General features: G+C 48.0%; 49 protein-coding genes (2 of these 49 only partly in view). 23 read left to right on the top strand and 26 right to left on the bottom strand.

The features are described 5' to 3' along the window. The 6 genes from ACZ42L_RS07230 to ACZ42L_RS07205 form a co-directional block, all read right to left on the bottom strand. Window positions 1–1,469, bottom strand: partial view of a hypothetical protein gene (locus ACZ42L_RS07230; RefSeq protein WP_464715685.1) — the 5' portion only. It extends 313 nt beyond the left edge of the window; 1,469 of the gene's 1,782 nt are visible here — the first part of the coding sequence; the start codon lies at window positions 1,467–1,469; its stop codon lies beyond the left edge, outside the window. A 44-nt stretch (window positions 1,470–1,513) separates the two neighbouring features. Beyond that, entirely contained in the window at window positions 1,514–1,648 is a 135-nt protein-coding gene (locus ACZ42L_RS07225; RefSeq protein ID WP_464697763.1) for a hypothetical protein, read from the bottom strand. Window positions 1,649–1,928: 280 nt separating this feature from the next. Continuing rightward, complete coding sequence (locus ACZ42L_RS07220; RefSeq protein WP_464715684.1) at window positions 1,929–3,638, bottom strand: helix-turn-helix domain-containing protein; 1,710 nt, start codon at window positions 3,636–3,638, stop codon at window positions 1,929–1,931. Window positions 3,639–3,761: 123 nt separating this feature from the next. Further along, window positions 3,762–4,217, bottom strand: a complete 456-nt coding sequence (locus ACZ42L_RS07215) for a gliding motility lipoprotein GldH (RefSeq protein WP_464715683.1) — start codon at window positions 4,215–4,217, stop codon at window positions 3,762–3,764. Next, window positions 4,214–5,494 (bottom strand): PSP1 domain-containing protein, encoded by a 1,281-nt coding sequence (locus tag ACZ42L_RS07210; RefSeq protein ID WP_464715682.1) that lies wholly within the window; start codon window positions 5,492–5,494, stop codon window positions 4,214–4,216. The genes ACZ42L_RS07215 and ACZ42L_RS07210 overlap by 4 nt, the downstream gene beginning before the upstream one ends. A gap of 20 nt (window positions 5,495–5,514) precedes the next feature. Next, window positions 5,515–6,666, bottom strand: coding sequence for a DNA polymerase III subunit (locus ACZ42L_RS07205; RefSeq protein WP_464705618.1), 1,152 nt, complete (start codon window positions 6,664–6,666; stop codon window positions 5,515–5,517). 493 nt (window positions 6,667–7,159) lie between these two features. On the opposite strand from ACZ42L_RS07205, the gene ACZ42L_RS07200 reads away from it, so the two are divergent. The 3 genes from ACZ42L_RS07200 to xylE all read left to right on the top strand — a co-directional run bounded on the left by ACZ42L_RS07200 (window position 7,160) and on the right by xylE (window position 10,306). Further along, a complete protein-coding gene (locus ACZ42L_RS07200) occupies window positions 7,160–8,095 on the top strand; it encodes a hypothetical protein (protein WP_464715681.1) in 936 nt (311 codons plus the stop codon). Beyond that, entirely contained in the window at window positions 8,082–8,744 is a 663-nt protein-coding gene (locus tag ACZ42L_RS07195) for an ABC transporter ATP-binding protein (RefSeq protein WP_464715680.1), read from the top strand. The genes ACZ42L_RS07200 and ACZ42L_RS07195 overlap by 14 nt, the downstream gene beginning before the upstream one ends. Window positions 8,745–8,839: 95 nt before the next feature. Continuing rightward, entirely contained in the window at window positions 8,840–10,306 is a 1,467-nt protein-coding gene (gene xylE / locus ACZ42L_RS07190; RefSeq protein ID WP_464697751.1) for a D-xylose transporter XylE, read from the top strand. A gap of 9 nt (window positions 10,307–10,315) precedes the next feature. On the opposite strand, the gene ACZ42L_RS07185 is transcribed toward xylE, so the two are convergent. Further along, window positions 10,316–10,684, bottom strand: coding sequence for a DMT family protein (locus tag ACZ42L_RS07185; protein WP_464715679.1), 369 nt, complete (start codon window positions 10,682–10,684; stop codon window positions 10,316–10,318). Between the two features lie 189 nt (window positions 10,685–10,873). Here ACZ42L_RS07185 and ACZ42L_RS07180 point away from each other — a divergent pair, with 189 nt between their 5' ends. Further along, window positions 10,874–12,112, top strand: coding sequence for an anaerobic sulfatase-maturation protein (locus tag ACZ42L_RS07180; protein ID WP_464702141.1), 1,239 nt, complete (start codon window positions 10,874–10,876; stop codon window positions 12,110–12,112). Between the two features lie 150 nt (window positions 12,113–12,262). On the opposite strand, the gene ACZ42L_RS07175 is transcribed toward ACZ42L_RS07180, so the two are convergent. Together ACZ42L_RS07175 and ACZ42L_RS07170 are read right to left on the bottom strand one after the other, a co-directional pair. After that, window positions 12,263–13,099, bottom strand: a complete 837-nt coding sequence (locus ACZ42L_RS07175; RefSeq protein ID WP_464715678.1) for a bifunctional metallophosphatase/5'-nucleotidase — start codon at window positions 13,097–13,099, stop codon at window positions 12,263–12,265. 39 nt (window positions 13,100–13,138) lie between these two features. Further along, window positions 13,139–13,903 (bottom strand): 5'-nucleotidase C-terminal domain-containing protein, encoded by a 765-nt coding sequence (locus ACZ42L_RS07170; RefSeq protein WP_464715677.1) that lies wholly within the window; start codon window positions 13,901–13,903, stop codon window positions 13,139–13,141. 148 nt (window positions 13,904–14,051) lie between these two features. Here ACZ42L_RS07170 and ACZ42L_RS07165 point away from each other — a divergent pair, with 148 nt between their 5' ends. From ACZ42L_RS07165 to rplS, 4 genes are all read left to right on the top strand, one after another. Beyond that, a complete protein-coding gene (locus ACZ42L_RS07165) occupies window positions 14,052–15,305 on the top strand; it encodes an ATP-binding protein (RefSeq protein ID WP_464715676.1) in 1,254 nt (417 codons plus the stop codon). Window positions 15,306–16,117: 812 nt separating this feature from the next. Next, window positions 16,118–19,165, top strand: coding sequence for a SusC/RagA family TonB-linked outer membrane protein (locus tag ACZ42L_RS07160; RefSeq protein WP_464697741.1), 3,048 nt, complete (start codon window positions 16,118–16,120; stop codon window positions 19,163–19,165). 12 nt (window positions 19,166–19,177) lie between these two features. Beyond that, the gene (locus ACZ42L_RS07155; protein WP_464715675.1) at window positions 19,178–20,728 is read left to right on the top strand and encodes a RagB/SusD family nutrient uptake outer membrane protein; all 1,551 of its coding nucleotides are present in this window, start codon (window positions 19,178–19,180) and stop codon (window positions 20,726–20,728) included. Between the two features lie 189 nt (window positions 20,729–20,917). After that, window positions 20,918–21,283: a 50S ribosomal protein L19 gene (gene rplS, locus ACZ42L_RS07150; RefSeq protein WP_464697737.1), complete on the top strand. Its 366-nt coding sequence runs from the start codon at window positions 20,918–20,920 to the stop codon at window positions 21,281–21,283. Between the two features lie 115 nt (window positions 21,284–21,398). On the opposite strand, the gene ACZ42L_RS07145 is transcribed toward rplS, so the two are convergent. The 4 genes from ACZ42L_RS07145 to ACZ42L_RS07130 form a co-directional block, all read right to left on the bottom strand. Beyond that, entirely contained in the window at window positions 21,399–21,677 is a 279-nt protein-coding gene (locus ACZ42L_RS07145; protein WP_464715674.1) for a hypothetical protein, read from the bottom strand. Between the two features lie 208 nt (window positions 21,678–21,885). After that, window positions 21,886–22,215, bottom strand: coding sequence for a heavy-metal-associated domain-containing protein (locus ACZ42L_RS07140; protein ID WP_464715673.1), 330 nt, complete (start codon window positions 22,213–22,215; stop codon window positions 21,886–21,888). Between the two features lie 61 nt (window positions 22,216–22,276). Further along, window positions 22,277–24,316, bottom strand: coding sequence for a TonB-dependent receptor plug domain-containing protein (locus ACZ42L_RS07135; protein WP_464697731.1), 2,040 nt, complete (start codon window positions 24,314–24,316; stop codon window positions 22,277–22,279). A gap of 63 nt (window positions 24,317–24,379) precedes the next feature. Continuing rightward, the gene (locus tag ACZ42L_RS07130) at window positions 24,380–24,769 is read right to left on the bottom strand and encodes a hypothetical protein (RefSeq protein WP_464697729.1); all 390 of its coding nucleotides are present in this window, start codon (window positions 24,767–24,769) and stop codon (window positions 24,380–24,382) included. A gap of 226 nt (window positions 24,770–24,995) precedes the next feature. On the opposite strand from ACZ42L_RS07130, the gene ACZ42L_RS07125 reads away from it, so the two are divergent. Further along, complete coding sequence (locus tag ACZ42L_RS07125; RefSeq protein WP_464715672.1) at window positions 24,996–25,838, top strand: DUF3737 family protein; 843 nt, start codon at window positions 24,996–24,998, stop codon at window positions 25,836–25,838. A gap of 12 nt (window positions 25,839–25,850) precedes the next feature. Next, window positions 25,851–26,999 carry a MalY/PatB family protein gene (locus ACZ42L_RS07120; protein ID WP_464715671.1) on the top strand — a complete coding sequence of 383 codons (1,149 nt, stop codon included), beginning with the start codon at window positions 25,851–25,853 and terminating at the stop codon, window positions 26,997–26,999. Between the two features lie 43 nt (window positions 27,000–27,042). Here the strand turns inward: ACZ42L_RS07120 and ACZ42L_RS07115 are convergent, their stop codons facing one another. From ACZ42L_RS07115 to ACZ42L_RS07095, 5 genes are all read right to left on the bottom strand, one after another. Beyond that, window positions 27,043–27,816, bottom strand: coding sequence for a FecR family protein (locus ACZ42L_RS07115; protein ID WP_464697725.1), 774 nt, complete (start codon window positions 27,814–27,816; stop codon window positions 27,043–27,045). 78 nt (window positions 27,817–27,894) lie between these two features. After that, complete coding sequence (locus tag ACZ42L_RS07110; RefSeq protein WP_464715670.1) at window positions 27,895–28,890, bottom strand: DUF4249 domain-containing protein; 996 nt, start codon at window positions 28,888–28,890, stop codon at window positions 27,895–27,897. A 4-nt stretch (window positions 28,891–28,894) separates the two neighbouring features. Beyond that, entirely contained in the window at window positions 28,895–31,507 is a 2,613-nt protein-coding gene (locus tag ACZ42L_RS07105) for a TonB-dependent receptor (protein WP_464715669.1), read from the bottom strand. 533 nt (window positions 31,508–32,040) lie between these two features. Further along, window positions 32,041–33,084, bottom strand: coding sequence for a DUF4831 family protein (locus tag ACZ42L_RS07100; RefSeq protein ID WP_464716989.1), 1,044 nt, complete (start codon window positions 33,082–33,084; stop codon window positions 32,041–32,043). Window positions 33,085–33,094: 10 nt separating this feature from the next. Then, window positions 33,095–34,612: an NAD(P)H-hydrate dehydratase gene (locus ACZ42L_RS07095; protein ID WP_464702127.1), complete on the bottom strand. Its 1,518-nt coding sequence runs from the start codon at window positions 34,610–34,612 to the stop codon at window positions 33,095–33,097. A 122-nt stretch (window positions 34,613–34,734) separates the two neighbouring features. Between ACZ42L_RS07095 and ACZ42L_RS07090 the strand changes: the two genes are divergently transcribed. From ACZ42L_RS07090 to ACZ42L_RS07060, 7 genes are all read left to right on the top strand, one after another. After that, window positions 34,735–35,868: a PDDEXK nuclease domain-containing protein gene (locus tag ACZ42L_RS07090; protein ID WP_464715668.1), complete on the top strand. Its 1,134-nt coding sequence runs from the start codon at window positions 34,735–34,737 to the stop codon at window positions 35,866–35,868. Between the two features lie 877 nt (window positions 35,869–36,745). Next, complete coding sequence (locus ACZ42L_RS07085) at window positions 36,746–37,366, top strand: porin family protein (RefSeq protein ID WP_464715667.1); 621 nt, start codon at window positions 36,746–36,748, stop codon at window positions 37,364–37,366. Between the two features lie 218 nt (window positions 37,367–37,584). Further along, complete coding sequence (gene hpt / locus ACZ42L_RS07080; protein ID WP_464697712.1) at window positions 37,585–38,121, top strand: hypoxanthine phosphoribosyltransferase; 537 nt, start codon at window positions 37,585–37,587, stop codon at window positions 38,119–38,121. Window positions 38,122–38,150: 29 nt separating this feature from the next. Further along, entirely contained in the window at window positions 38,151–38,723 is a 573-nt protein-coding gene (locus ACZ42L_RS07075; protein WP_464697710.1) for an adenylate kinase, read from the top strand. A gap of 193 nt (window positions 38,724–38,916) precedes the next feature. After that, window positions 38,917–40,101, top strand: a complete 1,185-nt coding sequence (gene obgE / locus ACZ42L_RS07070; protein WP_464715666.1) for a GTPase ObgE — start codon at window positions 38,917–38,919, stop codon at window positions 40,099–40,101. Further along, on the top strand, window positions 40,073–40,897 hold the full coding sequence (gene pgeF / locus ACZ42L_RS07065; protein ID WP_464715665.1) for a peptidoglycan editing factor PgeF: 825 nt from the start codon (window positions 40,073–40,075) through the stop codon (window positions 40,895–40,897). Before obgE ends, pgeF begins: the two co-directional genes overlap by 29 nt. Window positions 40,898–40,917: 20 nt before the next feature. Beyond that, entirely contained in the window at window positions 40,918–42,105 is a 1,188-nt protein-coding gene (locus ACZ42L_RS07060) for a peptidoglycan DD-metalloendopeptidase family protein (protein WP_464715664.1), read from the top strand. A gap of 8 nt (window positions 42,106–42,113) precedes the next feature. Here ACZ42L_RS07060 and ACZ42L_RS07055 read toward each other — a convergent pair whose 3' ends face one another. The 4 genes from ACZ42L_RS07055 to dnaE all read right to left on the bottom strand — a co-directional run bounded on the left by ACZ42L_RS07055 (window position 42,114) and on the right by dnaE (window position 47,886). Continuing rightward, entirely contained in the window at window positions 42,114–42,302 is a 189-nt protein-coding gene (locus tag ACZ42L_RS07055) for a hypothetical protein (protein WP_464697702.1), read from the bottom strand. A 120-nt stretch (window positions 42,303–42,422) separates the two neighbouring features. Further along, window positions 42,423–43,604: a phosphoribosylaminoimidazolecarboxamide formyltransferase gene (locus tag ACZ42L_RS07050; protein ID WP_464705594.1), complete on the bottom strand. Its 1,182-nt coding sequence runs from the start codon at window positions 43,602–43,604 to the stop codon at window positions 42,423–42,425. A 153-nt stretch (window positions 43,605–43,757) separates the two neighbouring features. Next, window positions 43,758–44,072 carry a thioredoxin gene (gene trxA / locus ACZ42L_RS07045; RefSeq protein ID WP_464697698.1) on the bottom strand — a complete coding sequence of 105 codons (315 nt, stop codon included), beginning with the start codon at window positions 44,070–44,072 and terminating at the stop codon, window positions 43,758–43,760. A gap of 106 nt (window positions 44,073–44,178) precedes the next feature. Then, window positions 44,179–47,886 (bottom strand): DNA polymerase III subunit alpha, encoded by a 3,708-nt coding sequence (gene dnaE / locus ACZ42L_RS07040; RefSeq protein ID WP_464715663.1) that lies wholly within the window; start codon window positions 47,884–47,886, stop codon window positions 44,179–44,181. Window positions 47,887–48,092: 206 nt separating this feature from the next. On the opposite strand from dnaE, the gene ACZ42L_RS07035 reads away from it, so the two are divergent. The 3 genes from ACZ42L_RS07035 to ACZ42L_RS07025 all read left to right on the top strand — a co-directional run bounded on the left by ACZ42L_RS07035 (window position 48,093) and on the right by ACZ42L_RS07025 (window position 50,130). Then, the gene (locus ACZ42L_RS07035; RefSeq protein WP_464702121.1) at window positions 48,093–48,788 is read left to right on the top strand and encodes a phosphatidylserine decarboxylase family protein; all 696 of its coding nucleotides are present in this window, start codon (window positions 48,093–48,095) and stop codon (window positions 48,786–48,788) included. A gap of 346 nt (window positions 48,789–49,134) precedes the next feature. After that, entirely contained in the window at window positions 49,135–49,848 is a 714-nt protein-coding gene (pssA, locus tag ACZ42L_RS07030) for a CDP-diacylglycerol--serine O-phosphatidyltransferase (RefSeq protein WP_464697692.1), read from the top strand. Next, complete coding sequence (locus ACZ42L_RS07025; protein ID WP_464697690.1) at window positions 49,849–50,130, top strand: DUF4834 family protein; 282 nt, start codon at window positions 49,849–49,851, stop codon at window positions 50,128–50,130. Between the two features lie 46 nt (window positions 50,131–50,176). Here the strand turns inward: ACZ42L_RS07025 and pyrH are convergent, their stop codons facing one another. Genes pyrH through ACZ42L_RS07005 form a run of 4 tightly spaced genes read right to left on the bottom strand, consistent with a single transcriptional unit; the run spans window position 50,177 to window position 52,857 of the window. Then, on the bottom strand, window positions 50,177–50,887 hold the full coding sequence (gene pyrH, locus ACZ42L_RS07020) for a UMP kinase (protein ID WP_464697688.1): 711 nt from the start codon (window positions 50,885–50,887) through the stop codon (window positions 50,177–50,179). A gap of 50 nt (window positions 50,888–50,937) precedes the next feature. Beyond that, a complete protein-coding gene (locus tag ACZ42L_RS07015; protein ID WP_464715662.1) occupies window positions 50,938–51,669 on the bottom strand; it encodes a biotin--[acetyl-CoA-carboxylase] ligase in 732 nt (243 codons plus the stop codon). Between the two features lie 9 nt (window positions 51,670–51,678). Next, the gene (locus ACZ42L_RS07010; protein ID WP_464697684.1) at window positions 51,679–52,053 is read right to left on the bottom strand and encodes a YraN family protein; all 375 of its coding nucleotides are present in this window, start codon (window positions 52,051–52,053) and stop codon (window positions 51,679–51,681) included. 3 nt (window positions 52,054–52,056) lie between these two features. Next, window positions 52,057–52,857 carry a hypothetical protein gene (locus ACZ42L_RS07005; protein ID WP_464715661.1) on the bottom strand — a complete coding sequence of 267 codons (801 nt, stop codon included), beginning with the start codon at window positions 52,855–52,857 and terminating at the stop codon, window positions 52,057–52,059. 80 nt (window positions 52,858–52,937) lie between these two features. Between ACZ42L_RS07005 and ACZ42L_RS07000 the strand changes: the two genes are divergently transcribed. The 3 genes from ACZ42L_RS07000 to ACZ42L_RS06990 all read left to right on the top strand — a co-directional run. Next, the gene (locus tag ACZ42L_RS07000) at window positions 52,938–53,396 is read left to right on the top strand and encodes a nucleoside deaminase (protein ID WP_464697680.1); all 459 of its coding nucleotides are present in this window, start codon (window positions 52,938–52,940) and stop codon (window positions 53,394–53,396) included. 561 nt (window positions 53,397–53,957) lie between these two features. After that, window positions 53,958–57,098, top strand: coding sequence for a SusC/RagA family TonB-linked outer membrane protein (locus ACZ42L_RS06995; RefSeq protein WP_464697678.1), 3,141 nt, complete (start codon window positions 53,958–53,960; stop codon window positions 57,096–57,098). Between the two features lie 44 nt (window positions 57,099–57,142). Next, window positions 57,143–57,671, top strand: the 5' end (the start) of a protein-coding gene (locus tag ACZ42L_RS06990; RefSeq protein WP_464697676.1) for a RagB/SusD family nutrient uptake outer membrane protein. The gene runs 1,034 nt beyond the window's last position; only the first 529 of its 1,563 coding nucleotides appear in the window; the start codon lies at window positions 57,143–57,145; the stop codon falls past the right edge of the window.

The raw sequence follows: 57,671 nt of genomic DNA, 5'->3' as shown, positions 1-57,671 counted from the left end.
TGCCAGTAAAAGCTGGTAGGCTTATTATCTACCCCTATCTGTGTCTTAATTTCGTTGGGATTAAGTTCGGCCAAGTTTGTGAACAGCATATACCATTGTCCCATAGTCGGTAAAAACCATCCGCTGGTGTGTTTCGGTGCAGGTACTAGGCATACCTCACTAAAATTGTATCTCCAATTCTCTGTTCCATACTCTATTGCGTGGGCAATAGCGGCATCCTTATTCTTCAAATGGTTTTCGTATAATGCTTTGTTAATGGCATATCCTTCGAGGTTCTGCATCAATGTTTGTGATGCGAAGGTGCTGGGATACTCGAAGATGTTAGGGCTTTCAGGATAATCCTTGATTTCCGTAGCCCAGGGAGTAGGCCATCTGGCATCTTTCAGAGCAATGGCATAACCATGGGTAAATCCTTTTTTACGGTCGCTTTCTGTCGTATGGTTGCTGAAAACCACAGCTACAGGAACTTTGGAATGGTCGTATACCAATGGTCCCCATGAGCCATCACTATATAGATAATCGGTGATATTGGGTACACGATTTTCCTCTTTCAGCGCATACACTTTGCCCACGACCTTATTCCCCAAGAAAGTCTTGGCAGTCATTTTACCCGTTTTACGATACGTCTTATGGCCGTCACATTTGATTTGTACGGCTAGCTCGCCTGTCAAACTGGCATTTGCCGGTATGGCAATATAGTGAGTTGTCTTGTTGTTGGCGAACTTCGAAGCAAGATTGGAGAGCTTGAAGAATGTTATGCCATTGTATGTAACATCCTTCGAATCGGTCGCTATAAGGGTTGCTTTGTCTGCAAACAGACTGTTGATTGTAGACTCCTTTGCCGTATAAGTGAATTTTAGTTCGTCGATGCTTGTTGGCTTTTCGTTGAGTTTATCGGTAGTGAAAGTAAGTTTCAATACCGATGTTTGGTGCTTGAATTCAAGTGTTTTGTCGGCTGTTCCCTCTGCAAACAGCAGATTATATTTGCTGATATTGGTCGCCGACCCATCTTGTCCATCAAAATCTACATTGACTTTTAACTTGTTGTCTGTCGTAATTTCAGTAGTAATCTTATCGGTCTCCGAGTCGTTCACAGCATAAAGTTTACTTTTTTTAAAGGCTTCTGCATCCATAGATGTTTCCACATTGCCCTTAAAAAGTGCTTTTTGTGCCTTTACTTCCTTGGCTGTCATGGTGGCCAGTTTCATAGTTCTGTCCACATAGTAGGCAACTTTGATTTGGTCTCCCGATTTCCATTCAGTCTTTAATCCCTCTTTGGTATCTTCTGATGTTACAACTCTCGATGCACTCTTTTTACCGTCTGCCGATTGTTGAAGAGCTACGCTGAGTTCTATTTCAAATTTCTTTGAGGTTTCTTTTCTGTTCTCTATGGTGTCATCGGTAGTACATGCCGATGCTGCCAAACCTCCCAAAAACGCTAATACTATCTTTATATTCTTTGTGTTCATGCTTGAATTCATGCTTGTTTATTCTTGCTGTTTACTCGTTATTCCTATGTCCAATCGTCTTCTTCCGATGTGTCTTCTTCCAATGAGCGTCGTTCGATATTTCCAGAGGTACAGAGGAAACGCTCTGTTTCCAACTTTATGACCTTGAGCCAGACTCTTTGATATTCTTTCTTCTTCATATTTTAATATATATAAGTTTACTCTGTTTTCAAGTGGATAATCTTAAATACAGGCATACGTAACCCCACTATCCACTTTTAATGTATGGATAGGTATGTATCTTGCTTCAAGAATACGTTGTCAAAATTACACTGATGGCATGGCAGATTTCATTTCATACCGTCAGTAGTTTTATCAAAGAGTCGAAGTAGTTGTTTTATATGGTATTAGGCGGTTCTTAAAGAGTCGTTCTCTATCGTCTTACAATCCTGTTTTAGGGTGTTCTTGCTTCTCAATTTGTCAATTACTATCGTTAGGGCAACTCTCAATTTCATGTCCCGAATTCTCTCTGTACTCAGCAGGAGTCATGCCGTATTTCTGTGAAAACAGACGATAAAGGGTTGGAACAGACATGCCAGACTGCTCTGCTACATAGTCAATACTGTATTGGGGATATTCCTTGAGCATGTGTACGGCATGTTCCAGACGTATGTTAGTGAGATATTGCGTATAGCTTATGCCCTCATATTGGGTGAAGAGAGATGAAAACAGATTTTTGGGAATATTGAAGCGTTCCAGCAGTTCCTCCCTGTTGAGGCTTGAACGTGTAAATACATCGGGCTGCGCAAGGTAGGCTTTCACCTTATTATATAGTATCTCATTCTTATCCTTTGGTGTCGTTGAGGGAATGGCAGTAGTGCTGATAAGTCTCTCCTGTTTGGCATTGAGGTCTTTATATTTTATCAGTTCGTTGATGGTTGCAGCCATCCTGCGATTTTTCGTGACCATGATTCTACGCGTACGGATGGTCCACCACAGGTAAAAGGCAATAAATGCAATGAGTGATACCACTATGCCGAGCATGCAATATACTTGCAGACGCTTCATGTCCATCTTCTGTTCGTACAGTTGATTGGTAGAAGACAACTCTTGCATCATGGCCCGGCGTTCCATGTTGTTCTTTTGGTCGTAGGTCTTGTTCACCTGTTGAAGCAGGGCATTAGCCTTCTGGTATTCTCCTTTGTTGATGTATGCGGTGATAAGCATTTGGCTAATGGCAATATAATCCTTGCCCAAAGTGTCTTGAATGGATTTCAGATATGCCTTGCGCACATCGACATAATGCTCTATATCGGCTTGCTTGTTGTTGGCAGCTAGGTAAGGGTGCAGGTCCTGGTAGTTGTAGCAAGAGTCGTTGCCCACGGTTTTGAACATCTCGTACCACGCTTGGCTTTCTGTGGTTTTACCTTGCATCCAGGCCAGGACAGTGCGATGTGCATAGATGTCTTTTAATCGCATGCTCGTCAATACCTCTAGCCCAGACCCGTTAGGATAGATTGCATGGTTGAATTCTTTTCTGATTAAATCGAGTGTATGAGATGCTTGGCGGGGCAATCTGTCCCGTTGTTGGTATTCCGCAATCGTGATATAGAAGTAATAAGCTAGGTCGTAATTCTCTGCCAGTCCGTCTTGTTTCAGTGTTTCTATGGCACTCCACATGTGCTTGTAGGCTTCTTTGCGTTTCCCATACGCATGGGTAGCCTCGCCTATGGCAAAAAGTGCAGTTGCTTCCATTTGAATATCGTCGGCTTTCCGGCTGCATTCGAGCAGCTGTTCGGCATAATATTTCATGGATATAAAGTTGTGCAGTTCTTTGTAACAGGGTATCAGTCTACGATAAGTCTCTGTCTGTTTCTCTATATCCCGACTTGTCTCATGGGTGCTGAGCATCCGTTTATAATAGAATAAGGCCTGAAAATAGTAGCTTCGGTTGAAATAGTAATCTCCCTCGATGCGGTGCATGTCGAACGCTGGAGTTTTGCCTGCCCGTTTCAATTCCTGTATGATAGCGTATGCGCGTTCCGGCTTTCGCAGCGTATAGCTATAGACATTATACTCTTTGATTTCGTCGCATGAGAGCTTCTTGCTATCGGCTTGCACAGGGCTACACGTCATCATGCAGAGCAAGAGCAGGATGCTGTGTAGATGTGTTTTATATAATAGAGGCATATATAGTAAATGATTGATTCGCAGATAGATGCAGCTGAAATACCGGGTTTTAGCATGGCGTGCAACAGAAGAGCGTTGTCCATAGGCAGACACGCTCTTGTTATCATCGTAATTGCTGTTTCTTTATCTGTAAAGCATGATACCGACATCGCTGATGCCCGGCAGAATTTCACGTTTCATATCGTGGCGCACACTGACAGACAGACTGTCGCCGGCATGCAAGTACATTTTCGCAACTTTGAAGTTGTACTGATAATAGCTCAATCCACGACCTTTGCTGTTGCCCCGATGGTCTATCAGTTCGCAGTTGAGCGTATCCGATTTTACGCTGCCATCGGGATAACGGGTCTGGTCTACAATCAGTGTCAGGCCCATAAAGGGATATGCCCCGTTGATGCGCAAGCCCAATTCGGCTTGGTACAGGCCTGGACGTTCCATTGGTGGAACCTGATATTTCAGTGTGTCGTTTTTCTCCCAACCGGCAATAGGTGTATGCTCATACCTGTCATACACCTTGTTCCCGGTACAAGCCGACAAAAGCGTGGCTGCCACGGCTATGGTCGCGAGGAGTCTTCTCATTCCTTTGTCGGTATGGCTGTCTCTGGTTGTCTGCCCTGTGGTGGCTGTTGAGGTCTGCCATCACGGTTTTGGCCGTTGTTCCTGTTTCCGTGATTGTTACGGTGATGCCCGTTTCTGCCCCCACGGTTTTCGCCATTACGCTGTTCGCCCTCCTTGGCTTGTGGTCTGGGTCTGTTGCCCGATTTGTTGCTACGCTTCTTCTTGCTGCGGTCGAAACGACTCAAATCGCCACCTTCCAAGAGGTCTTTCGGCCTTTCAGGCTGCTTCTGTTTGTCGTCTTCCAGGAGCGACAGGGGCTTCTCGCCACGCTTGTTCATCTCGATAACGTCGCGTGCCCGCTGTGCCGAGATAGTTTCCAGATTCATAGGCATGCGCTTGTCGGTAGAGTAGGTCACTTGCCCGGCCAGTATGTCTTGCTTGAAGAAGTAGTAGTCGCTGTCTTGCGTCTGTAGCATTACCTCCTTGCTCGGCATCTTCCTGCCTGCTTCCATGTAGGTGTCTACCTCATAGTTCATACAGCATTTCAGCTTGGCGCACATGCCGGCCAGCTTCTGTGGGTTTAGCGAGATATCCTGATAGCGTGCCGCATTGGTACTCACGCTCACAAAGTTCTTCAGCCATGTGGCGCAGCAAAGTTCGCGTCCGCATGGTCCTGTGCCTCCGATGCGCCCTGCTTCCTGCCTCGTACCAATCTGCTTCATCTCGATACGCACGTGGAATGTGTCGGCCAGCACCTTGATAAGCTGTCTGAAGTCTACGCGCTCGTCGGCAATATAGTAGAAGATGGCCTTGTTTCCGTCGCCCTGATACTCCACGTCGCCAATCTTCATCTGTAGTCCCAGGCTCTTGGCTATCTGCCTGCTCTGTATCATGGTGTCGTGTTCGCGCTCCTTGGCTTCCTGATATTTCTCCATATCCACAGGCTTGGCGATGCGGTAGATACGCTTGATGTCGTCGGCAGATTTCAGATTTGCCTTCTTGATTTGGAGCGTTACCAGTCGGCCTGTCAGTGTTACGACGCCTATGTCGTGGCCCGGTGTGGCTTCTACGGCCACGACGTCGCCCTTCTTCAGCGGCAGGTTGTTGACGTTATGGTAGTACCCTTTGCGCGTATTCTTGAATTGCACCTCTACCAGGTCGGTACTCTCTGCATTTCCGGGTACGTCGGCGAGCCAGTCGTATGTGTTCAGCTGGTTGTCCTGGCGGCCACATCCGTGGCAGCTAAGGCCTCTGTCACATCCTCTGGATATCTTGAATTTCATATTTTTGTAGTCCATAAAGTAGTATATAGTGGGTTTTATTTTCTGACGAGCAACACAATCATCTGTAGTGCGAAGTCGAAGAATACGATTTTCGCATTGGCATTTTGTCCGATGTCCCGGCGTGCCCGTTCTATTAATTCTGTAATATCTATGATGTTGGCTTCGTTGATGAAGCGTGCAAAATTCTTCGCAAAGTCCTCTTCGGGCTGTGTCATGTAGTTGAGTTCGTGTATCTTGAAGTTGTACATGAAACTCTCTCTGACCATGCGCAGCGAGTAAGCCAGCAGTCGGCGTTGCTTCTCCCGGCCATACGATGCCACGGCCTCGCTCCATGCCTTGAGGTCTTTCACGTTGCGCATGTAGGCCAGTCGCATGAGCATCACGAACATATCGAAGAACATGGCGTTCTCGTTGTTGGCATCGAGTGTTTCCAATGCCTTGTGCCAACTGCCTCCGGCCATGCGTGCTATGCGGTGGGCGATGTCGCTCTCCAGTCCGCGCCGCTCCGTCAGGGCCTGTTCTATGTCGCCCTCTTCTATGCGGTGTATGTCGATACGCTGCACTCGGCTGCGAATGGTATCAATGAGCAGGCCCGGCTCTTCGCACACTAGTATGAATACAGTCTGCGTAGGTGGTTCTTCCAGTAGTTTGAGCAGTTTGTTGGCACACTCCGCATTCATGCGTTCGGGCAGCCACATGATACATACCTTGTAGCCGTCCTGGCTCGATTTCAGGCTCAGCTTATGTATCAGCGCGTCGCTTTCTCCGGCCCCTATCTGTGCCTGCTGGTTGGCCGCGTCCATCTGCGTGAGCCATTGGTCCATCGTGAAGTAAGGACCTCGCATCACCATCTCATGCCATTCGGAAGCGAAGTCATCGCTCACCATCTTATGCTCCGAGCCTGTGCCCGACGGGCGAATCACGGGGTAAGAGAAGTGTAGGTCGGGATGTTCCCATATCTTCAGCATGGCTTCGGCATTCAGTGTGGCAGCTTCGTCGGTCAGGAGTCCCTTGCCGTTGTCGTCGCGTTCGCCCAGCAGATAAGATGCAAAGGCCATTGCCAGAGCCATCTTGCCGCATCCGCCAGGTCCGCATAGCATCATGGCATGGGGAATACGATGTTCCTCAACCATTTGCACGAACCGCTGCTTGGCTTCACCCTGTCCTATGACTTCACTGAATTTCACGCTGTACTGTCCTTTTATAAAAGAGGTATATTTGTGGCAAAGTTACTAAAAAGCATTGAGATAAACGAACAAAAAAAGTGGGGAGTTCATTGGGCAGGGCGAGAAAAATGATGATGAGAGCGGGAACTCGCTTGGGCGAGAACCGCCGTTTGGTGGGCCTGTCAGGGGGAAAACCATGAAATTGTATCTCGTCTGCCCGTCACCTCGAACCCTAAAGAACTCGTAGACTTATCAACTCAAAAAACTGCAAGGCCTCGGCAGTGTTACTGTTCGGGCTTTGCAGCAATGCTGTTTGGCCTTTGCAGCATTGCTGCCGAGGCTCTGCAGTAATGCGACGTGATGGCATGTGGATAGCCGGCGTGTGGTTAAATGATGTGAATTGCAGGCGTTGTGTATCATTATTTCGTACTTTTGCCCCGATACAGGGATGAAGAATGGATGCTTCTGGCATCCCTGTGTCAGAAATCGAAAGCCTATAGGGCATGATACAACCATGATAAAAAGATACATCGGCTTGCGTCTGAAAGTAGCCCTGCGTATGGTGCGCGAGCTGCATGTCTTTACCCTTGTGGTATTGGCCTTGCTCGGCGTGTTGTTTTATGCGTTGAGTTTCTTGTCGCCGTATGGTCGACTGGGCATTTATGCAGCATTGGTCTTGGCGGTGCATGTGGCGCGTAGCGACAGATACTTTTTGCAGCTGGTGTCGCACCATCGAGAGTATAGGCTTTTCGCGATAGACTATTTGTCGTTGTCTGTCCCCTTTGTGGCGAGCAGTCTGGCCTGTCTGACCGAGGCTGTAGCCATACCGTTGGCGGGTGTGTGCATGGCTTTTTTGCCCATATCGCGTATACATGTGGGCGGTAGGGCCGTGTCTCTGTTTCCCCGTGGCAGTATGGAGTATGAGCGAGGATTGCGAATGATGGCGATATTCCTGACAGTGTTCCTGGCAGGGGCAGTCGTCGGGGTGATAGAAGACAATCTGTGTATTTCGCTGGTAGCTACGTTGATAAGTTTGTGTTTCGTATATCCGCTGATGTTTGGCGAGCCTGTCAATCTCTTGTATATGCGCAACTATGCGTCGGTGGGGGTGTTTCTGAAAAACTATCTGCGCCATGCTGCCGTTAATACGCTGATGGTCTGGTTGCCGTTTGCGCTACTGCTCTGCTTGGGGGCTGACCAGTTGCGTGATTTGCTGTTGCCCGTTCAAATCTATATAGTGGCATTGCTGTTAGTGGTGCAGATGGGATTTTTGCGGATTCTCTGCCATGGAAATATCGTGATGTGGAGCATCGGTATGCTGATGCTGGGCACGCAGGGCTGTCTGGTGGTATATTCTCCCTGGGTGATACTGATGCAGATGTTGATGGCCTGCTTGCTTTGTCAGTTTTCATGGTCAACTCTTAAAATTTTGATAGATGGTTATCGTTGAGCATTTGAGCAAGAGATATGGTTCGCAACCTGTATTGGAAGATATAGACTTCAAACTCGATACCGGGAAAATCTATGGTATCATGGGCGAGAATGGTGCAGGCAAGAGTACGCTCTTCCGATGCTTGATGGGGCTTGAAAAATATGGTGGGGCGGTAAATGTCGACGGTGATAAGGGCGCGATAGGATATTTGCCCGACATTCCTTTCTATTATTCATACGTTACAGGGTACGAATATGTGGAGTTTTGCTTGGAAGCTCAGGGGCTGAAGGTGAGTCGGGCTGACATCGACGAGGCCAACAGGCAGTTGAGATTGCCGCTTGAACGGTTTGCCACAGGCTATTCCTTGGGTATGCAGAAACGGTTGGCCTTGCTCGCACTCATGCTACAGCGCAATCCTTTCTATATCCTGGATGAGCCTTTCAATGGGATGGATATGCCTGGGACATTGCTCTTGAAACGCTGGATGAAGGATGTCCGGCAGCAAGGCGGCATCGTACTTCTCTCTTCGCACATCATTTCTTCGCTGACCGATGTGTGCGATGAAATCTTCTATCTGTACCGTGGCACTATAGCACGTCGCTATGTAGGCGCGTCGGCCGAGACGATAGAAAATGACATGATGGAATGTTTCTTGACGGAGAAGTAGACGGAGGCTCGGCATAAAACGGCGCAACGGGCAAGGGGATTCGTGCTGCTCAATCGTATTATGTATCGTAACTAAGCAATTTAAACCTAATAGATATGACACAAAATTTGCAAGGCTCCAGAGCCTACCTAGTTTCTATTGTGATGGTCGCCGTGCTTGGCGGTCTGCTTTTTGGCTACGACACGGCTGTCATCTCCGGTGCGGAGAAAGGCCTACAGGCTTTCTTCATGAGTGCCACCGACTTTGTCTATGGTGACGCGTGGCACGGTTTCACGTGTGCAAGTGCGCTGATAGGCTGTATTATCGGTAGCGCGCTGTCGGGCTTGCTGGCCTCTAATTGGGGGCGTAAACGCTCGCTCATCTTTGCCGGTCTCATGTTCTTTGTATCGGCTCTGGGCAGCATGTATCCCGAATTCCTGTTCTTCGACTACGGACAGCCGTCGCTCGGTTTGCTTATCTCGTTTAATATCTATCGTGTGATAGGCGGTGTGGGGGTCGGACTGGCTTCGGCCATCTGTCCTATGTATATTGGTGAGGTAGCTCCATCGGGCATCCGGGGTATGCTTGTGAGTTGGAATCAGTTTGCCATTATCTTCGGTCAGCTTGTGGTTTACTTTGTCAATTTCATGATATTGGGCAGCCATGCCAATCCTGTTATCGAACTGGTGAACGGTGTCAATCAAGTGATGAACGGCGAGGCAGCCTCTTGGACCATTGCGACCGGATGGCGCTACATGTTTGGTAGCGAGGCTGTGCCGGCCGGACTCTTTGCACTGCTCATCTGCTTTGTACCGGAAACTCCACGCTACTTGGTGATGGTGGGACGCGACGAACGTGCATTGGGTGTGTTGAGCCGTATCAATGGCAGCGAGCAGGCAGCCCTGATTCTAGCCGATATCAAGAATACCATCAGCGAGAAGACCGAGCGTCTGTTCTCTTACGGATTCCTGTGCATCTTCATCGGAATCATGCTGAGCGTGTTCCAGCAGGCCGTGGGCATCAATGCGGTGCTGTACTATGCGCCTAGAATCTTTGGCGATATGGGAATGAATAACCCGATGGTGCAGACTGTCATCATGGGTGTGGTGAACATTCTTTTCACGCTGGTGGCGGTGTTCACGGTAGAGAAGTGGGGGCGCAAGCCACTGCTCATCACCGGCAGTATCGGTATGGGTATCGGAGCGTTTGGTGTGGCGCTGACATTCGGCAATGTCTCGTTGCAGATAGTCACGATGCTGAGCATCATGGTCTACAGTGCTTCGTTCATGATGTCGTGGGGGCCCATCTGCTGGGTACTCATCGCCGAGATATTCCCCAATACCATCCGCGGTAAAGCGGTGGCTATAGCTGTGGCTTTCCAGTGGATATTCAACTGGATAGTGAGCAGCACTTTCGTACCCATGTTCAACATGCACCTTGTGCCTGGCGACAATTTCGGCCACTGGTTTACCTATGGTCTCTATGGTACTATCTGCGTGGTAGCAGCTCTCTTCGTCTGGAAGCTGGTGCCGGAGACCAAGGGCAAGACCCTTGAAGAGATGGGAAAGCTGTGGAGAAAGTAGGCGCTTGACCTACTTGAACACCAGGTAGACCGCCAGGATGAGGCAGCCGAATGCTGCATAATGATTCCAATGGAAGGTCTCGCCCTTGAAGAATAAGACGGTAAAGACGGTGAACACGGTAATGGACAGCACTTCCTGCACTACTTTTAACTGCAACAGCGTGAAGTGTCCTCCATTACCCTGGAAGCCGTATCGGTTGGCAGGAACTTGGCACATATACTCTATGAGTGCCAGCATCCAGCTCAGCAGAATGACGAAAAAAAGTGGTGTGGAGTTCGAGATGAGCTTCATTTCCTGCAATTTCAGGTGACCGTACCATGCAATAGTCATGAAAATGTTGGACACCAGAAGCAGAAGTATTGTGAGATATGGATTCATAACTGTTTGAATTTTGACCTGCAAAAGTAGGGAAAAACGATGAAACTGCAAAAATCTGCCTTTTTTCGTTGGTGCGGATAAAACCATACGTGATTCATGGGGAGTAGAGACGCGTAGGGAAAAACAGTACGCTAAAAACCTTTAAAAAGTGTGTAAAGAGGAAACTTATGTTTATTTTTGCACTTACCTATGACAACAATATCACCTTTTTCAAAACCTTTATACGTGATGCTCAAACCTGTCGGGTCGCATTGTAACCTGGCGTGTGAGTATTGTTATTACCTTGAAAAGTCGAAACTATATCCCGATTACTCCAAACAACTGATGACCGACGAGATGTTGGAGAAGTTTACACAGGAGTTTATCGGTGCTCAGACCATGAACGAAGTGCTGTTCCAGTGGCATGGCGGAGAACCGCTGATGAGGCCGTTGTCGTTTTACAAACGGGCATTGGAGTTGCAGAAGAAGTATGCCGGGGGCCGACAGATAGACAATGTGTTGCAGACCAACGGCACGCTGTTGACCGATGAGTGGTGCAAATTCCTGCACGACAACAACTTTCTTGTCGGGGTTTCGATAGACGGGCCGCAGGAGTTCCACGACGAATTCCGCAAGTCGCGCTCGCGGAAGCCATCGTGGGCGCAGGTGATGAAAGGCATTAAGCTGCTCAACAAGTGGGATGTGCAGTGGAATGCAATGGCTGTCGTCAACGAATTCAATGCTGATTATCCGCTCGAATTCTATCGCTTTTTCAAGGAGATAGGGGCGCATTACATCCAGTTTGCACCCATCGTGGAGCGCATCGTGAAATATCCCGCACCCGAAAATGCGAATGAGCCGGAGGCGGCCAAGCGCCATCTGGCCCATATGCTCGATACAAATGCCCCGTTAGCCGACTTCTCTGTGTCTCCCAGGCAGTGGGGACGCTTTCTCTGTACGCTGTTCGACGAGTGGGTAAAGCAGGACGTGGGCAAGTATTTCATTCAGATTTTTGATGCGACATTGGCCAACTGGGTGGGCGAGATTCCCGGTGTGTGCACGATGGCACAGCGTTGCGGGCATGCAGCCTGTATGGAGTTCAATGGCGATGTGTACTCCTGCGACCATTTCGTATTTCCGGAATTCAAGCTGGGGAATATTCGTGAGCACTCACTGGTAGAGATGCTTTATGGTGAGCGTCAGCAGCGTTTCGGCGACATCAAGCAACAGTTGCCGCGTCGCTGCATGGAGTGTGAGTGGAAGTTTGCCTGCAATGGGGAGTGTCCGAAGAACCGATTTGTGAAGATTGCGGCCGGCGAACCGGGATTGAACTACCTGTGTGAGGGGTATAAGATGTTCTTCAGCCATGTTGCTCCTTATATGGATTTCATGAAAAAGGAGTACGAGAACGGGCGTCCGCCAGCCAATGTGATGAACTTCAGACCGTAGGGAGGGAAGTTTTAAGTTTATAAGTTATTAAGTTTATGAGTTCATAACTTGTTTGCTGTCTACTTGTCAACTCGCAGGGCGAATTGCATTAGCTCCTACAACTCATAAACTTAATAACTTATAAACTTAAAAATCCCAAACTCCAACACCCTATTTCTTCTTTAAATCCAGCGTTATTTTCCCGACGAAGATGGCATTCTTACCATTCTGGTCTACTGGCACGCGCTTGCCGTCGAGGTCGTTGACATAACGCAGTGTGCGGAAATAAGTGTGCGAATGCCCACCCAACACCAGGTCGATACCGCGTGTCTGGGCTATCAGTGTCTGGTCGCACATGCCTTCCTCACTCCATCCCAAGTGGGATATGAGTATCACTACGTCGCATTTCTCCTGTTCGCGGAGCAGTTTCGTCATGCGGTTGGTCACCTCTATGGGGTCGAGATATTTCACGCCGGCAAAGTTCTTGGCAGACACCAGTCCCGCCATTTCGGGGTCGATGGCAAAGAGTCCTATCTTGACTCCCTGTCTGCGCAGTGTCACGTAAGGCTTGGTGAGTCCTTCGACCGGTGTTCCTGTGAAGTCGTAGTTGGAGCAGATGATGGGGAAGTTGGCCTTCTTGAAGAGGCGTGCCATATTCTCCAGCCCGAAATCGAACTCATGGTTGCCGACAGTCGAGGCATCATAGTGCATGCGATTCATGAGTCCTATCTCCACATCGCCCTTGAAAAGCGTGTAGTAAGACGAGCCTTGCGAGAAGTCGCCACTGTCTATGAGCAGCAATTTGGGGTCTTTCTTACGTTCTTGCTCAATCATGGTGAGCCGGCGTAGGAATCCACCTCGGCCGGCTTGCATGGTGTCGGCCAGGTTTTCGCCGAGTGGTTCGATACAGCTATGTGTATCGTTGGTGTGGAGTATGGTGAGTTGTTTCTGTGCACCGACAGCCAGTGTCGACAGGCAGAGTGCGATGCTGATGATGTATCTTTTCATTGTTGTGTGGGATTAAAAAAGACTGCAAGGACGGTCTGCCTACTTCAAGACGACGATGCGTCCTTCTATATTACTATCTATTACTTTGCCTGCTGCCTGCATCTCCTTGAAATAATTCATGATGATGAAGCGTGTGTCGTTCTCCTTACCCTGCGGAGAGAGCAGGTCTGTACCGCGCTTGAAGGCCGTCATGTTGCCGTTGCCCTGCACCAGATAGTCGATGGTGGCAATGCGGTATTGCGCCTTGAGGTCGATAGGCTTTCCGTTGAGGGTGACGCTGACGAGCTTATGATCCTTGATTTTCATAGCCACGCCCTTGCTGATGCCCTCGCCGCCGACGTGGGCGATGTTGGAGAAAAGTTCCATGAGAGCTTCGCCCGACAAGGTAATGAAGCATATCTTGTTTTCAAACGGTGCTACGCCCACGACGTCGCCCACGGTGACGTTGCCCTTAGGCAATCCTGCTCGGATACCCCCCATGTTGTAGAGACCGATGACGGGGCGCTCGTTGAACGCCTTACCACCCCAAACCATGATGTCGGCCAGAAGATTGGACAATGTGCTTTCAGGCCTGCGGGCAGACATGTTCTTGGCCAGTCGGCCGACTACAGGCCCCATGATGCTGTCTACTTGCTGTCTGTAGGGATGTAAGAATGCGGCAGCCTCCGTGTCTTGCGGTTGGTCGTATCGCTTGTCTACGACGATACGCGTGCGCTGAATGTCTGTCAGTTGATAGTGGGAGTGGCAAGATGCCATCATCATGCCGGCCAGTGCCACGCCCAGTCCTGTATATTTATGCTTCATAGAGTGTAACTATTATATGATGCAAAGGTAGTAAATATTGGTGAGTTATTTGTCATTATAATATGATAAGTTCTTTTGGATATATGGCAAAATAAAACTATCTTTGCCGTATAAATCTGTGTCATGACACATAAATATATGCAAAACCATGGTGTTTGAACGAAAACATTATTTAAATCTGTTACAGGATGCTGATGGAAACGGTATGATTAAGGTCATTACCGGCATTCGGCGTTGTGGTAAGTCTTTCCTTCTTTTCAAGCTTTTCCGAAAGAGACTCATTGAAAGAGGAGTTCATGAAGACCATATTATTCAGGTTAATCTGGAAGATCGCAGAAATAAAAAGTTGCGTGATCCCGATGCACTTCTTGAGCATATTGACAGTTTGATGATAGATGCAGACAAATATTATATCATGTTGGACGAGGTACAGTTGGTCAATGAATTTGAGGATGTTCTGAACTCATACCTTGGTGTACCTAATGCGGAAGTGTATGTTACTGGCTCGAATGCAAAATTTCTCTCCAAGGATATTGTTACGGAATTCCGTGGGCGTGGGTGGGAGATTCAAATCCATCCACTTAGTTTTGCAGAATACTATGAGGTTGTTGGTGGTGAAAAGGCCGAAGCTATGGAGCTCTACAATAAATATGGCGGTCTACCGGCAGTGGCTGGGCTGGAAAAACCTGAAAACAAGGAAAACTATCTCCGTGAGATTTTTGAAACAGTATATCTTAGAGATGTGTTGGATAGAAATCATCTGAAGAATGCAGCTGGCTTGCGGGAATTGGTTCGTATCCTTGCTTCCATAATGGGGTCAAGTACGAATGTAAGAAGAATTACAAACACCTTTAAGACAGCTGTAGGTATAGATATTACTCCTGCTACGATTTCCAAGTATATCGAGTGTTTGCAAGATGCGTTCATCATAAGTGAAGCATTGCGTTATGATGTTAAGGGCAGGAAATATATCGGAACAGAGACCAAATATTATTTCGAAGATATAGGAATTAGAAATGCTGTTGTGGGTTTTCGCCAATTAGAACCAACTCATGCAATGGAAAATGTTGTATATAATGATTTGCGACGCAACGGATTTTCGGTTGATGTAGGACTGGTTGAAAGTTTCAGGCGTGATGGTGAAGGTAAACTCCAAAGAAGAAATCTTGAAATAGACTTTATAGTAAACCGGCACGATGAGCGTCTGTATATCCAGTCTGCTTACGCATTACCCTCGAAAGAGAAAGTGGAACAGGAACAGGCTTCTCTTTTGCAAATATCAGATGGATTCCGTAAAATTATCATTGCTGGCAATCGTTACAGTTCTGGTTATAATGAGAATGGTATCTTGGTAGTTAGTCTCTACGATTTTCTTTTGGAGAAGATAGATTTATGGAAGTAAATCAATCTTCTGTTTTTTCGTGAGTTTTAAGTCGTAGAGAAGGAGAGACAGGCGTGCTGGCTGTCTGAGAACTTCCGCCATAGAGAAGATAAAAATATATAAGGAATAGGGGGATTCTCCCAAGAATAGGAGGCAGGGAGAATATTACTCGTTTCGACTCACAATGAGTTCATTGGCACGATGGCGCGACTTACTACGGCGAAGTAGAGATACATCCCGGCGAATCTGCTGCCATCGACGCCTTGACCATCGACACACCACAGCAGAAGCAGGGCATCTGCAACCTGCAAGGTATAAGTCTGAGGCGGCGGTCTGTCTCCCTCGATTTACTGCAAGGGCTTGGCAGCGATGCTGCAAGGCCCAGACAGTACTTCTGCAAAGCCCGAACAGCAATGCTGCAAAGGTTTTGCAGTTTTTTAGTTGACGAGTAGACGGGATGCGAGTTGGCAAGCAGGCTAGGTACAAGCAGACGAGTTGAAAGGGCAAGTAATGTGCTTTAAAAATGGTGGATAGACTAAAATGCGGGGTTTTTGTTTGATTTTTCCGCATTATTTTGAATCACATTCATAAAAAAATGTTATATTTGCAACAGATATAACTATTTGTGCTGCTGGGCAGAAAGACCGAATAATCAATGATGAGAAACCTATTTAATACCTCGGTCTTGTCTTGCTATAAAGTTTGATGGCGTGTAGACCGTGACTGATATACTCGTTGTTGCTTTGTAGGCAGATACATATAGTAGATTCTGTGGACGTAATTAACAGGTAGGAATAATCCTATACTTATATATTTAATAAAACTGTATTAACATGAAAAAGACAAAAAGATCCAAGATCGGCCTGTTTGGAGGCATCGCACTTGCTATCGGAGTCTCGGCAACACCTGCTCATGTCTACGCTGTCACGGACGTTTCGCCGGCAGCCAGTGTACAACAACAGAACTCACAGCGAGTGGTTGGTGTGGTGAAAGACCACAAGGGTGAGCCGATTATCGGGGCTGTCGTCACCACTTCGGGACGGAAGACCGGGGCTGTGACGGATGTAGATGGCCGATTTACCATTAACGTGGCAACCGGAAGTGAACTCCAGGTTTCGTGTGTGGGCTTCAAACCTACTGTGGTTCGCGTAAAGGGAGACACCAACCAATATAATATTGTGATGGAAGAGGACAATAAAGCCCTCGAAGAAGTCGTAGTAGTGGGCTATGGAACTCAGAAGAAAGTAAACCTGACGGGTTCTGTGGCTTCTATCAGTTCGGATAAGTTGGCCAACCGTGTGGGCAGTGACGTCACCAATATGCTGACCGGTCTGATGCCTGGCGTGACGGTTATCCAGAACAGCAGCATGCCCGGTTCAGATCAGGGAATCATGCGTGTGCGCGGATTGGGTACGATGGGCGATGCCAGTGCTATGGTGATTGTCGACGGAGTAGAGAGCAGCATGAGCAGTGTCAACCCTAATGACATAGAGAGCATTTCGGTATTGAAAGATGCTGCGGCTTCGGCTATCTACGGTGTGCGTGCTGCCAACGGCGTGGTGCTTATCACGACGAAGCGCGGTAGCAAAGGGCGTACGGAGGTAAGTTACGACGGTTACGTGGGATGGCAGGAAGCTACGCGCATGCCGAAGTATCTGGACTCTTACAACTATGCCACACTCATGAACGAGGCGTATGCCAACGACGGCACGCCTATGCCTTTCTCGGAAGACGACCTGAAGAAGTTCAGAGATGGAAGCTCGCCCGATACGCACCCCAACTCTAACTGGCTGGATGCCTTGCTGTCGAGAAGCGGACTCTTCCACAATCACCACGTGAGCATCAAGGGTGGTGGCGACAAGCTGACCTACTCGCTGGCACTCAACTATTATGACAAGCAGGGACTCATAGAGAAGACCGACTTCAAGAAATTCAACGTGAGAACAAATATCGACGCACAAATCAACAAGCGTGTGAAGTTGACCACCGACCTTGCCATGTATCGCAGTCATTCTACCCAACCGGCTGATGGCGTGGACAATCTGATGCACTATGCGTTCAGAGAGACGCCTACGACGCCTATCCAACTGAGCAACGGCAACTACACTCTGTTCAAGAACGAACACAACTCTGTGGCTTATTCAAGAATCGGCGGTACTGACGAGGCTTTCAATACCAACTTCCAGGGAAGTCTGGGATTGCAGGTAGACATCATCGACGGACTGAAGCTGAGAGGATTGGCTGCTTCTACCGTGAGCCTGTACGACAATCCCGTACACACTAATTCGATGAGCTTCTACAGAGCGGGTAGCGATACGCCTGTTAAAGTGACACAGAGCCGACAGGCAGAAAGCGACACCAAGGCATACGAAATCAACCTGCAAGCTTACCTGGATTATCATAAGTCGTTCGGTAAGCACGACTTCGGTGCACTCTTGGGTTACTCACAGCTCTATCAGCAGACACGCTGGTTGGGCGCTTCGCGTAAGAATATCTCTAACTTGCTCAACCAGTTGGATGCCGGAGAAGTGACCGGACAAACTACCAACGGAACTGAGGTAGAATATGCACTGCGCTCGGTATTCGGCAGATTGACTTATGCTTATGACAACCGATATCTGTTTGAAGCCAATCTGAGAGACGACGGAACATCGCGCTTCCCAAAGAACAAGCGTTTCGGTGTGTTCCCCTCATTCTCGGTAGGATGGCGTATCTCTGAAGAGAAGTTCTTCAAGGCCGACTGGGTGGACAACCTGAAGTTGCGCCTGTCGTGGGGACTTCTGGGTAATCAGGAGACCATCGACGTGAATGGAAACGTGAACAACTATCCTTTCCAGAATACCTATGTATATGGTTACGACTACAGTTTCAACAACAAACTCTATACAGGTATCTCTATTGCAAGCCCGATGGCTAACAACAACATCACTTGGGAAAAGACCGAACAGTGGAACGTAGGTTTCGATGCTACGCTGTTTAAGAATAAATTGACATTCGCTGCCGACTTCTTCCGCAAGGAGACACGCGACATCCTCTTGCAACTTCCCATTCCATATATCACTGGTGTGGGCGCTCCGATGCAGAATGCCGGAACGGTACTCAATACGGGTTTCGAGTTGCAGTTGGGGCATAACAACCGCATCGGCGACTGGAACTACTCGCTGAATGCCAATTTCAGCTACGTACACAACGAAATAACCGACCTCAAGGGTGGTGACACTCCGGGACAGTCGGTGGGTGATCCGCTGTGGTCTTACTATGGCTATGAAAGCGAGGGTATCTTCCGTAGTGCCGAAGAGATTGCGAAGCATCCCACACAGGCTATGGGTACACCTGTTCCCGGCGATTTGAAGTATCGCGACCTGAACGATGACAAGAGCGTAGACAGTCGCGACCGTCGCGTACTTGGTTCGTTCTTCCCCAAGATTGGTTTTGGTCTCAACTTCGCTGTACAGTATCGTAACTTCGACTTGAACGCCGTATTCCAGGGTTCGGCAGCTGTGAAGGGACTTCCGGTGAGTGAAATCCGCTATGCTTTCTATAATGGTGGAAAGGTGACCGATAAGTATCTGGACCGTTGGAGCAAAGACAATCCCAATGGCTCGATGCCACGCTTGTCGATGAAAGACTCGAAGAACCGCGTTACTTCCAGCTTCTGGGTACAGAATGCAGCCTATCTCAAGATGCGCAACTTGCAGTTGGGATACAGCTGTCCGAAGTCGCTTATCTCTAAATTCGGTATCAGCCGTCTGCGTGTTTACTGTAGTATCGACAATCTCTTTACCATATCGGGCTTCGACAGCGTAGATCCGGAAATGGTATCGGGTAACTACTATCCGCTGACACGCAATTATTCATTCGGTCTCAATATCAACTTCTAATTTTTGAACAGTATGAAAATCAAACAATATATTCCACTGTTGGCCGCAGGCTTGCTGCTGTTTGCATCGTGCAACGACAGTTTTTTAGAGCGTAATCCTAAAGACCGCCAGTCCGACGTGTCGTTTTGGAAAGACGGCAACGATGCCCAATTCTATGTCAATGGTATCTATCTTTACCTGGTACAGCCGGAGAACCATACCATCATGACCGACTGCTATACCGATAATGCCGTTCCGGTGCATGTGGGAGCAGAGCAGGGAGCACTCTCTTCGGGTACGGCAACGTCGAGCAACCCCCACTTCCTTCAGCTTTGGAACGATGCTTATCAAGGCATCCGTCGCTGTCTGGTGTTCTATGAGAAGATTGGCGAGGTGAAGATGAATGAAAAGGAGAAGGCTCAGCTGACTGGCGAAGTACAGTTCCTGGAGGCTTTCTTCTATTCTACCTTGTTGAAGTATATGGGTGGCGTGCCTGTCCTAGATCATCCTTTGGCTCTCAATGAGGCTATGCCTGCACGGAAGACTGCTGAAGAGACCTATAATTATATCGTAGGACTTCTCGATAAGGCTGCTCCTAATCTGCCCATGAAGCGTGCCGACGTAGACCACGGTAAGCCCAGTGCAGGTGCTTGCTATGCGTTGAAATCGCGTCTGGCATTCTATGCTCACAAGTATGATATGGCAGAAGAAGCTGCTGCCAAGGTGATGGCTTCAAAGCAGTTCAAGCTTTACGATAACTATGGTGAACTCTTCTTGCCGGTGGCTGAGACCTGTGATGAAATCATCTTCGACCGCGAGTATATCGAAGAGCCTAAGAATTCGAAGGAAGGTAGTAAGATAGGTTTGTTCTTTGCCCCCATTATCATGGGTGGTTGGGAAGCCCTTTCGCCCACACAGGATATGGTAGATGCCTATCCTTGTACGGATGGAAAGTCTATCAAGGAGTCTTCTCTGTATAATCCTGCAAAGCCGTTTGAGAACCGCGATCCGCGCTTGGCATTCTCTATCCTCTGGAAGGGGGCTGAAATCGCAGGAAAGCCGTACGACATTGATAACTTGGGCGATGGTAACCATACCCGCACAGGATATTGTATGCGCAAATATATGAACCCGGAGAATGATGGTATCAACAACTACGACTGGACCAACTTCATCTATATTCGTTACGCCGAAGTGCTGCTGACGTTTGCCGAAGCTCGTAATGAGCGTCTCGGCGCGCCCGACCAGCAGGTGTATGATGCAGTGAATGCGGTGCGTCTGCGTCCGAGTGTCAACCTTCCGGCTCTTCCGGCAGGACTCAGCAAGGACCAGATGCGCGATGCTATCCGACTCGAACGTCGTTTGGAATTGGCTTTCGAGGGTATGCACCTCTTCGATACACGCAGTTATAAGACAACCGAGCGCGAGGTTACAAAGCCTGTGATGGGAGTCGACAACAGCGGAAAGCCATTCACGGTAGAGACTCGTAAATTCAATCCGAGCCGTGATTATTTATGGGCTATACCTCTGAAAGAGATTGATTTGGCTAAGGGTGTGTTGAAGCAGAACCCCAACTGGGATTAATCTTGGTTGGTTAGCCGTGGTCGAAAAACTACGGTTGGTCGTGCCAAAGAAGTCAAGAATTATGTAACAACATTTGGCATATCATAAAAAAAGCTGTAACTTTGCACCGATTTTCGGCGTAACCGCTGGTGGCAGAAGAGTTGTCGCGCACGTTGCGTTGGAGCAACAAACATTTTTTAATACAACAAAATGGATTTAATAAAAGTTGCTGAGGAAGCATTTGCAACCGGTAAGCAGTTCCCCGCATTCAAGGCTGGTGATACAATCACTGTAGCTTACAGAATTATCGAGGGTACAAAGGAGCGTATTCAGCTCTATCGTGGTGTAGTAATCAAGATTTCTGGCCACGGAGACAAGAAGCGTTTCACTGTTCGTAAGATGTCAGGTACCGTAGGTGTAGAGCGTATCTTCCCTATCGAGTCTCCTGCTATTGACAGCATCGAAGTGAACAAACGTGGTAAAGTACGTCGTGCTAAATTGTACTATCTGCGTGGACTTACCGGTAAGAAGGCTCGTATCAAGGAGAAGAGAACTCCTGTTGTTACAGCGCAATAATTCATTCAATCCGATAAGGAGCGTAAAAAAAGAGGTTCAGCCCAATCTGGTGCTGAACCTCTTTTTGTTGTTAGGGAAATAAAGCCGATGAGTCTTGCAGCACTGATGGGCCTGATTACTTTTGGCGTTCACTTTCTTCTCCGTCCTTAAATGTCGTGCGTAGGGTGTCCCAATCGTCGAATCCCGCCAGCAGTGCGAGCCGATTGAGCATTTCTGGAGACGGCTTCTCTATCCCTTTGACGTATTTCCACAGTTTACGGAGTGATGCCGACTTCAGATGTACTTGATGTCTGGAGAAGTATCTTGATAGTTTCTCAAAGTCAATCTGCATGCTCTCTCTTGCATGTAGTTTGGTTTGCACTTCTTTCCAAATAATCTTAATGTCTTTTCTCATATCTTATAAGAAAAACAGAAATCCTATTGCGTGTTTGTTTTATCGTATGCAAATTTAGACAAAAAACTTGATGTGTGAGCGTGCGTAGATAAAAAACAAAATATTTTTCTTCCTCTTGTGTGTCTGATGATGGTATTCGTTGGTGTATAAAAATCAGGTTGCCCTCGACATAGAGGGCAACCTGATTTGTTTTATAGTGGGGAGAGCATTACATGTTAGGGCATACTTCTCCTTTGTGCTTCATCACCTTTTCGCCTTCTTTAAGCTGGCGAGCAGTATATCCGAACTTCTCAAACCCTTTCCGTATCTTTTCGGCGTTGGTCTTTTCGGCATCGTATGTCACGATGACTGTTTGTGCGTCGACGTTAGTCTTGATGTCTTTCACACCTTTTTCGAAACGCAGATTGCTCTTTATCTTGTTTTCACAATTCTCACAGTGCATCTGTGGCATAGTTGTGAAAACAACGGTCTTGATGTCTTTTGCCATTGCCATAACTGATATAATCAGCATGAGCATCATAATGATTGATTTCTTCATAATTGTTATTGTATTGTGAATGTGTTATTATTTTCTGTTAAGTGTCTAGTGTCTGTTTGCCTTATAGTTTGCCGATGTTGATTCGCAGTCCTACATACCCCATTGCCCCCTCTACAGGACCATAGACTGTAGTCGTGTCGAAGTTTTTACTCCAAGGGTTTCTTCCATCTATGACAGCATTCTTCTGCTTGCGGTTGGTAAGGTTTTCGCCACCGGCATAGATGGAGAAATGGCGGAACCAGCGCGTCACTTGCAGATTGAGCATCTCGTATGCACTGAAGTTACGTTGCCATGACAGTGAGCCATCGGTCATAGTATAAGGCGTTGGCATGCGCCCTCCGCCGTTGAGCTGTAGTGTGGCGTCAAACTGCCACAAGCCCAGTGGTGTCTTGAATGATGCTGTGAACAGCCCTTTGTAGCGACTTTGTAGTGGTTTCTCTCTACGTGTTTCTCCGTATGTCTCCTTTACATTGTTGTATCTGTAGGCTGCTGTAAGAGTCAGAGTTCTTAGAATAGGATACGAAGCATCAATCTGGAATACATGCGAATAGCTCATGCTGCCGAAACTGCCAATGTGTATACCGTGAGGATTGCTGTCCATGTCTACCACCGTTTGGTTGCTGAATCTGGTATAGAAATATTCCATGTTCACTTTGAGATACTTGTTTCTTATCGGGAAGTTCCATGCCGAGCTTATACCGTAGTTCCATGCTTCTTCCATCTGTGATTTGTCGAAGCTGAAAATTCGGCTGCTTGCCAGCAGATAGTTGTGTTCGGCTAGGGGATGGACGGCACGATACCCTTTGCCTACGGAGGCTCTCAAGCCCACAAGGTCGTTTATCTGCCACTTCAGATGGAATCGTGGTGTAGCGAAAGTGCCATATAGATTGCTGTGGTCTATGCGTAGTCCAGCCATTGTGGTGAGTTTTGCGCCGAGGTTATAGGTATATTGGGCATAAGCTCCTGCCACGTTTTCCTTCTCGTTCCATCGGGGCAGACTCGCATTACGCACATTGTCGAGATTGTATCGCTGCCCAAAATAGTCGTGATTGAAGTTTAGTCCTACCGAGATATTATGGTTTTGGTTGAAGTTGTGTTCCAGTATCAATGCCGAGTAGAGATTTTTCTCGTTCACATAGTACCGTTTGTAGCCATACAGTGCATTCTGTTGTTGCATGCTCGTATTTAGTATGAGTGCTAGGTTTGTGCCATGTTCCGAGTCAAGGATAAGTGCATGCTTCATGTAGCCTTCGTAGCGGTTGGCCTCTATGTTGCCTCGCCATACATCGTTATACTCGTTTGTGGCGACCATCTTCATGGCAGGACCAAAGGTGCGGTCTTCCTTTAGCAGACTCAGTCCACCATGAAAAATATATCTGCCTGCCTTTGCCATCCACCTGTTCTGCAAGTTGTATTGTCGGTTGTTTGGTGAATCCTGCCATCCGTCATTGTTCTTGTCATGGTGTCCCCAGTTATTTTCAAAGTGGGTCAGTATCTCGGTAGATACGTTTTTGCCCAGATGGACGTTGGCGTCGGCATTGACTTCTATTTTTGCCATCGTGTTGCCGTATAGGTTGAGACTCACCCCATCATCATCTTCAGGCTTCAGATACTCTATGTTTATCTGCCCTGTTATCGACTCGTATCCATTTTTCACAGAAGCAGTGCCCTTACTTACCGCTATACTTTTCAACCAGGCTCCTGGCACATAGCCCAAAGAGTAGGGTATAGCGACACCACGGAAATTGGGAATGTTCTCTGTGAGCATCTGAACATATATGCCCGACAGTCCCAAAAGCTTAATTTGTCTTGCACCGGTAGCTGCATCAGAGTAGTTCACATCTACGGATGGATTTGTCGTGAAACTTTCTCCTAAATTACAGCATGCAGCTTTGAATAGTTCATTACGGTCGATAATAGAGCCCATCTGTGCTCCTTTCATTCTCGATATACCTTCTTTTCGTCTCACGATAGCCACCTCTTGCAGTGCTTGTTCGCCGAAAGGTTCATCACTTACGGTATCACTCTCGGCTTCCTGAGCCGACACGTGTAAGGAGAGCATCATAGCGATGCCCATAAAAATATATAGTTTTATGTTCATGTATATACCAATTAATTGTTACTTGTGTTATCTGATAAATCAAAATGACAGACAACACAAATATCAAATAATCAGTACCTTTATGAAATGGAGATAGTCCAGAGGTGGCCCATGAGGCTTTATCTGGGCAATCTGCTGTAATAACAGTCGGGAAAAAACAACTGGAACTATAAGCCTACAATCGTTGATGAACAATAGAGGAAGCACTGGAGTAAAGTCGTGTGTAATGCTCTGGGCCACAGATGTAGGCGACAATTTGCTCACCTTCACAGTCATACATTTGCTAAGTGGCTTGTGGCATCCATGATTCATGTCATCAGCCTTTTTTTCTACTTCCGCTACCGACATAATTTCCCCATGATGCAGGCATTGCACCATTGTTATTCCTGTTCCCAGTTGTATGATGAGCAATGAGAGCAGAAAGCACATGGATATGTCGATGTATCTTTTCATCGCGTGCAAATTTACATAAAAAATCCGCGATGTTGTAAGTCTGTGTAGAAAAAAATAAAGTTTCCTAGTGTATCTATCCCCCTTTTGATGTGCATGGTCCAAACGTTTATGCTTGTATGATACAGGTTTTAGCATGGCTTCATGTAATATTGATAGTTAAATCTGTAAATTGTTTAATTGCCGTTTACGATATTCTTATTAACTTTGTAGAAATTAAGAAAGTAAGATGGAATTGATAAAAGGTAAAAAGTTTGGGGGCGAGCGCCCTCTGTTTGGAGCACATGATGTGCGTCTTGAGAATATAGAGATAACCGATGGTGAGTCTGGTATTAAGTGTTGTCGAAATCTGGAATGCGATCATTCTTCATTCTATGGTAAATATCCTTGGTGGCATGTAGATGGTAGTGTGATAACAAATTGCTATTTTGCACCGGAAAGTCGGTCGGCTATTTGGTACAGTACGGACATGGTTATGAAAGACTGTGTGATTGATGGACCGAAGTTTTTCCGTGAGATGAAGAATCTAACATTGGAAAACGTGAAGATAAACGATGCCGATGAAACTTTCTGGAAGGTGGATGGTCTGAAGCTGAAGAATGTAACATTGCACGAAGGTACTTATCCTTTTATGTTCAGCAAGAATATCTATGTAGACGGTTTGGAGAGCGATGCAAAATATGTTTTCCAGTATTGTGAGAACGTAGAAGTGCATCATGCCAAGATAACGACGAAGGATGCGTTCTGGGAATGCGAGAATGTGACTATCTATGATAGCGAGCTTGATGGCGAATATCTGGGTTGGCACAGCAACCACGTACGCCTGGTGAACTGCCATATTAGCGGAGAACAACCTCTTTGTTATGTGAATAACCTTGTAGTAGAGAATTGCACGTTCGATGCAGCATGCGACCGTGCCTTTGAAGATTCAGACATTCAAGCCGATATCCGTGGTGCGATAACCAATATCAAGAATCCGCGTACAGGGCGCATTGTAGCCGACGAGATAGGCAGTGTGACTTATGATGAGTTCGTGAAGGCTCCCAATAATTGCGAAATAGTAAAACGATAGATTTATAATACTATGTTTGACTTTGATAAACTGATAGACCGTCGCAAATCCAATTGTATCAAGTGGGATTTGGTGGAAGATATTGATGTCATCCCAATGTGGGTGGCCGACATGGATTTTGAAGTAGCTCCCTGTATCAAAGAGGCGTTGATAAAGCGCGTAGAGCATGGCGTTTTCGGCTATACACTGGTGCCCGAAAGCTATTACGAGGCTGTGCAAGGATGGTTCGCCCGTCGGCATGGATTTGCCATTGAGCGCGACTGGATGCTCTATACATCGGGAGTCGTGCCTGGCATCTCGTGTGTACTCAAGGCTTTGACGATGCCTGGAGAGAACGTGTTGGTTCAAACGCCGGTATATAATTGTTTCTTCTCGTGCATCAAGAATAATGGATGTACGGTTTTGGAGAACCGATTGGTACGCCAGGGAGATACGTATAAGATAGATTTTGAGGACTTCGAAGCGAAGTGTGCTGACGAGAAGACGACGGTATTCCTGCTCTGTAATCCCCATAATCCAGGTGGACGTGTGTGGACCAAAGAAGAGCTTGAACGCATGAACGACATCTGCCTGCGTTATGGGGTACGCGTGGTATCCGATGAAATACACTGCGAATTCGTGATGCCAGGGTATCAATACATCCCATTTGCAACAGTATCTGAGGCTTGTCTGAAGAATGTAGTAACGCTGAATGCCCCTTCCAAGGCTTTCAATATTGCAGGTTTGCAGATTGCAAATATCATTTGTGAGAATTCAGAAGTGCGCCGTCGCATCGACAGGGCTATTAATATCAACGAGGTTTGCGATGTCAATCCGTTCGGAGTAGTGGCTCTTGAGGCTGCCTACAGGGAGGGAGAACCCTGGCTCGAAGAATTGAATGCCTATCTGTGGGAAAACTATCAAGCCATGAAAGCATTCTTGGGCGAACACAAACCGGAATGGATTGTGATGCGACAAGAAGGCACTTACGTGGTGTGGGTAGATGTTTCGGCCACGGGAAAAACTGTAGCAGAATTGGAAAATCAATGGTTGAAAGAGCGTAAGGTGTACGTCAATGCAGGTACACATTATGGCGATATTGCCGGCGAAGGCTATATCCGTATCAATATAGCTTGTCCCCGGAGCAGGATGTTAGAGGGTTTGAACCGTTTATGTCGCTAACTCTACATTCCTATTCCGAGGACTCAGCAAGTGTGTTTTATGATTAAAGGTTTATATCGAGTGTCTTATTGATAATCTCAATAATCTCATCCAGCTTCCCTGCATCAAAGTTTCCTGTGAGACGCTTGTTGGTGTTGGGAGCTGTAAGATGAGTTCCATAGTGGGCATTCAAGTCTTCCACCACTTCATTGATAGGTGTATTGTCGAAGTGGAAGCGATGAGTTGCCCAGCTGACATGGTTCTCGTCTTCGTCGGTAATGCGTGTCGGGCGGTCGCCTTCCTTGGATATGACGGCACGCATTCCTCTTGTCAGCATGATTCCATCAGTCTCATCCTTACCTGTGAAAAGCACTTTTCCGCTGTTGACATATACTTCTGTCAGTGCTGAAGTTTCGTCAATTTCAAATTTTGTACCCAATACGCGTACATGTCCTTTGCTGCTTTCTACGTCGAAGGGATGCTGCTCGTCGTGCTTCACTTCGAAGTATATCTTGCCAGTCATGGCTATTTGTCGGCAATCGTCGCCTCTGTAAGAGATGGTAGAGTGCGGAGATAGCGTCACGCGAGTGCTGTCTGCCAATAGGAAAGTCTTGGTTTCTGCCCCTGCTGTCAATGTGGTCGTAGGTTGGCGGAATAGCATGTAAGTGCCAACAGACAGCAGGATAAGGAATGAGGCTGCTATGCTGATGATACGCAGAGCTGTATGTTTGGGTTTGATGCCAGCGTATGCACGAAATTTCCGGAGGGCTTCTTGTGTGTCAAGTTTTCCTTCCTGATAATGGTGCAACACGAAGTCTGTTTCTAGTTTTTTGTCCATGATAAAATTACTCTTTCATGTGTATGACGTATGAAAGTCTATTTCCCCCCATTCGAGAACAAAATAAAAAAACTTTTTTTACTCATCTAGTTCCACCGACATCCATTCGCTTTCGCTCAATGCGTAGCAACCTAGTACGCCGAAGCCTCCTTGTATGTTGGTAAACGAGGTTCGCATCTGTGACAATCCGTATCGGGCAAGCTTGTTGTTGGCCAGTTCATTGAGCGATTTCAAGAATTTATAATATTCTGGCGAGAGCTTGTAGAGGCACACTTTAAAGCTGCGTGTGGTGGGTGGTTCTGCCGTCATGCCTGTCTGGTAAGACAGTATGTTGAGACGCAGGGTATGGGTCTGCCCGTTGACGGTTTGGTCGTCAAAGATGTAGAAGTTGCGATAGAACGTGTTGTTAAATCCCAGGCTGTTGTCTAGATCGGATATGTGGTCGAGCAGTGGCTCGTCCTTGGTATCTATATTGGCCCAGAAGTAGGCCGAATCAAGAAGCTCTTGATTGCCCCCCTGTTTCTCGGCTGGGGCAATGTCTCTTGCCAGTATGCGCACGGCATAATAGTCTGTGGTAGCTTCAGGGTCGCTGAAGTGGGCCTGTATTTGGTAATAAGTATCTTGAAGATCGTCTTCCCCGATGCGTGAGAGGTATATTATGTCGTCGGCGTGGATAGGGACAGCTTGCGGAATGCTGCCGTATGATGCAACGTCGGGCAAGTCGTTGGCCGATACCTTTATGTCGATATGGTCGCCAGGTTGTTGCTTTCCTATGGCATAATACAGGCCATCGCCTTTCGGGTAGACCGTACGCTGTGCACCGTTGACGCGATATTGTATATTCGCATTGTCTATTTGTTGAGTCGAAGCAGATGTCTGAGTGCCTACGGGGATGCTCTTCCACAGTCGTATATACGTGGTGTCGGCGGTTGATGGGAATACGTAAGCCACTAATTTACTGCTTATCTTGCTGGAGTCGATGTGGAATTCGTCCCGGCATCCCACCATGCTCATCAGGGCGAGGCATGTAATACAAGTAGCCAACACATGTTGTACGAACTTCTTTTGCATCATAGTTTTAAAACTTATAAGTGTAACTTATGGATGGAAGGATAGGGATGAAGCCCTTGGGTTCGGCCGTGAATTGTCCCTCTTTGGTGACTTTAATTTTCACATAGAGTGGATTCAGATGGCAGTATACGTTGTAAATGCTGATATTCCATATCCGTTCGTGCTTTTTCTTGGTCAGCCGATGAAAGTCGAGTCCTACGTCCAAGCGATGGTAGAGAGGCAGCGACTGGTTGTGAGGATGGTCGTAGATATAGCCGAAATCGGCAGTGTTGTCACCCATATCCAGATAATACTGAATGATTCCGTCGTCAATGTTGTCAGGCACTTCGGGCAGATTGACATACTGTGTAGGGATGGTCACGCGATTTCCGCTGTGCACTGTCCACGCAGCGAAGCAATAGATGTTGCGTGCCAGATGGTACTGGCCCGTGATATTGAACCGATGCCGATTGTCGAACTTGTCGTAATACCAGCGCGAGTAGAACTCGTCGAACTTGCGCTTGTTCCATGAAAGCGTGTACGCTGCATCTATCTTGAGGTCTTTATTCTTATACCCCAGATCTACGGAGAATCCGTAATAGCGCCCCTTTCCCTGCATGATATTCTTGTCCCAGCTGGCAGCCGGCGGTTCTAATCCCATCCAGCTGGCATATCTGACCAGATTGTTCGACGATTTGTAGCATGCTTCTAGCGAGGCCGTCCAGTTACGGTTCAGCTGCGTATAGACTCCTGCTGCAAACTGATGTGCCCGCATTGGCTTCAGCGACCGTGTCGTCGGAACCCAGTAATCGGTCGGCATGTCGAGGTAGGTATTGGATATCTTGTGTACGAACTGCGACATCGAGGTCCATGAAAGCTTCATGGAGAGATGGTTGTTCAGTTGGTATTTGAATGCCAGTCGAGGGTCTATGTTGAAATAAGTCTTGCTTGCAATGCTGAAAAGGTCCAGATGTATGCCGGCGTTGAGACTCAAATGGTCGTTGATGGTCATCTCGTCTTCGATGTACGCATTGCGTTCCAAGGCATGCAGGTGGTTGTGACTGCTTACTCTTACACTGTCCAGGTCGCGCTCATTATATCCATAGTAATCCAGTCGGCGATAGGTCTGAGGCTGGAATATATGGTAGGTGAAGTCATTTCCGAAACGTATGTGGTGAGTCGGATTCGGCCTGTAGTCGAACTCCGTGCGGTATCCCAGGTCGTAGATGGTCGACTTGTAGCCATGCTCGGTGTGCGATATGTCGGCTATCGAGTGGTCTGAAAAGAAGATACGGTCGTCGTTGCTGTATGTATAGTTAGAGCGGTTATACGAGTAGACTCCCATGAAATTGGCAAAGAGCTTGGGCGAAAACTGGTATTTCCAACCTACGGTAGCATTGAAATTACCCCATGTCAATTTCGATTTGCTGATTTCCCTGTCCCAATCTGTCATGATACCCGAAAACGTCGTGTTGTTCAGCCGCAGCATGTCTCGGCCCGAATAGAGGCTCAACGATATCTTGCTTCGGTCGTTGAACTTATGTGTAACCTTCGCATTGATGTCGTGGAATATATAGTTGGCCGTCACTTTATTATCGTCTTTCTTGTGATTGATGATTGCGAAGACGGGTCGGGAAATCAGATCCAGCCACGATCGCCGAATGCCGATATTAAATGAACTCTTGCCTTTCTTGATAGGACCTTCCAACTGTAACCGCCCGTCTATCAGCCCGATAGAGGCCGCTCCATGCAGCTTTTCCATATTTCCCTCGTTGGTACGCACGTCGATAACCGACGACAGACGTCCTCCGTAGCGTGCCGGAAATCCGCTTTTATAGAAGGCTACATTGTTCACAATGTCCGTATTGAACGCCGAAAAGAGTCCCAGCGTGTGGTTGGTATGGTAGAGTGGGCTGCTATCCAGCAAGAACAGGTTTTCGTCGTTGTTGCCTCCGTGCACGTAGAGTCCCGATGCTATCTCCACACCTTCGGCCACCCCCGATACTCTTTGCAGGGTCTTGACCACGTCGGGCGAACTGAGCAGGGAAAATTCCGACTGGAAATCTCGGCGTCCGAACGATCGCTTGCCCGTCTGTGTGGTGAGTAAAGGTGAGTTCAGGTCGCCCGTTACGACAATTTCCGAGAGGCGTGTATTCTCTTTGAGCGTGGCCGACAACTGGCGGTTGCGGTGTAGCTCGATGTTGCGTATCTCGTCGGAGAAACCTATGTAAGAGATGCGGATGTCATGTGGTCCGGCGGGCAGTGTGAGACTGTAGAATCCGTATTCGTTGCTCATAGTGCCTGTACCAGTATGCTTGTCGTAGATGGTAGCATTGATTAACACCTCGCCATGTTCGTCGGTTATATATCCGCTGAGTGTGTATTGCACTGGAGGTTTGGGTTTGTTGCTGACGGTGTGTCTCTCTTTCAGGGTCAATATAATGTATTGTCCACGCACCGACCACGCTATATTCGTATGGTCAAAGAGTGCTGCCAGTGCCTCGGCCAGTTCCAATCCTTTGAGTTCCGGTCCGGTGTAAGGCTGTTGCAGCGGCAACGACGAGTCGTAGACAAAGTGTACATGCTTGTCTTTTTCGATGACAGATAGTTGCTGCTTGATAGAGAACTGGTCTTTTCCCATGCACTCCATCGCCGTAAAACAAAATAGTGTTATAGTTATATATATGGTATGAAGAAACTTCATCCTACAAAAATACGCAAAAGTTTGCGTATAGCCTATTCTTTACCGTATTTTCTTATAGGGGCATGAACAGAAAGGAGAGCTCTTGGTTGTGTGTGTATCGGCGTGTCTACCGCCATCATTGAGTTAAAAGTCTAAATGTGTGTCCGTTATATGAAAGTATATTGCTCTCCTTCTGTTTCATGCATATATATGCCCAGTTGAGATTTCATGGCTAGTTGGGAATGTTTTAAAATTCCCCTGGTCATTTTAGAATTACTGTGTTGTAGAGAGAAATTCTACTCGTTTATTCATGTATATGACGATAAAAATGAAAATACCCCTATGTCTTATTGATATTTTTTTCATTTTTCTTTTTATATCGTTAGAATAGGGGGAATGGGCTTAGATTTCTATATCATAAAAGTGCCATGCAAGACGATATTTCAGTCTTGCATGGCACATTATAATATAGTACGCGTGTGCGCGTAAGTCTACTGCGGTTGCATGCGGATGCTCTCTACGTTTCCGGTGATACCGTTCAATACCAGGTTGGTATTGATTTTCTTACCGAACATCTCTCCGCTTATCTTTTCCATCCGGCCGAACTGTGCCGCATACAGTTCGAAGCTCGCCCATTGCTCGTCTACCTTGAAGAGTGTGATACGGATGCGCCCTGGCAGGTTTACGTTCAGGCCGATGTCGTCCTTGGATTTTTTCTCGTTCTCGACGCCCAGCTGCACAGTGGCAATGTCGTGCAGGTCTTCTATCTTGATAAGGTAGGGTGCACCGGCCAGATCGTCGAGGTCTACCATGCCCAGTTTCTTGGAGAATCGGAACAGCAGTTGCTTGTCGGCCTCTTTCTCTGGGACGAACGTCAGTTCTGTTTCTACGGTGTCTTTCTGCGTCGTTCCTTCAAACATCTGCATGAGTGCGTGTTCCTGGGTGTCCAGATTTTCAAACATCAGTTTCAGCTGTTCGCCGTCTTTCGGCATGAACTCGGCCTCTCCGCGCGACAGTTGGCTGCGGCTGTCGCGTATGTCGTATATCTCCCTGGCAATGAGTTCGGCCATCTTCGCAGAACTTCCAGCTGCCAGAATGTCCTCCGTCATATAGTTGTGGGCGTCGGGCAATGTCGGTTTGCGAGCTGCTTTGAAAGGTTTGTATGCCTGTTTTTTCAGAGGTTGGGCGTTGACGGCCAGCAACACACCGTTCTCATCTCTGTTCACACTGTAGATGATATGCTTCTTGTCCATCTGCAAGGTGAATTGCTTGGCAGAGTCGGGAATGCCCACCGACCGCATGTTTACGCTCACCAGCCTGTATGCCGTACTCGGCTTCTGGGGTACGTTGCGCAGTCTCATGTATTTGTCGGCATACAGTGCCAGTTGTCCCGGAGTGACGGTGGTCTTCTCTATGAGCAAGTTGAATTTGATGGCTGTCTTTGGCAGGAAATACGTTGTTCCCTCTACAGGCTGTTGGGCCTGTATGCTTGCAGCGCCAAGAACCAGCGTGGTCGACAGTAGGATTTTCTTGATATTCATAGTTTCAGTCGTTTAAACGTTTGAAGGCTTGTGGCAGATAGTCTGTCAGGTCGCTGGCAATAAGGCTTTCCATGCCTTTGTCGCGAACGGCGATGTCGCCGGCCAGTCCGTGTAGATACATTCCCAGCACGCATGCTTCGCGTTGCTGATAGCCGCGGGCCAGCAAGCCGGTGATGATGCCTGTGAGTACGTCGCCGCTCCCAGCCGTGGCCATACCGGCATTGCCCGTGCTGTTGAAGAGTATGTTGCCGTCGGGCAGGCAGAGCGCCGAATAGTGTCCCTTCAGTATGATATATGCTCCCAGATGTTCGGCCAGGTCGCGCGCTTTGGTCAGTCGCTCGTAGTCGCCGTTGCTGGCTCCGCCCGACAGGCGGTCGAACTCTTTGGGGTGGGGTGTCATGATGATGCCCTTGGGCAGCTGTTGCATCCATGCCCGATGGTTGGCCAGCATGTTCAGGGCGTCGGCATCGGCTACGACGGGGCATTGTGTCCGGCGCAGTTGGGCTATCATGGCAATGGCCGTATTCTCTTGCTGGCCCATGCCAGGGCCTATGGCCAGTGCGTCGAAGTCGGCAGTGTCTACCGGTTCGGAGAAGTAGACCTCGTCCTTGTCTATCTGTAGCACGGCTTCCGGAACGCTGATTTGCATGATGTCGTAATTGCGTTTCGGCGTGTTCACGGTCACCTTTCCGGCTCCCGAACGCATACAGGCTCTGGCAGCCAGTATCGCTGCGCCCGACATTCCGTAGCTTCCTGCTATGAGCAGGGCGTTGCCCATATTTCCCTTGTGTACGAATTCGCCGCGTCGCTTGAGCAGCTTTCTCACGTCGGACTCTTCGATGAGGGTGTAGGAGGCTTCCGTTTGTTCAATATATTCGGGCGAGAGCAGGATGTCGAGTACTTGTATTTCGCCGAGATAGGGTTGGTTGTCGGCCAGGAGCATTGCCAGCTTTTGGTGTTGCAGGGTCAGTGTAACGTTGGCCCTGATAATGTTGGAACGGACGTTATACGTGTTGTCCTCGGTCATCAATCCCGACGGCATGTCGATGCTCACCACCTTGGCCGGCGACTGGTTGATGTACCTTACGAGCGAGGCAAAGCCCCCGGCTAGTGGCTTGTTGAGGCCAGAACCGAACAGACCGTCGACGACCAACGTGTCGCCAGTAAGCTTGGGAGGGTCGAAGTTGAGGGAAATCTCGTGAAACTCCTTGATACGTTTGCAGTCAAGCAGTCGCTGCTTGTTGATGCTGCAATCTTCCGACAGGTAGTTGTGTATGTTGAATAAGTACACACTTACCTGATAGTCGCGCTCGGCCAGCATGCGTGCCACGGCCAGTGCGTCGCCCCCGTTGTTGCCCGGTCCGGCAAACACCATCACTTGCATGCGGTTGGCCCATCGGTCGGTGATGGCCCGTGTGATGGCCTTGGCGGCCCGTTCCATCAAGTCTATCGACTCGATGGGTTCGTGTTCTATCGTATATCTGTCGAGTTCTTTGGTCTGAACTCCTGTAAAAATCTTCATATCCCTGCAAAAATACGGAAAAACGCTGGAATAATCAACCGAAATTGGAATAATAGTGCATTTTAAAAAGACTATAACTTATATTGGCGTTATTTTCTTACCTTTGCAGAAAACAAGTTGATATGAGCGAATTGCAGACATACGCCGAGGCAGTAAGGGTTATAAAGGAAGCGATATTGCGTAGTCAGTATCGTGCTGCATCTTCTGCTAATAAAGAGCAACTATCATTGTATTATGGCATAGGATGTTATGTCTCTAAGAACTCTCGCGAGGGCTTTTGGGGTAAAGGTGCAATCGAAGCAATCAGCCAGCAACTACAAAAGGAGTTGCCCGGACTTCGTGGTTTCTCTGCTGCCAACATCAAATTTATGCGTCAGTTTTATGAAACCTGGTGCGAGGATTTGAAATCGCTAACCGCGGTTAGCGGAGTAGGTGATGACAAATCGCTAACCGTAGTTAGCGAAATTGATACCCAATTATTGATACCTAGCGAAATCCCTCAAAAAGAGGATTTTGACATTACCTCATTTTTAGGATTAGGTTTTACACATCATATGATTATTGTCCGTAAAACTAATTCTCTTGCAGAGCGTCTGTTCTACATTCGTCAAGCCCTTGCAAACAAATGGAGTAAGGAGGTGTTGGCTGCAAGAATAGAGGATGATTTGTTTAATCATCAGGGCGAAATTGCCAATAACTTCATTCAGAAGATACCCGATGTCCGTCAATCATTGAAAGCACTAGGAATGTTTAAAGATGAATATCTGTTGGATTTCATCAATGTGGAGGAACTTGAGGAGCGTGATAAAGAGGATATTGACGAGCGAGTTATAGAACAGGAAATCATACATAATATTAAGAAATTCATTCTTACCTTTGGTCGTGACTTTGCGTTTGTCGGCAACCAGTACAAATTAGAGGTGTACGGAGTTGAGCATTTCCCTGATTTGATTTTCTTTAACCGAGAATTAAATGCTCTTGTAGTAATTGAATTAAAGAAAGGCGCGTTCAAATCTTCTTACTTGGGACAACTATGCACCTATCTTCGTTTAGTGGACGACCAAATGCGTAAACCACATGAAAATCCCTCAATCGGCATAGTGCTATGTAAGAGTGCAGACAAAAAGTATGTAGAGTATGTAATCCAAGACTACGATAAACCATTGGGAGTTGCTACATACAAGACTTCAGATGAAATGCCTGAGAGATTAAAACAAGCATTGCCAGATGTTGAAGAACTAAAGAAACTGCTATAATTGAAATGCAGACGAAAGAAAATTATCATCATTCTCTTTTCGTCTGCATTTCTTTTATACCTTTATAGAATCAAGAGTTACCACGTTGTAGCAAAGCAATGAAGAACTCGGAAATATGAACGGTTGCCATCTCGTTACCCAATTTTCAAGCAGTCCGACCAGCCGTTTATTCGTTTATACTAAGCGTGTTGTCTTTTCTTGCAAAAGTTACAAAAAATGGCGGATATGAGTGCCATTTGTCCTACTTTTTATTTGTCACTCCTGTGTAGCCGTCTTTATAGGTGCTGACTGTCATCAACTCTAAAAATTCAAGAATTTGCTGGCTCCTGTATCTCGTCTGCCCGTCAACTTAAAATACTGCAAAGCCTTGGCAGCATTACTGACCGGGCTTTGCAGCATTGCTGTTTGGGCCTTGCAGCGTTGCTGCCGAGCCTTTGCAGTTTTCTTTTAAGTCGATGAGTTTTTGAGTCTGTAAGTTATTGAGTGATGCCAAGTAAACTGGTTGGTGGAAAGAATGCCGCATTACAAGAGCGAATGCTGTGGCGATAGCCCCTTTATGGGGAGAAAGGTGTAATAGTGTTAAAATGTAGTTATTTAGCCGAAAAGAGATGGGGAAAATCCTGTTTTTGCGTCTTAAAAATATAGGTGGCGACTTGCTAGGCGTAGCGATGCCGTGTATGAATCGGCCATTAATTTGAAATTTGTGAATATGGAGAAAACAGTAATTATGTCATGTATATTGTTGTGCTATATATGTGGAATGCAATTTTTGTTTCTCTATGAGCAGAGAGTTTATTGTTAATAGGTAATTATACTCAGGATTTTCATTAATACTCAAAAAGTAATGACAGTATGAAACGTATTGTAATCATGTGTTTTGGTATTGCTCGGCTGTATGATGACTTCCTCTGCACAGGAGTTCAGGCTGGGCGCTTTGGTAGGTTTAAACTATGACATGCCGGAAGCTACAACGGGAAAGATAGGTGCTCAAATAGGTGTAAAGGGCGAGTTGGGACTGTCTTCGCTCTCGGAGAAGTGGTATGTAGATATGGCTGCATTGCTCTCTTTACAGAGATGGAAAGATGTGTATACTCTTAATCCGAAGCTAAAGGAGGAAACAAGAGACTTTGCACCTGTGTATTTGAAAGTGCCTTTGCACGTGGGGTATAGATTTCACGTGGGGACAAAGACTTCGCTCTTTGTGTCTGTAGGACCTTATATCTCTTTTGGACTTTTTGGAAATGCTACGTTTAAGCGTGTGTCTGCTAGCGATAATAGTGTGACGAAAAGTAAGTTCCCAGTCTTCAAGGAGCGTTTTACTAATGGGGCTAAGTTTCAGGAAAATGTAGATTGGGGCGTCGGTGCACGTGTTGGCTCTGATTTTGGTGAACATTTCCAAGTGTCTTTTGGTTTTGATAAAGGGTTGAGGCGTTTTGCCCGCGCTGTTAGTGAAACCAAGCACGATGTCTTCTCGCTGTCGTGTGGCTATATGTTTTAGGCATTTAGCTACGATGATATAGGCGGAAAGGCTCTTAGGCTGATGCCGATATATACGCAAAAGACCGTTTCAGAGGCCTGGTGTGCTTTTTGAAACGGTCTCTTTCGTGTTTTGATGCTGGCTATTCTTTGGCGTAGCACTGCAATAATCTTCGGGTGGTTGGTGGGTTATTCATTTCTTTTTTGTATTTTTGCAATCTAATTTTTATTCCAAGTGCAATGGCTAAAGTAACTATCAAGGACAAAACGTTTAGGACGTTTATTCCTGAAGCAGAGATTCTGAAACGTGTAAAAGAAGTGGCCGACAGGCTTAATCGCGATATGGCCGATAAGAATCCGCTGTTGCTGGCAGTGCTCAACGGCTCTTTTATCTTTGCAGCCGACCTGATGCGCAATCTTACGATACCGTGTGAAATCTCGTTTGTGAAGTTGGCTTCTTATCAGGGAACGACTTCTACGGGTACAATCACGGAGATTTTCGGTATCAACGAAGATTTGACGGGACGCACGGTTGTCATCGTCGAGGATATCGTGGACACAGGATTGACGATGAAGCGGATGGTGGAGCAGCTTGGAACGCGCAACCCAGAGTCTATCCATATCTGCACGTTGCTGCTGAAGCCCGGCAAGTTGCAAGTGCCGCTCAACATCGAGTATGCTGCCATGGAGATACCCAACGACTTTATCGTGGGCTATGGACTGGACTACGACCAGCAGGGGCGCGAGTTGAGAGACATTTATACGCTGGATAGCTGATAAGAGAGAGAAATATCACAAGATAAAAAATGAAGAATATTGTAATTTTCGGTGCTCCCGGTGCTGGTAAAGGCACGCAGAGCGACAAACTGATTGAGAAGTACGGATTGGGCCACATCTCTACAGGCGATGTGCTTCGTAGCGAAATCAAGAACGGTACGGAACTGGGTAAGACGGCTAAAGGATATATTGACAATGGCCAGTTGATACCCGACGAACTGATGATAGACATTCTGGCAAGCGTTTACGACGGATTCGGAAAAGAGCATGCAGGCGTGATTTTCGACGGTTTCCCCCGCACGACTCCGCAGGCTGAGGCTCTGAAGAAGATGCTCGCCGAGCGTGGACACAAGGTGGCTGCCATGTTGGAGCTGGCTGTTCCCGAAGACGAATTGATGGCACGTCTCATCAATCGTGGCAAGGAGAGTGGACGTTCTGACGATAACGAAGAGACCATCAAGAAGCGTCTCAACGTGTATAACACACAGACTGCTCCGCTGATAGATTGGTACGAGCAGGAAGGTGTGCATCACCATATCGAGGGTCTTGGCACTGTTGACGAGATTTTTGCCCGCATCGCCCAGGTGGTAGATGCGCTATAATAGCAAGAGACAAAGGAGTTAGTGGGAGTGAATGGAAGTTTGGGCGGCATGCCCGTGGCTTCGGTGTAAGTTCGACTCCCACTAACTCTTATCAATTTCTGACAGGCCGACGTAGCTCCGTCGACTCCGCTGGGGCTGCGCGTCTCGTCCCGATGAACTCAGACAAATTTTCCAACGTGTAATCAGAATACAGATGGCTGAATCAAATTTCGTAGACTACGTTAAGATACATTGCCGCTCAGGTAAGGGCGGAAGAGGTTCCATGCACTTGCGCCACGTGAAATATCAGCCCAATGGCGGGCCTGACGGTGGCGACGGTGGCCGTGGTGGCAACGTATATCTGCGCGGTAACCATAACTACTGGACACTGCTCCACCTGAAATATCAGCGCCATGTGTTTGCAGAGCATGGTGGAAACGGTGGCAGGGACAAGTGTCATGGCACGGATGCCAAGGATGTGTATATCGATGTGCCTTGTGGTACGGTGGTCTATAATGCCGAAACGGGTAAATACATCTGCGACGTCATGGAAGACGGACAGGTGGTGATGCTGCTGAAAGGTGGTCGTGGCGGACTCGGAAACTTCCAGTTCCGCACAGCAACCAATCAGGCGCCACGCTTTGCACAGCCTGGCGAACCGATGGAGGAACTCACGGTGGTGATGGAGCTGAAGCTTCTGGCCGACGTGGGATTGGTGGGTTTCCCCAATGCGGGCAAGTCTACCCTGCTGTCGTCGCTGTCGAGTGCGCGTCCCAAGATAGCCAACTATCCTTTCACTACGCTCGAACCGTCGCTCGGAATCGTGGGATATCGCGACATGCAGTCGTTTGTGATGGCCGATATTCCGGGTATCATCGAGGGAGCAAGTGAGGGGAGAGGCCTCGGACTGAGATTTCTTCGCCATATAGAGCGTAACTCGTTGTTGCTCTTCATGGTGCCTGGCGATACCGATGATATCAAGAAGGAGTATGAGATTTTGCTGCGCGAACTGGGCAACTTTAATCCCGACATGCTGGACAAGCATCGTGTGCTGGCCGTGACGAAATGCGACTTGCTCGACGAAGAACTGGTGGAAATGTTGAAAGAGACGTTGCCCGACGACCTGCCCGTAGTCTTTATCTCGTCGGTGACAGGTCAGGGACTGACAGAGTTGAAGGATATTTTGTGGCGTGAGCTGAACAGCGAGAGCAACAAGATTCAGGGAATCATGGCCGAAGACAAGATAGTGCATCGCGATAAGGACATGACGCGATTTGCCGATGAGATGCACGACGAGGGGACTGATGAGGAACTGGAAGAATTGGAAGATGCTGATATCGAAGACATCGATGAAATAGATGACTTCGAGTATGAGGACGAAGACGATACGGAACAATAGTAGGCTCATGGCGAAACCTGTACTCCATACTTACCGAATGGCCGAAGGCGTGACAGCTTTCAGCACGACCCGACATGGAGGCACGAGCAAAGGCAAGTATGGAGAGCTGAATATCAATCCCTATTGTGGGGATGATGCAGATGCGGTGGCAGCCAACAGGGCTGCGCTGTGTGCGCTCTTGGGTATCGATGATGGCCAATTATTGTTGCCACATCAGGTGCATGGCACGGAGAATCGGTTGGTATCGGCCGATTTCTTTGCGTTGCCGGGCGGTGTACGTCGTATGGTTCTCGACGGGGCTGACAGTATCATGACCAATGTAGAGGGCGTCTGTATCGGTGTGTCTACGGCCGATTGTATCCCCGTGTTGTTGTACGACCCTGTGCACCGGGCGGCATGTGCCATTCATGCAGGTTGGCGTGGCACGGTGAAGCGCATCGTATTGAAGAGTGTTGCTGAGATGGTGGCAGCCTATGATACGAGACCTTCCGACCTCTTGGCAGTCGTAGGGCCGGGCATCTCTGTAGAACATTTCGAGGTGGGACAGGAAGTTTACGAACTATTTGAACAGGCAGCATTCGACATGGCTGCCATATCTCGGAAACTGGATAAATGGCATATAGACTTGCCGGAGTGTAATCGACTCCAATTACTACAGGCAGGTGTGAACGAAGGGGGTATCCACATGAGTGGGATATGTACCTATACTCGTAGCGATGAATTCTTTTCGGCTCGTCGACTGGGTGTCGACTCTGGTAGGATATTCACCGGAATCCTTTTGACAGAGACAGTATAAACTGATAAAACCTAAACAAAATGAAAACAAGACTCAGACAGTTTGTCATGGGCCTGGCGCTTATTGGTGTTACGACGGGATTCATGCCCGCCAAAGATACATTCAGTGCGTCGGAACAACAGCAAATCAGTATCCCGACACCGGGACTGTTCAGTCGTTCTAACGCTTTCAGTGTAGACTTCAGTATTCTGAAGAATAGCGATTATTCTTTCCCACTCCCTGTGGGAAAGGCAGAGGTGGTGAATCAGCAGGATGTGAAGATTACGACCACGCAGGGCGATGCCGTGAAGGCGATGTTTGATGGTGTAGTTCGTTTGTCGCGCTCGGTTAATCGTTTCGGAAACGTGGTCGTTATCCGCCATAACAATGGATTGGAGACAGTGTACGGTCATAATGCGCAAAATTTGGTCCAGGTGGAGCAGCGTGTGCAGGCCGGACAGACAATCGCTATTGTCGGTTATGACGGTGTGCAGGCTTATACCTTGTTTTCTATCATGGTGAATGGCGCACGTATCAATCCCGAAACGATATTGGAGGTGAAGGCGCATCGCTTGCGTAAGCAGACGTTGCTGTGCAAGCGTGTGGGCAATCGTATAAGCGTAAGTGTGTCGCAGCCAGAACCGTCGAATGGGGGATTGCAGAATATTGCTGCTGTCGGTAAGGGCGCAACGGGCAATACAATGTGTGGCGATGTAAACAAAGATCCATTCGAGAGCAGCAGTACGATAAGGCTGAATCTGGCAAGTCTGTCGAAGATGGAGTGGTGTTATCCGCTGTTGGGAAGTAAGGTTATCAGTCCATATGGTGGAAAACGTCGCCATTCTGGAGTCGACCTGAAGACCAAACCGAATGACAATATACATGCGGTATTTGATGGTGTGGTCACGCGTTCAGGTCCGTTCTCTGGTTATGGCAACTGTGTCGTTATCAAGCATGCCAATGGATTTGAGACACTCTATAGTCACCAATCAAAGAATTTGGTCAAGACGGGACAACTGGTTAAGGCCGGAGATGTGATAGGATTGACCGGGCGAACCGGTCGTGCTACCACTGAACATTTGCATTTTGAAGTCCATTTCAAAGGTCGCAAAATCAATCCGGCTGTGGTTTTCGACCATGCAAACCGCTCTTTGCAGCAATGCACACTTGTATTATCAAAGAGTGGAAATGTGAAAAGTGAGCGTAATTACTATGCAGAGAAGAAGTAAGCCGATGCTTACTTATGTCTGTTGGCCCGCTGCTGTCTGTATTTAGCTTTCTGGCGGGCAGAACCTGAGCCGTGAGCACCGGTGATATATTTCTTCTTCTTGGCCTTGGTCTTTACCTTATCATCATTTTGTCCGCTCTTCTTAGAACCAGATTTGAAGACCATGCCAGTCTCTATGATTTCGTTGATGTCGTTCATTGCTGTTGAGTTTTGGAGTTGATGAGCTGATAAGTTTTTGAGTTTTTAGATGGAGGAGGTTTTGTCCCATTTTATATACTAAAACTCAAAAACTTATAAACTCAAGAACATTGGTATGAATCAATGGTGGAACAGTCGCACGCCGGTGAATGCCATTGCGATGCCATATTTGTCGCATGTGTCGATAACATGGTCGTCGCGGATGCTGCCTCCGGCTTGTGCGATAAACTCCACACCGCTTTTGTGGGCGCGTTCAATGTTGTCGCCGAATGGGAAGAAAGCGTCGCTGCCAAGTGCAACTTTCGTGTTTTGGGCAATCCAAGCCTTCTTTTCTTCCATTGTCAGCACCTCCGGTTTCTCGGTAAAGAACTGCTGCCATACGCCATCTGCCAATACATCGTCGTGTTCTTCGCTGATGTAGACATCGATGGTGTTGTCTCTGTCGGCGCGACGGATACCCGGTTTGAACGGTAGGTTCATCACCTTGGGGCATTGACGCAGCCACCATGTGTCGGCTTTGCTGCCTGCCAGACGTGTACAGTGGATACGGCTTTGCTGCCCAGCACCGATTCCGATGGCTTGACCATCCTTGACGTAGCACACGGAATTGCTCTGGGTGTACTTCAAGGTAATCAGTGCGATGATGAGGTCGCGACGGGCTTCGTCGGTGAACGTCTTATTCTGAGTAGGAATATTCTCGAAAAGTGCAGGGGCGTCGAGCTTGATTTCGTTGCGTCCCTGTTCGAATGTGATGCCGAATACCTGCTTATGCTCAATGGGTTGAGGGTGATAGTCCGGATCTATCTTGATGACATTGTAAGTGCCTTTGCGCTTGTCTTTCAATATTTCGATGGCTTCCGGAGTATAGTCGGGAGCAATGACGCCGTCGCTAACTTCGCGCTTTAAGAGGGTAGCTGTGACAGCATCGCACGTATCGCTCAATGCTACGAAATCTCCATACGAACACATGCGGTCAGCTCCTCTGGCACGTGCATAGGCACAAGCGAGCGGAGAAAGCGGCAGTTCGATGTCGTCTACGAAGTAGATTTTCTTGAGAGTATCGCTCAATGGTAGACCTACGGCAGCACCGGCAGGACTTACATGCTTGAAACTTGCGGCTGCGGGAAGACCGGTTGCTTCCTTTAATTCCTTCACAAGCTGCCAACTATTCAGGGCATCCATGAAGTTGATGTAGCCTGGGCGACCGTTAATGACTTCGATAGGTAGTTCGCCTTCTTCGATATAGATACGTGAAGGCTTCTGATTCGGATTGCATCCGTACTTTAATGCGAGTTCTTTCATACAGCAGGATAAATTATTTATCTCTTGCAAAGATACTTGATTTTAGACAAAAAGGGAAGAGATGTGAGCATATTTCCTGTTTTCCGGGAATAAAAAAGTGCAACGACATTCTGTCATGTCATTGCACTTGTATGTTTAAAAGCTCTCCGTGGATTACAGAAGCACTTTGAATTTTTCTTCGATACGCTCTTTGCTGGCAGCACCGACGAACTTGTCGACCAACTGACCTCCCTTGAAGAAGAGGATGGTAGGGATGTTGCGAACGCCATATTCCATGGCAATCTCGTTGTTTTCCTCAACGTCACACTTGCCTACGACAATCTTGCCATCGTAGTCGTTTGCCAACTCTGAGATGATAGGACCGACCATACGGCAAGGTCCGCACCATGTTGCCCACAGGTCTACTACCAAAGGTAACTCTCCATTCTTGTAACTCTCAAAGTTCTCGTTTGTAATTGTAACTTCCATCTTGTTGTTTTTTTATATTCTATATATGTATAATTATTGTTGTCACTATGATGCTATGAGCAAACTATATGCCAAAAGTCGCGACCGATAATAGTTGCCGTTTTTGTCAGTTCACGTGGTAAGTCATGAGCGGATTGGATTCTACGTAGTTCACAAAGTCGCGGGTAAGGCTTATCTCATGAGCGCGTGAGCGCAGCACCAGGTTCGAGTTGTGTTCCTTATCTACTACCTGTATGAAGAGCATCGTGTGTCCCGGACTGTCTGATACCAGTGTGGATATGTCGTTTACTATGGTCTCGTCGATGTCGTTGATGTCCATGCTGATGGTGAACCGCTCAATACGCGTGTCGCGGATGGTCTGCATATACTGAATGTCGGCAATCTTGAAATCGACGTAGGTACTTGTCGGGAAACGCTTATTACAGCTTGCCTTCATGAAGATGATAGCACCTTGTATGAACATTCCGCTCCATCTGCCCCATTCGGCATCCATGATGAAAAGCTCGCCACTGCCTTCAAAGTCTTCCAATGTGACCACACCATACGGTTTTCCCGACTTGGTGAAACCCGATTTGACCGCCGTAACCATGCCGCCGATGGTAATTTCTTGTTTGCCTACGAGAGCCTCCTTATCTTCCAGCTCGGCACAATGTGTGTTGCACATCGAGTTCAGGATGATGCTGAATTCGTCGAGTGGATGGGCAGAGAGATAGATACCTACCAGTTCACGTTCGTGGTTCAGCTTCTCTATCGTACTCCATTCTTCCACCTGTGGGACGACAGGAGTCGCAATCTCTACGGCATCACTGCCACCGAACAAGGAATTCCGGGCCTCTGCCTGCTCTGCCTGATACAGCTGACCATAGCGTACTAGGGTATCCAAGAAGACATCACCCTTGTTGTTCTTGCCAAAATATTGCTCGCGTTTCAGTCCGAAACAGTCAAATCCACCGCTCATGGCGAGCGATTCAAAGGCCTTGCGATTGACGTTGGAGAAGTCTACACGCTGTGCAAAGTCGAATATATTCTGATATGGTCCGTTCTCATTTCGTTCGTTGATGATGGCTTCTGCAGCCTGTTCGCCCATTCCCTTGATGGCTGCCAGTCCGAATCTTATCTCGCCTTTTTGGTTTACACCGAAGTTCCCATAGCTTTCGTTGACACTTGGTCCAAGCGTGGGAATACCCATGGACTTGCATTCGTCCATGAGCTTTGTGATTTCCTTGATGTCGCTTTTGCGTCGTGTCATAATGGCAGCCATGAACTCTGCCGGGTAATGTGCCTTCATATAGGCCGTCTGGAAAGCCACCCAGCTATAACATGCTGCATGAGACTTGTTGAACGCATAGGATGCAAACTTCTTCCATTCTTCCCAGATATGGTTCAGGGTCTTATGGTCGTGCCCACGCGCTTCGCCCCCTTCATAGAACAACTTTTCCAGTTTGTTCATCTGGTCGATTTTCTTTTTACCCATTGCCTTGCGCAAGGTGTCGCTCTGACCACGCGTAAAGCCGGCCAGCAGGCGACTCAGAAGCATGACTTGCTCTTGGTAGACGGTGATGCCATACGTGTCTTTCAGATACTTCTCCATTTCCGGAATAGGGTAGCTGATGGGTTCTCTCCCGTGTTTACGTGCAACGAACGACGGGATGTTGTCCATTGGGCCGGGACGGTAGAGGGCATTCATGGCTATCAAATCGCCGAACACCGTGGGGTGAAGTTCGCGCAGATATTTCTGCATACCGGGCGACTCAAACTGGAAAGTACCAATCGTCCGCCCCTGCTGATAGAGCTGATAGGTGAGTTCGTCGTCGATAGGAATGTTGTCGAGGTCTACTTCTACACCTGTCGTCAACTTCACATTCTTCACGGCTTCCTTCAACTCCGAGAGGGTTTTCAGTCCGAGAAAGTCCATCTTGATAAGTCCGGTAGACTCGATAACGTGTCCGTCGTACTGTGTCACGGGAACTTTCAGGTCCTTGAAGTCGGGGTCGTCGGCCGTAGAAATGGGGACCCAGTCGCTGATAGGGTCGCGACAGATGATGAATCCGCAGGCATGGATACCTGTTCCGCGCACCGTTCCTTCGAGCATCTTGGCATACTTCATGGTGTTCCGCTCGCGTGGATCGACCGACGCTTCCGCCTCGCGCAACATGCCGACTGTCTTGATGGCGTTGGTCAGGTTCATCTTCAAGCCGTCGGGCAGACGGTCGGGAATTGCCTTGCAGAGTGCATTTGCCTTCTCCAACGGGAGTTTCTCTACGCGTGCAACGTCCTTGATGGAGTTTTTTGTAGCCATGCTTCCGTAGGTAATGATGTGCGCACAGTTCTCATGGCCGTACTTATCCATCACCCATTGCAGCACGCGTCCACGTCCGTCGTCGTCGAAGTCGGTATCAATATCGGGTAGGGAAATACGGTCGGGGTTGAGGAAACGCTCGAACAGCAAGTCGTATTTCAGTGGGTCTATCTTTGTGATACCCAGACAATAGGCTGCTACCGAACCCGCCGCAGAGCCACGGCCAGGGCCTACCATCACTCCTAATTCCTGGCGGGCAGAGTTGATGAAGTCTTGCACGATGAGGAAGTAGCCGGGGAATCCCATCGTCTTCATCACGTGAAGTTCAAACCTGATACGTTCTTCCACCTCTTTCGGTACAGGGTCTCCGTATATCTTTTTAGCACCTTGGAAGGTCAGTTCGTCCAAATAGTCGGCTTCAAACTTGATGCGGTAAATCTTGTCGTAGCCTCCCAGGTGCTTGATTCGTTTCTCACCGTCTTCGGGCGACATGAGGTTTTCGCCGTTCTCGTTGCTGCAAAATTCCTTGTACAGGTCTTCTTCGGTGAATTTCCGGCGCCATTGCTCTTCCGTGCCGAACTCCTCCGGAATAGGGAAGAACGGCATCACGGGGTCGTGCTCGATGCTGTAGAATTCTACCTTGTCCAGAATTTCGAGCGTGTTGCGCAGAGCTTCCGGGTGGTCGGGAAACACCTCGTTCATCTCTTCACGGGTCTTAAACCATTCCTGCTTGCTGTAGCGCATGCGGTTCGGGTCGTCCAAGTCCTTGCCCGTAGCCAGACAGAGCAGATGGTCATGCGCCTCGGCGGTCTCTTTGTCTTCGAAGTGGCAGTCGTTGGTGCAGACGAGCTTGATACCCATTTCCTTGCTGAACTGCTCCAGCACGGCATTCACTTTCTGTTGCAGCGGATAGGCCGTGCGGTTGGCAAGCAGGGTTGGATCGGTCACCTTGTGGCGCTGCAACTCCAGATAAAAGTCATCGCCAAAAAGATTCTTGTACCACAGGCAGGCTTCGCGTGCACCGTCAAGGTCGTCGGCCATAATCTTACGGGGTACTTCTCCGGCCAGGCAAGCCGTACAGATAATCAGTCCCTCGTGGTATTTCTCCAGGTCTTCGCGGTCGGTACGCGGCCTGTAATAGTAGCCGTCTACCCATGAGCGCGATACCAGTTTGATAAGATTCTTATATCCCTGATAGTTTTTGGCAAGCACGATGAGGTGGTAGCCGGAGTTGTCTCCGTTCTCCTTTACCTTATCCTCCTTGCGATGGCGGGCCACATACATCTCACAGCCCAGTATCGGCTTGAAAGGTTCAAGGCCGTCTGCCTTCCGTTTCTTGTTTACTCCGCTACAGTAATCCCAGAATTCCTTGATGCCAAACATGGCGCCATGATCGGTAATGGCCATGCCTTTCATGCCATTGCCGACAGCCTTGTCGACCAAGCGCGAAATCTTGGACTGGCCATCAAGAATAGAATAATAGGTGTGGACGTGTAAATGAACGAAATCTTCCATGAAAATGATGCAATTTGGAGTTCAAAGTTACGGCTTATCCCCGATACAACCAAAAGAAAAATAATAAAATTTTGTGGAGCTAACAAAAAATCATTAACTTTGCAAACGGTAGGTAAAAGGCCTCCTCAATACGATTGAACATACGTCAGAACAACCTTTGGCACCGGCTTACGCCTTGTTGAAATGTTCGTATATCCTTAGTTACTATGATTAAAAGAATCAACAAACTCAAAAAGATACGCATACACAGAGAGGGGACAGACACTCTTCTCTATGGTTTCATTGTGATGGCTGCCATCGTCTTGTTAACGTGGCGAGCCTTTGATACCAAGATTCCTTTTTGGGTTGTTTTGGTTGTTTTTTCGGCAGTTTACGCTATCGTGCTCAATTTCTACCGTTGTCCCATCCGCTATTTCTCTGCCGAAGACGACACCAGTAAGGTGGTAGTGGCTCCGGCCGATGGCAAGATAGTGGTCATCGAGGAGGTCGAGGAGAACGAATATTTCCACGACAAGCGTCTCATGATCAGTATTTTCATGAGTCTGTGGAATGTGCATGCCAACTGGTTTCCGGTAGATGGCAAGGTGAAATTCGTATGCCATAAGGACGGAAACTTCCATAAGGCCTGGCTACCTAAGGCCAGTTCGGAAAACGAGCATGCCGATGTGATGATTACTACCCCCGATGGTGTAGACATCTTGTGTCGCCAGATTGCCGGCGCTATGGCCCGTCGCATCGTCACTTATGCCAAGGAAGGCGAGGATTGCTATATCGACGAGCATCTCGGTTTTATCAAGTTGGGTAGTCGTGTAGATGTCTATCTGCCCGTAGGCACGGAGGTTTGTGTCAAGATGGGACAGTCTACGACCGGCGACCAGACCGTTATTGCCAAGCTGAAGTAATCAGTCTGTTCACTCATCCTGTACTTATTTAAATAACCAAGTTGGCAAGCCACATGTTCATTGGCATGTCGACCTGTTTTCTGCAAAGCCTTTGCAGTGATGCTGCATGGCCTTTTCAGTCGTGCTGCGGAGGCTTGGCAGCAATGCTGCCGAGCCTTTGCAGAAAAACGAGGTACTGACAGTTGATGGACAATAGATAAGAGCTGCCTGGTCAATAGGAGGATGCCGGAGATGGCAACTGTTTGGTCGAAAGTGGATGTCTAGAGCCGTTTACCTAGAATAAATAGGAAATAAATTTTGCTTTTATGCTTGTTTGCGCTATCTTTGCAAGCAATAATAATAGACTATGGCAAATATAATCATAAGGAATATTCCTAATACGATAACCTGTTGCAATCTGGTTTGTGGTTGCATCGCTACTGTTTGGGCTTTTAATGGCGACCCTGTATGGGCGCTGGCATGGATAGTGATGGGGGCAGTGTTCGATTTCTTCGATGGCATGAGTGCCCGTCTGTTGCACGTATCCTCGCCCATCGGGAAGGAATTGGACTCGCTGGCCGATGTCATCACGTTCGGTGTCGCACCGGCAACGATGGTTTTCAGCGAATTGAGTATCATGACTTTTCCCATGTCACTGGAGCCGTATCGGCTTTATCTGTGCTATGCCGCTTACATCATGGCAGCTTTCTCGGCACTCAGACTGGCCAAATTCAATCTCGACGAGCGGCAGACTACGTCGTTCATAGGGTTGCCCACACCTGCCAATGCGCTCTTTTGGGGGTCGTTGATAGTGGGGGCAGGCGATATTCTGGAGTCTTCTCCGTATATGCCGTTCGTCATTCTGGCGATGGTGGCTTTGAGCAGTTGGCTGCTGATAGCAGAGCTGCCGATGTTTGCACTCAAGTTCAAGCAGTGGGGATATAAGGGCAATGAGGTGAAATACATCTTCTTGGCTACTTGCTTGCCTATCCTGGTTATCTTCCGCCTGTCGGCCTTTGCCGTTATCATTGCGTGGTATGTGGTGTTGTCGGCCATTGTTAATGCTAAAAACAAGAAGTAAATGGTGTTTCTCAAATTGATATTTTTCGTCTTTGTTGCGGGACTTCTCGCACTGGTGTTCATCGCCTATTCATTCTTCAGACGGCTGCGCGATTCAGCCAGAAAGATGCAAGACCAGGTGAATGGACGGTATGCCGGCAGGGCAAGCGCATCTTCGTCTACGCGCCGTACCTATTCAGATAAAGAGGGAGAGACGGTTGTAGACCAACGCACTTCGGCCGAGGCCAATCAGAAAATATTCTCCAAAGACGAGGGAGAGTATGTAGATTTCAAGGAAGAGTAGGGTTCTCAATAAAACAAAGGCGGCGGATTTAATCCGCCGCCTTTATTTAGTTATGTACCAATGTGCCGATGGGTTCGCCGTCCATCACCTTTTTCAGATTGCCTACTATGTCCATGTTGAATACATAGATGGGCAGATTGTTCTCCTTACACATGGTAGTGGCGGTGAGATCCATCACCTTAAGGCCACGCGTGTAAATCTCGTCGTAGGTGATATCGGTAAACTTCGTGGCCGTAGGGTCTTTCTCCGGGTCGGCCGTGTAGATTCCGTCTACGCGCGTACCTTTCAACATCACGTCGGCTTCTATCTCTATACCGCGCAGCGAGCTGCCTGTGTCGGTAGTGAAATAAGGTGAGCCTGTGCCGGCAGAGAAGATGCAGACGTAGCCCTGTTCCATCGACTCAATGGCTTTCCATTTGCTGTAGAATTCTCCGATAGGTTCCATGCGGATGGCCGTGAGCACCTTGGTCTTCACGCCGATAGCACCCAGTGCCGAACTCAGGGCAAGCGAGTTGATGACCGTAGCGCACATGCCCATCTGGTCGCCTTTTACTCGGTCGAAGCCTTTCTGGCTGCCGCTGAGACCACGGAAGATGTTACCGCCGCCGATGACGATACCTATCTGCACACCCATTTCATGAACCTCCTTGATTTGGCGTGCATAGTCGGCCAGGCGTTCGGGGTCGATACCGAAACTCTGTGAGCCCATCAGGCTCTCACCACTCAGTTTGAGCAGTATTCTTTTAAACTTTGTCATAGTCTTATTTGTTGTATTTATAGATTCTCTTATCTCTTACTTCTAACCTTTTATGTTATAAATCTCACCTCCTTGAATGTGTATTCCCTGAACCGTCCTTCGCTGTCGCGCAAGACGATAGTGCCGTTATCGCCCACTTCTACGATGCAGGCTTCGAAGCGGCCGTCGGCATCTTCGTAAGAATGGAAACCTTCGCGGCGATAGAGCGACATGTAGTAATTGGCCGAAATGTCGGCAGCTCCGCCTCGTTCCAACAGTTCGTAGCGTCTCTCGAAGTTGTCTAACAGCTGCTGTAACACCTCTTCGCGGTCTACTTCATGTCCCAGAATGCCGGCCAACGACACGGGATTGGGAGCATCACTCACGAATTGCAGTTGGTTGATATTCAGTCCGATACCGAATATGCACCCTTTCAGATGTCCTCCGCTCAACGATGTTTCTATCAGCGTGCCACTGATTTTACGGTCGTTCCAGTACACATCATTCGGCCATTTCAGCGTGATACCCTCTGTATAGGCATCGAGGGTGTCTTTCAGCGCCAATGCCCCGGCCATGGATAGTAGGAACTGAAAGGCCGTAGGCGTGTGCCAAGGGCGAACGAGAATGCTCAGAAGCAGGTTCTTCCCGTCCTCGCTCTCCCAGGTATTCGTGCCTTGTCCGCGCCCTGAAGTCTGATGGTCGGCCACGACGACAGTCATGTCTTCATCGGGCACACTGCCGTGCCGGCGCAGATAGTCGTTGGTGGAATCCACCTCATTGAGTCGTATGATTTCTCTCTTCATGTCTGAATTTTAAAGCAGCAGTGGGTTGAATGCGTCTTGGATATGTTCCATGCGGGCAGTTTCCTTATCACTGCCCACGATTGTAATGACGTCGAATCGCAGTTCGTCCCATAGCTGGTGCATCTTTACATAGGCGTTGGCAGCATGCCCCAGGTTGCGCATCTTCTGTCGGTTCACGGCATCTGCCGGTTTGGTGATGGTGTCCGAGCGGCGCGTCTTCACCTCTACGAAGACCACGGTTGTGCCGTCCGGCGTGCGTGCCACGATGTCGATGTCCTTCCCGCCCATTCTCCAGTCGCGTTCCATGATGTCATATCCCTCGCTCACCAGATAGGCAGCGGCATAGTCTTCGCCCCATTTGCCAAGGTCGTTGTGTGCTGCCATGCGTCAGGGAGCAATTTCGGGTAATGTCTGAGGCATGCTCTTGAACACCTCATTGAGATACTTATGCGCCAGCATTTGCGGTGCATAGTACATGATAAAAGGTGTGGCAGTGGTCGAGTTGATACCGATGACCACCTGCATGTCGCCGTTCCTGAATTCGGCAAAGGGTATGACGGCATACGAATGATAGGTTTTCGTGTAGTCTACGGAAAGCTCCTTCTGGTCGCCCACGGTCTGCTGCGTCGGCATTTGTGGGATGTCGTAGGTCTTTATGGGGGTGCCAAACGATTTCTGGAAGACTTCTACCAACTTACGACATTGCCCGATGGCCCTGTTGTGGGCCTTGAAGTCGCAGCAGACGAGTTGCTCCTTGGCATCGGGCTTAGTCGGATTCCTGAATAGTATATAGGGTATGGTGATGTCGGGTTGGCGGATGCCACCGATGGTAAGGGCTGCCAGTTTTCCCTCTATAAAATAAGGTGAACCGCAGAAATATAGCGGTCTGTCTTCCTTGAATTCCATGACGTAGCACTGATTGAGTATGTCGGTGATGTCCTGGGCGTCCTCGCTGATGGTCTCAAGATTCAGTCTGACGCCTTCGATAGCCACTGCATAGTAAGTTCCCATATGGTCAATGGGTGTCTGGGGATATTTCTCCAGTAGTGCATTTTGCTGGCTATAAAACTCCTCTGGTGCCATTCCCAGGGTGAAAGTTCCCAGGATTGGCTTCTTGGAATCGTCGGCAGCGCAGAGATGGCCGACCGCTATGAGCAGGAAGAAAAATAGTGTGTTGAGCTTTTTCATGCCGTTCCGTCAGATTTGATTACTTGCAAAAATAATACAATTCTTCCATTCTTCCAATAAAATACCTTATTTTTGCAGCCATGATTACAAAGGAAGAAGAACAGCGGAAAATAGACGAACAGTTCATGCTCAAGGCATTGGACGAGGCGCATAGGGCATTGGATGAGGGCGAGATACCCATCGGAGCGGTCGTGGTGTGCCGTGGGCGTGTCATCAGCAGGGCGCACAATCTCACCGAAACCCTCAACGACGTAACGGCGCATGCCGAGATGCAGGCCATCACTGCAGCTGCCAACACGCTCGGCGGCAAATATCTGCAAGACTGTACACTCTATGTGACCGTCGAACCCTGTGTGATGTGTGCCGGCGCATTGGGCTGGTCGCAGATGAGTCGTGTTGTCTATGGTGCACCCGATGCGAAGCGTGGCTATTCGGAATATGCTCCCCATGCTTTCCATCCCAAGGCCGAAGTTGTCGGGGGAGTATTGGAGGAGGAATGCAAAACCTTGATGCAGGAGTTCTTCAGAAGCAAGAGATAGGTGGGAAATACGTCGTGTGGCAGATAGTCCAAACCTCAATATCCATTTTTGGAAAGTTATTTCTTATCTCTTACTTTTTACCTTTTACCTCTCAGTTCTTACCTCTCCATTTACTGCAAGGCCTTGGCAGTGTTACTGACTGGGCTTTGCAGCAATGCTGTTTGGCCTTTGCAGCGATGCTGCGGAGGCTTTGCAGTTTTTTGAGTTTTTAAGTTTATGAGTTCTTTAGTTTCTAAGTTCATGAGTTCTTTAGTTTTTGGTTGGTGAGTTTTAAGTTCCTGTTGCATGGAAACGGGTGCAGATTGGACTGACAATGCAGCTTGCCTTGTTTGTCGAAACGTCTACAATAAAGTTCTGTATTTCGGATGGTTTGTAGATATTTTAATATTTGACACGGGATAGTTATGTATTTTTATACTATGAAAATGTATTGTTAAATAAATGTAAAACAAAATATTTAATCTTTGCTAAAAAAACATTATTTGAAAAACTTCGTATTTTTGCACCCGATGCCACACTATCAATGATAAACATTAAACCTTATAAATATTTGAATTAATTATGAGCGAACGAATCGAACAAGCTTTCTCACGTAGAAAGCACGCTCCAAGTCTAACGATGAAGACATTCTTGGGGGCTGCGTTGCTGGCCGCTTTGGTAGCCAATCCGCTCTCTGTTCAGGCCGTGGAAAGCACAGATGCCTCTGTGACAGTGGTACAACAAAAAGCAAAAAAAGTTTCCGGTACGGTGAACGATGCCAATGGTGAACCTATCATCGGAGCCAGTGTGCGCGAAAAAGGCAAGGGCACGGGAGCTGTGACCGATGTGAACGGACAGTTTACCATCAATGTGTCGGGCGACAACGCTACAATCGTGATATCGTATATCGGTTATAACACGAAGGAACTGAAGGTGGGCGGACGCGCTTCTGTAGAAGTGGTGCTGGAAGATAATGCCGCTACGCTGAACGAAGTCGTAGCCATCGGTTATGGCTATGTGAAGAAGAAAGACCTGACGGGTTCGGTAGCTTCGGTCTCTAACAAGGATTTGACACTGGGTGGAACGGTAAGTAATGCAGCTCAGGCTTTGCAGGGTAAGACGGCTGGTGTGCAGGTGGCTCAGACTTCGAAAGCACCGGGCGGTAGTATCTCTGTTCGCATTCGTGGTAACAACTCTATCAGTTCGACCAACGAACCGCTCTATGTGGTCGACGGATTTCCCTCTTCGGAAGGTCTGAATATCAACCCTAACGATATTGAGTCGATGCAGATTCTGAAAGATGCGTCGGCTACTGCCATCTATGGAGCGCGTGGTGCTAACGGCGTTGTGCTGATTACGACCAAGCGCGGACGTGCCGGTGAGAACAAAATCTCGTACAACGGCTATGTGGGTGTGCAGAATATCATGAAGCCATTCAAGTTTATCAATGCCAAGGAATACATGAACTTGGAGAACGACCTCTACGAAGAACTGGATGGAAAGGCCGGTACGAAGAATGGTGTGTACACAGCTTCGCAGTTGCAGTCGGACGTAGATACCGACTGGCTGGATGTATGTACCCGTGTAGGATTGGTACAAGACCACAACGTACAGTTCAGCGGCGGCTCTGAAAAGACGAAGGTACTCACCTCTCTGGGTTACTTCAAGCAGGAGGGTGTGTTGAAGAATACCGACTTCTCCCGCTTCTCCGGTCGTGTGAATGTAGACCAGACCATCAACAAGTATATCAAGACCGGAGCGACGATGTATGCACATCGCGAGAACTCCAACTACCAGTTGTATAGCGGTAACATCTTGAATTCAAACGTACTTTACAGTGTGATGCTCTACGACCCCACTGTGTTGCCTTACAACTCGGACGGTACTTACGGTCGAGTTCCCGGTGGTCGTGGCGATAACCCGTTGGCCAACCTGAACGAGCGTATGAACAATCTGCGCAACGACAAGTTCGACGGAACGGTGTTTGCAGAGGTAACCCCGATAGATGGGCTGACTTTGAAGGCTACCGGAGGTGCGGAAATCATGCACAACTTCCAAGGTACATATCTGCCCGCAGCCACTTATCAGGGTGGTATAGACAAGGGTGTGGCTACGACATACGACTATACCGGTACACGCCAGGTGTTTGAGGCTACGGCCAACTACATGACTACCATCGGAAAGGTACACGACATCAGTGCGATGTTGGGTTACTCGTACGAGAAGTTTGTGGGTGAATACCGCAATATCAACGTGAAGGGATTCTCTACCGACCTCTTCACCTATAATAATCTGGGTGCGGCTTCCAATAAGACCGCCGTGGGTTCTAACAAGACCGAGAATATATTGGCTTCGTTCTTCGGCCGTCTCAACTATTCGTTCAAGGACCGCTATCTGGCTACCTTTACCTTGCGTCGTGACGGTAGTTCGCGTTTCGGCTCGAAGAATCACTGGGGAACTTTCCCCTCAGGTTCGTTGGCATGGCGTGCCGGTGAGGAGTCCTTTATCAAGAATCTGAATGTATTCAGCAACTTGAAGGTGCGTTTGGGTTACGGTGTGACTGGTAACGAGCGTATCGGCGACTATGCTTCATACGCCTTGATGGCCAACACTCACCTCACATTCAACGGTGCAGACAATACGGCCGGTACACATATCTCTCAATCGAGTGCCGAGAATCCTCAGCTGAAGTGGGAAACGACCCGCCAGTTCAACGTAGGTATGGACATGGGATTCTTTGATAACCGACTCACTGTGACGTTGGATGCTTACTATAAGAAGACCAACGACCTGTTGCTGAAGATTGTGATGCCTAGCTATAGTGGTTTCACTTCGGGGCAGCAGAACATCGGTGCTATCCGTAACTCAGGTTTCGAGGTTGAAGTAAACAGTGTAAACTTTACCGGACCATTCCATTGGGAGACCAAGTTCAACTTTGCGATGAACCGTAACAAAGTGCTTGATACCGGTTCTAACGGCGACATCTTCATCACTTCGTCCAAGCCTTTGGGCAATGTATCTGAGGAAAGCTATGCTGTGATTCGCGAGGGAGAAGCGCTCGGTTCGCTCTTCGGTTATAGGTATAAGGGTGTGTTGCAGACCGGTGAGACCTATACTCCGCAGCCCGATGCACAGCCCGGCGACCCCTTGTTTGTAGATGTCAACAAAGATGGCAAGATAGATTCTGACGACCGTACCATCATCGGCCATGCCAGTCCCGACTTCATCATGGGTATTACCAATACGTTCTCTTATAAGAATTTCGACTTGTCGGTATTCTTCCAGGGTTCGTTTGGCAACGATTTGTTGAACATGACGAACATGAACCTGGAGTGGAAGCGCACCACGACAGCGCTGACTCGCTGGACCAAAGACCATCCCAGTACGACCATTCCGCGTAATGGATTCTTCTATTCCAAGAAGGGTGGCTACATCAACGACCACTTTGTCGAGGATGCTTCTTACTTGCGTCTGAAGAATATCACGCTGGGCTATACCATTCCTTTCCGCAAGGTGGTAAGCAGTTGCCGCGTATATGTGTCTGCCGAGAACCTGCTTACCTTCACAGGCTATTCAGGTTGGGATCCTGAAGTTGACACCAAGGCCTACGAAGCTAGCAAGAGTAGTGGTAGCAACCAGACTGCCAATGCCGGTGCCGGACTCGATTTCAACTCCTATCCGAGCATGCGTACCGTTACGTTTGGTGTGAATATCACTTTCTAAACAATGAGAATCAACCGATTTACAACACTTAATAAGTAAGCAGAATGAAAACAAATATAAAGAATCACATCAAAGGTATGGCGGCCGTATTGGGCATGGCGGCTACGCTGTCGGCTTGTACCGATTTGGAACCGGAGATTTATAGCAATCTGACGACGGCCAATGCCTATACGACCGAAGCCGATATAGATGCAGCCTTGGTAGGTGTCTATGCCGATTTAGCCCCTTATCCAGGCGATGCGTGGATGTACTATGCAGGCTACTTCGTGATGATTACCGACTATTCCACCGATATGGGCTATTCTACGGCAGCCGGTGACCCCACAAAGTTGAGCCTGATGACCTATGATGCCAACAACCGTTACTTCAAATACAATTTCATCAGCATGTACCAAGTTATCTGTAATGCCAATACGGTGATACAGAATCTGGATAATGTAGCGATGAAAGACGAGAAGAAGAAGCTCATCAAGGCGCAGGCTATGTTCCTCCGTGCGCTGGCTTATCGCGACCTGACAGATGCTTTCGGAGCTGTACCTTTCTCCACGACATTGCTCGACCCCACAGAGACAA

Source organism: Prevotella mikamonis (genome assembly GCF_055381405.1).
The sequence above is the reverse complement of the archived record's forward strand: the minus strand, read 5'-3'. Positions and strand labels throughout refer to the sequence as shown.

What these genes read in the sequence shown, in the direction of transcription:
- ACZ42L_RS07140 (WP_464715673.1), bottom strand. Translation starts at nt 22,215, where the DNA reads ATGAAGAAATCAATCATTATGATGCTCATGCTGATTATATCAGTTATG.
- ACZ42L_RS07010 (WP_464697684.1), bottom strand. Translation starts at nt 52,053, where the DNA reads ATGGCAGCACACAACGACCTTGGCAAATGGGGCGAAGACTATGCCGCT.
- ACZ42L_RS07035 (WP_464702121.1), top strand. Translation starts at nt 48,093, where the DNA reads ATGATTAAAAGAATCAACAAACTCAAAAAGATACGCATACACAGAGAG.
- ACZ42L_RS07000 (WP_464697680.1), top strand. Translation starts at nt 52,938, where the DNA reads ATGATTACAAAGGAAGAAGAACAGCGGAAAATAGACGAACAGTTCATG.
- ACZ42L_RS07055 (WP_464697702.1), bottom strand. Translation starts at nt 42,302, where the DNA reads ATGAACGACATCAACGAAATCATAGAGACTGGCATGGTCTTCAAATCT.
- ACZ42L_RS07145 (WP_464715674.1), bottom strand. Translation starts at nt 21,677, where the DNA reads ATGAGAAAAGACATTAAGATTATTTGGAAAGAAGTGCAAACCAAACTA.
- ACZ42L_RS07225 (WP_464697763.1), bottom strand. Translation starts at nt 1,648, where the DNA reads ATGAAGAAGAAAGAATATCAAAGAGTCTGGCTCAAGGTCATAAAGTTG.
- ACZ42L_RS07025 (WP_464697690.1), top strand. Translation starts at nt 49,849, where the DNA reads ATGGTGTTTCTCAAATTGATATTTTTCGTCTTTGTTGCGGGACTTCTC.
- ACZ42L_RS07210 (WP_464715682.1), bottom strand. Translation starts at nt 5,494, where the DNA reads ATGGACTACAAAAATATGAAATTCAAGATATCCAGAGGATGTGACAGA.
- ACZ42L_RS07105 (WP_464715669.1), bottom strand. Translation starts at nt 31,507, where the DNA reads ATGGGAAAAGACCAGTTCTCTATCAAGCAGCAACTATCTGTCATCGAA.
- ACZ42L_RS07115 (WP_464697725.1), bottom strand. Translation starts at nt 27,816, where the DNA reads ATGGACAAAAAACTAGAAACAGACTTCGTGTTGCACCATTATCAGGAA.
- ACZ42L_RS07075 (WP_464697710.1), top strand. Translation starts at nt 38,151, where the DNA reads ATGAAGAATATTGTAATTTTCGGTGCTCCCGGTGCTGGTAAAGGCACG.
- ACZ42L_RS07185 (WP_464715679.1), bottom strand. Translation starts at nt 10,684, where the DNA reads ATGAATCCATATCTCACAATACTTCTGCTTCTGGTGTCCAACATTTTC.
- trxA (WP_464697698.1), bottom strand. Translation starts at nt 44,072, where the DNA reads ATGGAAGTTACAATTACAAACGAGAACTTTGAGAGTTACAAGAATGGA.
- xylE (WP_464697751.1), top strand. Translation starts at nt 8,840, where the DNA reads ATGACACAAAATTTGCAAGGCTCCAGAGCCTACCTAGTTTCTATTGTG.
- ACZ42L_RS07175 (WP_464715678.1), bottom strand. Translation starts at nt 13,099, where the DNA reads ATGAAAAGATACATCATCAGCATCGCACTCTGCCTGTCGACACTGGCT.
- ACZ42L_RS07090 (WP_464715668.1), top strand. Translation starts at nt 34,735, where the DNA reads ATGAGCGAATTGCAGACATACGCCGAGGCAGTAAGGGTTATAAAGGAA.
- ACZ42L_RS06995 (WP_464697678.1), top strand. Translation starts at nt 53,958, where the DNA reads ATGAGCGAACGAATCGAACAAGCTTTCTCACGTAGAAAGCACGCTCCA.
- ACZ42L_RS07155 (WP_464715675.1), top strand. Translation starts at nt 19,178, where the DNA reads ATGAAAATCAAACAATATATTCCACTGTTGGCCGCAGGCTTGCTGCTG.
- ACZ42L_RS07095 (WP_464702127.1), bottom strand. Translation starts at nt 34,612, where the DNA reads ATGAAGATTTTTACAGGAGTTCAGACCAAAGAACTCGACAGATATACG.
- ACZ42L_RS07015 (WP_464715662.1), bottom strand. Translation starts at nt 51,669, where the DNA reads ATGAAGAGAGAAATCATACGACTCAATGAGGTGGATTCCACCAACGAC.
- rplS (WP_464697737.1), top strand. Translation starts at nt 20,918, where the DNA reads ATGGATTTAATAAAAGTTGCTGAGGAAGCATTTGCAACCGGTAAGCAG.
- ACZ42L_RS07110 (WP_464715670.1), bottom strand. Translation starts at nt 28,890, where the DNA reads ATGATGCAAAAGAAGTTCGTACAACATGTGTTGGCTACTTGTATTACA.
- ACZ42L_RS07005 (WP_464715661.1), bottom strand. Translation starts at nt 52,857, where the DNA reads ATGAAAAAGCTCAACACACTATTTTTCTTCCTGCTCATAGCGGTCGGC.
- ACZ42L_RS07195 (WP_464715680.1), top strand. Translation starts at nt 8,082, where the DNA reads ATGGTTATCGTTGAGCATTTGAGCAAGAGATATGGTTCGCAACCTGTA.
- ACZ42L_RS07165 (WP_464715676.1), top strand. Translation starts at nt 14,052, where the DNA reads ATGGTGTTTGAACGAAAACATTATTTAAATCTGTTACAGGATGCTGAT.
- ACZ42L_RS07130 (WP_464697729.1), bottom strand. Translation starts at nt 24,769, where the DNA reads ATGAAAAGATACATCGACATATCCATGTGCTTTCTGCTCTCATTGCTC.
- ACZ42L_RS07180 (WP_464702141.1), top strand. Translation starts at nt 10,874, where the DNA reads ATGACAACAATATCACCTTTTTCAAAACCTTTATACGTGATGCTCAAA.
- ACZ42L_RS07160 (WP_464697741.1), top strand. Translation starts at nt 16,118, where the DNA reads ATGAAAAAGACAAAAAGATCCAAGATCGGCCTGTTTGGAGGCATCGCA.
- hpt (WP_464697712.1), top strand. Translation starts at nt 37,585, where the DNA reads ATGGCTAAAGTAACTATCAAGGACAAAACGTTTAGGACGTTTATTCCT.
- ACZ42L_RS07220 (WP_464715684.1), bottom strand. Translation starts at nt 3,638, where the DNA reads ATGCCTCTATTATATAAAACACATCTACACAGCATCCTGCTCTTGCTC.
- ACZ42L_RS07060 (WP_464715664.1), top strand. Translation starts at nt 40,918, where the DNA reads ATGAAAACAAGACTCAGACAGTTTGTCATGGGCCTGGCGCTTATTGGT.
- ACZ42L_RS07135 (WP_464697731.1), bottom strand. Translation starts at nt 24,316, where the DNA reads ATGAACATAAAACTATATATTTTTATGGGCATCGCTATGATGCTCTCC.
- ACZ42L_RS07125 (WP_464715672.1), top strand. Translation starts at nt 24,996, where the DNA reads ATGGAATTGATAAAAGGTAAAAAGTTTGGGGGCGAGCGCCCTCTGTTT.
- ACZ42L_RS07200 (WP_464715681.1), top strand. Translation starts at nt 7,160, where the DNA reads ATGATAAAAAGATACATCGGCTTGCGTCTGAAAGTAGCCCTGCGTATG.
- pssA (WP_464697692.1), top strand. Translation starts at nt 49,135, where the DNA reads ATGGCAAATATAATCATAAGGAATATTCCTAATACGATAACCTGTTGC.
- pyrH (WP_464697688.1), bottom strand. Translation starts at nt 50,887, where the DNA reads ATGACAAAGTTTAAAAGAATACTGCTCAAACTGAGTGGTGAGAGCCTG.
- ACZ42L_RS07120 (WP_464715671.1), top strand. Translation starts at nt 25,851, where the DNA reads ATGTTTGACTTTGATAAACTGATAGACCGTCGCAAATCCAATTGTATC.
- ACZ42L_RS07215 (WP_464715683.1), bottom strand. Translation starts at nt 4,217, where the DNA reads ATGAGAAGACTCCTCGCGACCATAGCCGTGGCAGCCACGCTTTTGTCG.
- pgeF (WP_464715665.1), top strand. Translation starts at nt 40,073, where the DNA reads ATGAGGACGAAGACGATACGGAACAATAGTAGGCTCATGGCGAAACCT.
- ACZ42L_RS07170 (WP_464715677.1), bottom strand. Translation starts at nt 13,903, where the DNA reads ATGAAGCATAAATATACAGGACTGGGCGTGGCACTGGCCGGCATGATG.
- ACZ42L_RS07050 (WP_464705594.1), bottom strand. Translation starts at nt 43,604, where the DNA reads ATGAAAGAACTCGCATTAAAGTACGGATGCAATCCGAATCAGAAGCCT.
- dnaE (WP_464715663.1), bottom strand. Translation starts at nt 47,886, where the DNA reads ATGGAAGATTTCGTTCATTTACACGTCCACACCTATTATTCTATTCTT.
- obgE (WP_464715666.1), top strand. Translation starts at nt 38,917, where the DNA reads ATGGCTGAATCAAATTTCGTAGACTACGTTAAGATACATTGCCGCTCA.